The sequence below is a fragment of the Klebsiella ornithinolytica NBRC 105727 = ATCC 31898 genome, from assembly GCF_001598295.1.
Taxonomy (GTDB): domain Bacteria; phylum Pseudomonadota; class Gammaproteobacteria; order Enterobacterales; family Enterobacteriaceae; genus Klebsiella; species Klebsiella ornithinolytica.
In genome coordinates this window covers 1-57,671 of sequence record NZ_BCYR01000012.1, presented here as the reverse complement: position 1 = coordinate 57,671, position 57,671 = coordinate 1, and the positions used below count along the sequence as shown (strand labels likewise).

The following is a 57,671-nucleotide window of genomic DNA, read 5'->3' as shown; positions in this document are numbered from 1 at the left end:
TCGTTCAAATACCGCTCTCTGCAGCGAGCTGATTGCCACGCTCAGCTGCTGTAACACCGGGTTATGGACCGACTGCAGCACCGCTTCGTGATAGCGAATGTCGGCTTCGTTAAACGCGTCCCGGTCCTGGTTGTTGGCGATCATGTCGTTGAGCGCATCTTCAATTTGTGCCAAATCGCTCGAGGTTGCGCGCTCTGCAGCCCAACGGGCGATGGCCGGTTCAACCAGGTTACGGACTTCGCTCATAGCGCCGATAAGGCGCGGGTCGTAATCATGCTCAAGCACCCACTGCAGCACCTCGGTATCCAGGTAATTCCAGTGGTTACGCGGCGAGACGAAAGCACCACGATAACGCTTCATTTCAATCAGCCGCTTCGCCATCAAAGAGCGAAACACTTCGCGAATAATATTGCGTGAGGTTTCAAACTCTTCACACAGTTCCGCTTCAGCCGGCAGTGCCGATCCGGGAACGTACTTGCCCCCTACAATCTGGCGACCCAGCGTCACTATGATGCGGTCGGTTTTAGTCAGGTTCATGGCATGTCCTTTAAGAAGTCACTCTGCCTTACTTTACCCTGACTGCCGGTTTTTACCTCACCTTTGCAGTACAAACGTGATGCTCTTCGCCATCTGTTGTGCCACATAGTAGTACCAAACAACAATGTTGTACTACAATTTAGATCACAAAAAGAACAATTGATAAAATAAAAAAAGCGAACCGGAAGGCCGCAGTCAGAAGGGAAGTCAGAATAAGAGGGCGAGGTACAAAACGATCAGAAGGCTTCACCAACCTGGAAGTAAAAGCCGCTGCTGCCTTTGCCGATACCATAGTCCAGGCGAATATTCACCCGAGGTTTAAATTCAAAGCGATAGCCAACGCCCGCCGTCGGTAGCCAACGGCCGTCATTCAGAGAATCAACGGAAGGTCCCATCGTCCCTGCGCCAACCCAGGCAACAATGCCATGGCGCCAGGTCAGCTGGCGACGATACTCCAGCTGGGCGCTCAGCACATTTTTATCGCGATAGCGCCCCTGATAATAACCGCGCATGCGTTCATCGCTGCCGAGAAGCGGCAGCATGCTCCAGGGGACATCGCCCTGAGTAAATACTCCGTCGGCCTCCCAGGCCAGGACGCTTTTTTCGCTGAGCGCGGTGTAGCGGCTGTAGTGAAGATGCCATTCATCAAATCGGGTATCGCTCCCCAGCCCCGGAGCATAGTGGGTATAGCGGAGGTCCGCATACTGGCCCTGACGAGGGTTCGGAACAAAATCCCGATCGTCCCAGTTCATATCGATGCTGAAGCCAGAGCTGAATACCGAGGGCCCCTGAGGAGTGCTTTCAATTTTGGGCAAATTGTCGCGGTCCATCTCATCGGCATTCTGGGCGGCCAGTGACCAGCCCACGCCAAGATACACATTGTCCACCAGCTGTCGATACACGGTGGGCCGCAGCGTCAGTACCTGCGCGGTATATTTCTCTTTGCCACCGTCATTATCGGCAGCAGTGAAACCTTGTCCCCAGTAATAGGTTGGCGTATTGGCCAGCGAACCTTCGACGAAGATGCGCCAGAGATCGTCGGCAAAAAAGGCGTAGTTTTTTACGCTAATACCAAAGGCGCCGGTGGAACTGGCGTAACCGCTGAGCGTTAACGTCGAGTTTTGACTAACGGTATCGGCGGGATCGGGACGATACATGCCGACAATCGCGGTGCCGATTCCCAGACCGAGCTCCGGCGTGTAGAACGGTCCGGGCATTACGCCCCAGTCGATCCCTTTCGAAGCATCGAACTGGTCGCTGGCGCCCAGGTTTTTTAACCAGTCATCAATATGTTCCCGGCTCAATGCTTGCGCCTGCGCCTGCCCGATAAAAGAGCATGCGGTACAACACAGAATGACGCTACGCAGCGTGCTCAAAAACGTTTCTCTCCGGGATAAAGGTGATGACGGCCCGCAATGCGAAATCGCGTCGGGTTTGAGTATAGTTGGCATCCAGCATGACTTTTCGAGGGCGGTACGGATTCATCAATTTAAGAAGGAAAGCTTATCGAATTTGCAATAATGAAGGGGAGACTTCTGTGCGGACTGGCGTGCAGTGAGGCAAAAAATGACGAAGTGGTTCATTTTAGGCATCGTCAAGGTGGAGTCAGGCCCGAAATCATCGGGCCTGAAGATCGGGTCAGGATAAAACGTACTTCTCAATCGCCCAGGCTACACCATCTTCAAGGTTCGATTTGGTGATGAAGTTAGCGGCTTCCTTCACGGTCGGAATCGCGTTATCCATCGCTACGCCGACGCCAGCAAACTCAATCATCGCAATGTCGTTTTCCTGATCGCCAATCGCCATGATCTCTTCCTGCTTGATATTCAGCGCATCGGCCAGAGACTTCACGCCGGTTCCTTTATTGACGCGCTTATCGAGGATTTCGAGGAAGTACGGCGCGCTTTTCAGCACGGTATACTTCTCTTTGACTTCCGCCGGGATACGGGCGATAGCCTGGTCAAGGATTGCCGGCTCATCGATCATCATCACCTTCAGCAGCTGGATATTCGGGTCCATATTTTCTGCTTCGCAGAAGACCAGCGGAATCGTCGCCACGTAGGATTCATGCACCGTGTAGTAGCTCACATCGCGGTTCGCGGTATACAGCGTATTGCGATCGAGAGCATGGAAGTGGGAGCCGACATCGCGGGAAAGCTGTTCAAGATAGCGGTAGTCATCATAGCTCAGCGCTGTTTGCGCCATGGTGCTGCCGTCGCTTGCCTTCTGTACTAATGCGCCGTTGTAGGTGATGCAGTAGTCTCCCGGCTGTTCCATGTGCAGCTCTTTCAGATAGCTATGCACACCGGCATACGGACGGCCGGTGGTGAGCACAACGTTGACGCCACGCGCGCGCGCCGCGGCAATCGCGGTTTTAACAGCAGGAGAGATGGTATGGTCAGGCAGCAGCAGCGTACCGTCCATATCAATTGCAATCAGTTTTATAGCCATGAGATCCCCAGGTAAGATGAGTCCTGGGCCATGCTAACGCGATTCCGCTCAAAAAACAGCAACAGAAGAAGGGGAAAACGAGGATAGGATCGAAACGAGGAATTCCTCTTTTAGGCCAGTGGAACGCCCGGATAGTGGCGCCAGGCACCCTATCCGGACAGCATATTCCGTCGCCCCGGCCGGCATCGCGCCACCGGGGACCAGCAGATAAGCTTAGATATCGATGTTCGCCGCTTTCAGGGCGTTTTCTTCGATAAAGGCGCGGCGCGGTTCTACGGCATCGCCCATCAGGGTGGTGAACAGCTGATCGGCAGCAATCGCATCCTTCACGGTCACGCGCAGCATACGGCGGCTATCCGGATCCATGGTGGTTTCCCACAGCTGATCCGGGTTCATCTCGCCCAGCCCTTTATAGCGCTGGATAGACAGACCACGACGGGATTCTTTCACCAACCAGTCCAGCGCCTGCTCGAAGCTGGCCACCGGCTGGCGGCGTTCGCCACGTTCGATAAACGCGTCGTCTTCGATAAGCCCACGCAGTTTCTCACCCAGCGTGCAAATACGACGATACTCACCGCCGGTGATAAACTCGTGATCCAGCGGATAGTCGGTGTCCACCCCGTGGGTACGCACGCGGATAACCGGTTCGAACAGATGCAGCTCGGCATTTTCGTGAACATCGAATTTCCACAGGCTGCCGTGCTGCTCTTTCTCATTCAGGTCGGTCACCAGCGAATTCACCCAACGGGTCACGGTCTGCTCATCAGACAGATCGGCTTCGTTCAACGTCGGCTGATAAATCAGCTCTTTCAGCAGCGCTTTCGGGAAGCGACGTTCCATGCGAACAATCATTTTCTGCGTCGCATTGAACTCGGCAACCAGTTTCTCTAGCGGTTCACCCGCCAGGGCCGGGGCGCTGGCATTGGTGTGCAGCGTTGCGCCATCAAGGGCGATAGAGATCTGGTATTGATCCATCGCTTCATCGTCTTTGATGTACTGTTCCTGCTTGCCTTTCTTCACTTTGTACAGCGGCGGCTGTGCAATGTAGACATGGCCACGTTCAACAATTTCCGGCATCTGACGATAGAAGAAGGTCAACAGCAGAGTACGAATGTGCGAGCCGTCGACGTCCGCATCGGTCATGATGATGATGCTGTGATAACGCAGTTTATCCGGGTTGTACTCGTCGCGACCGATGCCGCAGCCAAGCGCGGTAATCAGCGTCGCCACTTCCTGAGAAGAGAGCATTTTATCGAAGCGGGCTTTCTCGACGTTGAGGATTTTACCCTTCAGCGGCAGGATTGCCTGGTTCTTACGGTTACGGCCCTGCTTCGCAGAACCGCCCGCCGAGTCCCCTTCCACGAGGTACAGTTCGGAGAGCGCCGGGTCGCGTTCCTGGCAGTCTGCCAGTTTGCCCGGCAGGCCAGCCAGGTCCAGCGCACCTTTACGGCGGGTCATTTCACGCGCACGACGCGCGGCTTCACGCGCACGGGCCGCATCAATAATTTTGCCAACCACGATTTTGGCGTCAGACGGGTTTTCCAGCAGATATTCATTCAGCAGTTCGTTCATCTGCTGCTCTACCGCCGTCTTCACCTCGGAGGAGACCAGTTTGTCTTTGGTCTGTGAGGAGAACTTCGGATCCGGAACCTTCACGGAAACCACGGCAATCAGGCCTTCACGCGCATCGTCGCCGGTGGCGCTGACCTTCGCTTTTTTGCTGTAACCCTCTTTATCCATATAGGCGTTCAGGGTACGGGTCATCGCCGCACGGAAGCCCGCCAGGTGCGTACCGCCGTCGCGCTGTGGAATGTTGTTGGTAAAGCAGTAAATGTTCTCCTGGAAACCATCGTTCCACTGCAGCGCGACTTCTACGCCAATACCGTCTTTTTCGGTGGAGAAGTAGAAGATATTCGGGTGGATCGGCGTTTTGTTCTTGTTGAGATACTCAACGAACGCCTTGATGCCGCCTTCGTAGTGGAAATGGTCTTCTTTGCCATCACGCTTGTCGCGCAGGCGGATAGACACCCCTGAGTTCAGGAATGACAGCTCACGCAGGCGTTTTGCCAGGATTTCGTATTCGAATTCGATGACGTTAGTGAAGGTTTCATAGCTCGGCCAGAAACGCACCATGGTACCGGTTTTTTCGGTATCACCGGTGACTGCCAGCGGTGCCTGCGGTACGCCGTGGGCATAGATCTGACGGTGAATCTTGTTATCGCGCTGAATCACCAGCTCCAGTTTCTGTGACAGGGCGTTAACGACAGAGACGCCCACGCCGTGCAGACCACCGGAGACTTTATAGGAGTTATCATCAAATTTACCGCCTGCGTGCAGTACGGTCATGATGACTTCAGCTGCCGACACCCCCTCTTCCGGGTGAATACCGGTCGGAATACCGCGGCCATCGTCCTGTACGGAGACAGAGTTATCGCTATGGATAGTGACAACGATGTCTTTACAGTAACCTGCGAGCGCTTCGTCGATAGCGTTATCCACAACCTCGAATACCATGTGGTGCAGACCGGTGCCGTCATCCGTGTCGCCGATATACATACCCGGGCGCTTACGCACCGCATCCAGCCCTTTCAGGACTTTGATACTGGAGGAGTCATAAGAATTCGACATCAACGTTTCTCGCTCATTTAAACTTAGGTTAATCCGTTATTTTACCCTTTTCCACGGTGAACATCTTCGAATTTTTGTCCGACATGTCCATTACGTGTTCAGCGCCGATCGCGCTGACGAAAACCTGTGACTGCGTGGCTTTTAAGCGGCTGGCAAGCAGTCCGCGCCGCGCATCATCAAGTTCCGAGGCAAAATCATCTATCAGATACAGACAGCGTCTCCCGCTTTCACGGGTTAAAAACTCACCCTGCGCCAGTCGTAGCGCGCACATCAGGAGTTTAAGCTGCCCACGTGACAAAGTATCTTCGACCGGCGCACCATCGGCACGAATGCGGAAATCCGCTTTGTGCGGGCCGTGGGCGGTATAGGTCAGCATGCGGTCACGCTCGAAGTTTCTCTCCAGCACTTCGGAATAATCCGTTTCTTTCTCCCAGCCGCGCTGAAAGGAGAAGGTCAGAGAGAATTCAGGTAAAAACTGTTTACAGGTATCCGCCATGTCTTCGACGATAGCGGCGCTATATTCGGCACGCCAGCGGCTGATTTGTTCCGCCAGCGGTATCAGTTCCAGATCCCAGGGACGTATCTGCGCATAGCGGCCAACCTGGCGCAGCGCGGCATTACGCTGCTTCAACAAGCGCTTCAGATTGCTCCAGGCAGTAAAGAATCCGGCTTCGTTGTGAAAGCATCCCCAGTCGAGGAACGCTCTTCTGTATTTGGGGCCGCCGTTGAGTAATGTAAACCCCTCCGGCGTAATCAGCTGCATCGGCATCAGGTGTGCCAGTTCAGCCACTTTGTGGCCGTCGGTACCGTCAATACGGACCTTGCTGTCGCCCTGTTTATCTTTAGTCAGGCCGATAGAGATTTCACGCTCCTGGCCCTGCAGGCGCCCGTGTAGCACGAACGACTCCTGCTCATGGCGAATCACCCGGCCAATTTGCAGGCTGCGAAACGCCCGACCGTGGCCGAGCGTATAGATGGCCTCGAGCACGCTGGTTTTGCCGCTGCCGTTGGCGCCAACCAGAAAGTTAAAGCCAGGAGATAAAGCGAGATCCGCATCTTCAATATTGCGGAAGTCTTTAATCAGGAGTCGGGATAGCGACATATCAACTCATAGCCAGGGCGTTATCGTCGCAGTTAGTCTGGTTACGGCCAGCGCGCAGCAACCGCAGCGTACTACAGTACGTGAGGATTGCGAGCACTGCCCGGAGCCAGAATAACAAGTAAGATAGCCCGATATTTTCTACAATCTCATGGGCATGACAACGTAGGCTGCCGATTGCGACGCCGCATCCTCAATCTGCACGCTCGATACCGAATCGGTCAGCAAAATACGCACATTTTCGCACTTCAGCGCATTAAGCACATCCAGCACATAGCTGACGTTAAAGCCGATTTCCATCTCGCTGCCGGAGTAGGAAACGTCGAGAATCTCTTCCGCTTCTTCCTGTTCCGGGTTATTGGCTGTGATTTTCAGCTGATTTTCGCTGACATAGAGACGCACGCCGCGGAATTTTTCGTTCGACAGAATCGCCGCGCGGGCAAAGGCCTGCTTAAGAATATCGCAGCCCGCATCCAGATGTTTATCCGGATTCTTCGGCAATACCCGGCGATAATCAGGGAAACGACCGTCAACCAGCTTCGAAGTGAAGATAAAATCACCGACGTGGGCGCGAATATTGTTGCTGCCAATCTGCACGCGCAGCGGCGTATCGCCGCCATCAAGCATGCGCATCAGCTCAATCACCCCTTTACGCGGCACGATCACCGAGTGATTCGGCAACGATTCACCCAGCGGCATTGAACAGACCGCCAGACGGTGTCCGTCGGTGGCAACGGTACGCAGTTCGTCACCTTCGGTTTCAAACAGCATGCCGTTTAAGTAATAACGCACATCCTGATGCGCCATCGAAAACTGCGTGGCTTCAATCAGGCGCTTCATGGTCGCCTGCGGCAGGGTAAATTCGACTTCACTCTGCCAGTCATCAAGATTCGGGAAATCGGCAGCGGGCAGGGTCGACAGCGAAAAACGGCTGCGTCCGGAACGCACCAGCATCCGATCGCCTTCCAGCTGAACGGCAATCTCCGCGCCTTCGGGCAGGCCGCGGCAGATATCAAAGAATTTTCGCGCCGGAACGGTCGTTGCACCCGCCTCATGGGGTTGAATCAGCGCAACGCGCGCCACCATTTCCATTTCGAGGTCCGTACCGGTCAGCGACAGCGCGCCATCCGAGACCTGAAGCAGCAGGTTACCGAGAATTGGCAGCGTCGGACGACCCCCTAAGGGACCGCTCACCTGTTGCAGCGGTTTTAATAAATGTTCACGTTCTACGGTAAATTTCATAGCGTCACGAGGATAATGTTCTGATTAAATTGGAAAAGTCTTCTTTGATATCGTGGCTTTCTTCACGCAGCTGCTCAATCTTACGACAGGCGTGTAGCACGGTGGTATGGTCGCGACCGCCAAACGCATCGCCGATTTCCGGCAAACTGTGGTTGGTCAGTTCTTTCGCCAGCGCCATCGCCATCTGGCGTGGACGCGCCACCGAACGGGAGCGGCGTTTCGACAACAAATCCGCTACCTTAATCTTGTAATATTCCGCCACCGTCTTCTGAATATTGTCGATGGTGACCAGTTTTTCCTGCAGCGCCAGCAGGTCGCGCAGCGCTTCGCGCACGAAATCGATGGTGATCGCCCGGCCGGTAAAGTTGGCATTGGCGATAACGCGGTTCAGCGCCCCTTCCAGCTCACGTACGTTAGAGCGTAGACGCTTGGCGATAAAGAAGGCCACTTCTCCCGGCAGACGAATGTCATTTTCGTCGGCTTTTTTCATCAGGATCGCAACACGGGTTTCCAGCTCAGGCGGCTCGATCGCCACCGTCAGCCCCCAGCCAAAGCGGGATTTCAGACGATCCTCAACACCATTGATCTCTTTCGGATAGCGATCCGAGGTGAGAATGATCTGCTGATTACCTTCCAGCAGGGCATTAAAGGTGTGGAAAAACTCTTCCTGAGAACGCTCTTTATTGGCAAAGAACTGAATATCATCGATCAGCAGGGCATCGACGGAGCGGTAGTAGCGTTTAAACTCTTCAATAGCGTTGTTCTGTAACGCTTTAACCATGTCCTGAACAAAACGCTCCGAGTGCATATAGACCACTTTGGCGTTGGGTTTGCGCGCAACAATGCCGTTACCAACCGCGTGCAACAGGTGGGTTTTACCCAGACCGGTACCGCCATAAAGGAATAGAGGGTTATATGCACCGCCCGGGTTATCGGCAACCTGACGCGCCGCCGCACGAGCCAGCTGGTTAGATTTACCTTCAACAAAGTTGTCGAAGGTGTGCTTAACGTTGACGTTAGAGCGGTAGGTCGGCTCCGCCGGGGCCGGGACGTTATCCCAGCCAGGACGCACGATCGTGGGCGCGACGCGCGCCGTTTGAACCTGCGCTGCCGGTGTAGCGGTCGCGACATGCGTATTTACCGCACCGCGTTGCGCCTGCACCGCCGGGCGGGTCCCGACTTCAAATCGCAGCTGTGGGGCATCAGCACCGCAAAAATCATTGAGGAGTCCATTGATATTATTGAGGTATTTATCCCTTACCCAATCGAGCACAAAACGGTTTGGCGCATACAGTGCCAACGTGTTATCGCTCAATTCCGCCTGCAACGGGCGTATCCACATACTGAATTCTGTGGCTGGTAACTCATCCTGCAATCGGGCAAGACACTGCTGCCAAAGCGAAAGTGACACGGCGGACTCCACTCGAACATAAAATCGATATAAAGAAAAAAAGAAACAATCGTGATTGTTGGCACACGTCGACAAGACCCTGCATTGGCCGAAAAGCCCCTGCACAAAAGGGGTGACGCGTGAACCGCTATCTGCGGTATTTATCCGATGCGGATCGGTGGATCGCGATCAGGACCGGGGATCATAGCCTAAACTGAGAAAGATATCTTGTGTTTCTCAACAGATTCTTCCCGATTTATCCACAGGAAGGATCGAAGCCGGGTAAGTGTAATCGATCCGGAGAGGAGTGAGGCACGATTTCGCCCACATATTGGAAAATTTAATGAGCTATGCTGGTTTAGGGCCTAAACGATCTAACAAAGATCCTTTGCGATCCTTGCGCTTTACCCGTCAGGCCGTATAATCCTCCACCCGGCGCGTAATGCCCGTTTTCCGTTGCCTGTCGCAGGTCATTTTTTGTGCGACAAGGTGCGAGAAATAAGGAAAGAGAATTGACTCCGGAGTGTACAATTATTACAATCCGGCCTCTTTAATCACCATCGCTGCCGCGTAAGTCGTTCGAAGTTCGTTCGGGTATACGCAAAAGTCAGTGAAATTATTCAAGTTTAGGTAGAAACCGCCATGAAACGCACTTTTCAACCGTCTGTACTGAAGCGCAACCGTTCTCACGGCTTCCGTGCACGTATGGCTACTAAAAATGGTCGTCAGGTTCTGGCACGTCGTCGTGCTAAAAGCCGTGCTCGTCTGACCGTTTCCAAGTAATAAAGCTAACCCTGCGTGGTTAAGCTCGCATTTCCCAGGGAGTTACGTTTGTTAACTCCCAGTCATTTCACTTTCGTCTTCCAGCAGCCACAACGGGCTGGCACGCCGCAAATCACCATCCTCGGCCGCCTGAATTCGCTGGGGCATCCCCGCATCGGTCTTACCGTCGCCAAGAAAAACGTCAAACGCGCACATGAACGCAATCGGATTAAACGTCTGACGCGTGAAAGTTTTCGTTTGCGTCAACATGAACTCCCGCCAATGGATTTCGTGGTGGTGGCAAAGAAAGGGGTTGCTGACCTCGATAACCGTGCTCTCTCGGAAGCGTTGGAAAAATTATGGCGCCGCCATTGTCGCCTGGCTCCCGGGTCCTGATAGGCCTTATACGGGTCTATCAGCGCCTGATTAGTCCGCTACTCGGGCCGCATTGTCGTTTCACGCCAACCTGTTCAAGCTACGGAATTGAGGCATTGCGCAGGTTTGGAGTGATAAAAGGCAGTTGGTTGACAGTGAAACGCGTATTAAAATGCCACCCTTTACACCCTGGTGGTGACGATCCCGTCCCGCCTGGACCATTTGATACCAGAGAACACTAACGATGGATTCGCAACGCAATCTTCTTATCATCGCTTTGTTGTTCGTGTCTTTCATGATCTGGCAAGCCTGGGAGCAGGATAACAATCCTCAGGCTCAGCAACAGACCACGCAGACAACGACCACAGCAGCGGGTAGCGCCGCCGACCAGGGCGTACCGGCCAGTGGCCAGGGGAAACTGATTACGGTAAAAACCGATGTGCTTGAGCTGACCATCAACACCCGCGGTGGTGATGTGGAGCAAGCGCTGCTTCCGGCTTATCCGAAAGCACTGAAGTCGACTGAACCGTTCCAGTTACTGGAAACCACGCCACAGTTTATCTATCAGGCTCAAAGCGGCTTAACCGGTCGTGATGGCCCGGATAACCCGGCTAATGGAGCCCGCCCGCTGTATAACGTCGATAAAGATGCGTTTGTGCTGGCGGAAGGCCAGAACGAAATCGTCATTCCGCTGACGTATACCGATAAAGCAGGCAACGTCTTCACCAAAACCTTCACCCTGAAACGCGGTGATTATGCGGTGAACGTGGGTTATAACGTGCAGAACGTTGGCGAAAAACCGCTGGAGATTTCTACCTTCGGTCAGCTGAAACAGACTGCCAACCTGCCAACCGCCCGCGATACGCAAACCGGTGGCCTGTCTACGATGCACACCTTCCGTGGCGCCGCGTATTCAACGTCTGAATCGAAATACGAAAAATATAAATTCGATACCATCGTCGATAACGAAAACCTGAACGTCAGCACCAAAGACGGTTGGGTGGCGATGCTGCAGCAGTACTTCACCACCGCATGGGTTCCGCAAAACAGCGGTACCAACAACTTCTACACCGCCAACCTCGGCAACGGCGTTGTCGCCATCGGCTATAAATCGCAGCCGGTACTGGTGCAGCCGGGTCAAACCGACAAGCTGGAAAGCGTTCTGTGGGTCGGCCCGGCCATTCAGGACAAAATGGCAGCCGTCGCGCCGCACCTGGATCTGACCGTCGACTACGGCTGGCTGTGGTTCATCTCCCAACCGCTGTTTAAGCTGCTGAAATTCATCCACAGCTTCCTCGGCAACTGGGGCTTCTCGATCATCGTTATCACCTTTATCGTTCGTGGCATCATGTACCCGCTGACCAAAGCGCAGTACACCTCCATGGCGAAGATGCGCATGCTGCAGCCGAAGATTCAGGCAATGCGTGAGCGTCTGGGCGATGACAAACAGCGTCAAAGCCAGGAAATGATGGCCCTGTATAAAGCAGAAAAGGTCAACCCGCTGGGTGGCTGCTTCCCGCTGATTATTCAGATGCCAATCTTCCTTGCGCTGTACTACATGCTGAGCGCCTCGGTTGAACTGCGTCATGCGCCGTTTATCCTGTGGATCCACGACCTGTCAGCACAAGACCCGTACTACATCCTGCCGATCATCATGGGCGCGACGATGTTCTTCATTCAGAAGATGTCTCCGACCACCGTGACCGACCCGATGCAGCAGAAGATCATGACCTTTATGCCGGTCATCTTTACGGTGTTCTTCCTGTGGTTCCCGTCAGGTCTGGTGGTTTACTATATCGTCAGCAACCTGGTGACCATTATTCAGCAGCAGCTGATTTACCGTGGTCTCGAGAAGCGTGGTCTGCATAGCCGCGAGAAGAAAAAGAGCTGATACTCTGCTTAAACCGCAGTAGCATCAATGCCAGAGAAGGCGGTCAATAGACCGCCTTTTTTACATTTACATAGAGAGTCATCATGAGCCATAACGACACTATCGTCGCCCAGGCAACCCCACCGGGACGCGGTGGTGTGGGCATCCTGCGCATCTCCGGCCTCAAAGCACGCGACGTCGCGCAAGCGGTTCTCGGCAAGCTGCCAAAACCGCGCTACGCCGATTATCTGCCCTTTAAAGATACCGACGGCACGCCGCTGGATCAGGGTATTGCGCTATGGTTCCCCGGCCCAAACTCCTTTACCGGTGAAGATGTGCTGGAACTCCAGGGCCACGGCGGCCCGGTGATTCTGGATCTGCTCCTGAAACGAATCCTGACGCTGCCGGGCGTGCGTATCGCCAGGCCCGGGGAGTTCTCTGAACGCGCGTTTCTTAACGATAAGCTCGATCTCGCCCAGGCTGAAGCGATTGCTGACCTGATTGACGCCAGTTCCGAGCAGGCAGCACGCTCGGCGCTGAACTCGCTGCAGGGCGCCTTCTCTGCCCGGGTGAATCATCTGGTGGAAGCGCTGACCCATCTGCGTATCTATGTCGAAGCCGCTATTGACTTCCCGGATGAGGAAATCGATTTTCTTTCCGACGGTAAAATCGAAGCCCAGCTCAACGGCGTGATTGCCGATCTTGATGCCGTTCGCGCCGAGGCCCGCCAGGGCAGCCTGCTACGCGAAGGGATGAAAGTGGTGATCGCCGGTCGCCCGAACGCCGGGAAATCGAGCCTGCTGAACGCGCTGGCCGGGCGCGAAGCGGCGATCGTGACCGATATTGCCGGAACCACCCGCGATGTACTGCGCGAGCATATCCATATCGACGGCATGCCGCTGCATATCATCGATACCGCAGGACTCCGCGATGCCAATGATGAGGTTGAGCGCATTGGTATTGAACGTGCCTGGCAGGAAATCGAGCAGGCTGACCGGGTACTGTTCATGGTGGACGGTACGACCACCAGCGCCGTCGACCCGGCGGAAATCTGGCCAGACTTTATCGAGCGTTTACCGGCGAAACTGCCGATTACCGTGGTCCGAAACAAAGCTGACGTCACCGGCGAAACGTTGGGTATCAGTGAAGTGAATGGCCACTCACTGATTCGACTGTCGGCGCGAACCGGTGAGGGCGTAGATGTCCTGCGCAACCATCTCAAGCAGAGCATGGGCTTCGATACCAACATGGAAGGCGGTTTCCTCGCCCGTCGTCGTCACCTGCAGGCGCTGTCAGAAGCCGCCAGTCATCTCCAGCAGGGCAAAGCGCAGCTGCTTGGCGCCTGGGCCGGTGAACTACTGGCCGAAGAGCTACGGCTCTCGCAACAGGCGTTGAGCGAGATCACCGGCGAATTCACCTCTGATGACCTGCTGGGGCGCATTTTCTCCAGCTTCTGTATCGGTAAATAACGCATCATCAATATACCTTGGTGAGCATGAACTAACCTGCATCAACTTAATGTTTATGCAGGTTTTTTTATTTTCCTGACCGGAGGTTTTTCCTTTCATCTCACGATCTCACCGACGCAAGGTTGCTTCCTACAACGTGGCATCATTAAATGTCATGAGCCTCCCACAACAGGATACCGCCATGACTTCTGATTACGCCGTTATCGAGACCGTCCCGTCGGCAGAGGATTTTTGCCGTTTACGACGGATCTCCGGCATGTCACCGCGCCCGCTGGAGGGCGTGATAGCCGGATTGCCGCGCAGCTGCTACGGCGTCCATATTCTCTGGCAGGGAATTCCGGTTGGCATGGGTCGCATCGTCGGTGATGGCGCCGTTAATTTCGAGATAGTCGATGTCGCGGTCGATCCGGCGCACCAGGGAAAAGGGCTGGGTAGACTGATTATGGAGAATATTGTCCGCTGGCTGGATGCCAATGCCTTTCAGGGCGCGTATGTTTCTCTGGTTGCCGATGTCCCCGAGCTGTATGCGAAGTTTGGTTTTACTTCCGTGCGCCCGGCCAGCGATGGCATGGCCAAAGTCTGGTAGTTCATCGCAGAACGCAGCGAGGGTTTTTCCTCTCAGGAAATCATTGTTGTCCAAATGGCAACTCGTACTGCCGCGCAATAGCCATTACTCTGTACGCCTCTATTCTCGCGGGGGTTCTATGGCACGCTTTCTTATCTGCAGTTTTGCGCTGGTTTTACTCTATCCATCCGGCATCGATATGTATCTGGTTGGTTTGCCGCGTATTGCGCAGGACCTCGGCGCCAGCGAAGCACAGCTGCATATTGCATTCTCGGTTTACCTTGCGGGCATGGCCGCCGCGATGCTGTTTGCCGGCAGAGCAGCCGATAAATCCGGACGTAAGCCGGTCGCCATTTTCGGTTCGACGACATTTATTTTGGCCTCGCTGCTCTGCGCGCACGCGCAGAGCAGCGATCTCTTCCTGGTCGGGCGTTTTATTCAGGGCATCGGGGCGGGGAGCTGCTACGTCGTCGCCTTTGCCGTCCTGCGCGATACGCTCGACGATCGTCGTCGCGCCAGGGTGCTGTCGCTGTTAAATGGCATCACCTGCATTATCCCGGTCCTGGCTCCCGTTTTGGGCCACCTGATTATGCTGAAATACCCGTGGCAGAGCCTGTTCTACACCATGACCGGCATGGGGGTGATGGTCGGCCTGCTCTCGGTCTTTATGCTGCGGGAAACGCGGCCGGCAGCCCCTTCACCGACTCTTTCCGGGCAGAAAAATGCCACGGAATCACTGCTGAACCGCTTTTTCCTCAGCCGTATCGTCATTACTACCCTCAGCGTAACGGCGATCCTCACCTACGTTAACGTCTCCCCGGTATTGATGATGGAGGAGATGGGGTTCGATCGTGGACAATACTCGATGGCGATGGCCTTAATGGCGCTGGTCAGCATGACGGTGTCGTTCTCAACGCCCTTTGCGCTCACCCTGTTTAAACCGCGTACATTGATGCTGACGTCACAGGTGATGTTCTTTACGGCCGGGGCTTTGCTCTGCCTTGCCACCAGCCAGACGGTAACCATGCTGGGTCTGGCGCTCATTTGCGCAGGCTTCTCTGTGGGCTTTGGCGTTGCCATGAGCCAGGCCCTGGGGCCATTTACTCTGCGGGCTGGGGTTGCCAGTTCGGTACTGGGGATTGCTCAGGTTTGCGGCTCTTCACTGTGGATTTGGCTCGCTGCCATCATCGGGTTAAGTGCCATGAATATGCTGATCGGGATTCTCATTGCCTGTAGCATAGTGAGTATTGTTCTGATTCTGGCCGCTTCCTCTGTCCGGGCTGCGCAACATAATGAAGAAATCCCTGTCGAGTCTCGATCTTAATTTATTACTCTGTCTGCAGCTTCTGACCCAGGAGCTCAGCGTCACCCGCACGGCGAAGCGCATGAACGTTTCGCCGTCGGCGGTGAGTAAATCATTAGCTAAACTGCGCGCCTGGTTTGACGATCCGCTATTCGTCAAAACGCCGCTCGGTCTGTCGCCGACGCCATTGATGACCAGCATGGAGCAGGATCTGGCGGACTGGATGCAGATGGGCAATCAGATCCTCGATAAACCCCACCACATCATGCCGAGCGGTCTGAAGTTCGAACTGGCGGCGGAAACGCCGCTGCTGATGATTCTGTTTAATTCGCTGTCGCAGCAAATCTACCAGCGCTATCCCCAGGCGCTGATTCGCCTGCGCAACTGGGACTATGACTCGCTGGATGCGATCATTCGCGGTGAAGTCGATATCGGCTTTTGCGGACGTGAAACACATCCGCGTTCACGGGAGCAACTCAGCCAGCTGCCGTGGTATATCGATTTTGAAGTCCTGTTTACCGACCTGCCTCAGGTCTGGCTGCGCGCGGATCACCCGGCGCTCAACGAAGAGTGGAATCTGGAGACCTTTTTACGCTATCCGCATATCAATATCAGCTGGGAACAGAGTGATACCTGGGCGCTGGATGATGTTCTCCACGAGCTGGGGCATAAACGCACCGTTGCGTTAACCCTGCCGGGGTTTGAACAATCGCTGTTTATGGCCGCCCAGCCGAATCACACGATGCTGGCCACCGCGCCGCGTTATTGCCATCACTATAACCGGCAGCACCACCTGCCGCTGGTGTCGCGGCCGCTTCCGCTGGAGCCGCTATTGCTGGAAAAAACGCGGGTGCCCTTTACCCTGCTATGGCACAAACGCAACAGCGACAACCCGAAGATAGTCTGGCTCAGAGAAACGTTTAAGCGACTCTATGCGGACCCCCTCTGACGTGTTTTCTCCTGCCATCCCCGCCTGACTGCGCAAGAAATTGTAAAAATCGCGCAAATCCCTTTTCAAGGGGGGATTTCCGCATTAAAACCTATCAATACCAGGTAATAATAGACCCCCAACTTTTTCTCTGACCATTAATCACGGAGCGACGAATGGCAACGCATTTTGCAAGAGGGATACTCAGCACCAGGGAGCCGCTATCGACACGACTGTCCGCGGCCTGTCATCAATCCGCGCAGCGCCTGCCAGAATACCGACAGACCCGCTATCGCGCATCACGTTCGCTGCTCGCCGAACTGTTGTTTATGCTGTATGGCATTAGCGAGCTCCCCGAAATCATCAGCGAAGAGAACGGCAGACCCGTTTTTCGCGATCCCCACCTGCCGCGATTTTCCATTTCCTATGCCGGAAACATTGTCGGCGTGAGCCTGACGACGGAAGGCGATTGTGGGCTGGATATGGAGCTTCAGCACGCCTCGCGCGGCGTCCACCCGCTGCACGACGCCAACCGCTACGTGTTCAACAGCAATGAGAATTTATGGATTAACATCCAGCATGACCCTGACGAAGCGCGCGCCCAGCTGGTGGCGCTGCGCAGGAGCGTGCTGAAGTTGACCGGTGAAGCGCCCGTCCGTCTGCAGCTGCTACCCGGCGCGGGGCGACTACGGACCACCAACATGCAACCTGTTGAAGCCCTGTGCGATGCGGAACCGATACTGGTCTGGTCGATTGCCGCCACGCCGGCCATCGGCCAGCTTAAAGTCTGGGAATACAATTGTCAGGAAGGCTGGCGTAGCCTGCCGGACGCACAGATGCGAGCGAAGGAGCCCTCTGCCCGTCTGATGCGCTTTACCAGCCTGCCCACAGAAAAAGCACTCTCCCTCAACTGACCGGTCTGTCCGGCTATCATGATGCAAAGGAGCAATCATGTCTGATACGTTGAAAGTTGTTACGCTACTCGGAAGTCTGCGCAAGGGGTCTTTTAATGGCATGGTTGCGCGCACCCTGCCTGGCATTGCGCCGGCGGGCATGGAGATCTCCGCATTGCCATCGATTGGCGACATTCCGTTATATGACGCGGATATCCAGCAGGAAGACGGGTTTCCGCAAAGCGTGCAGGATATTGCACAACAGATTCGCGAAGCCGACGGCGTTGTTATCGTTACACCTGAATATAACTATTCCGTTCCCGGCGGCCTGAAAAACGCGATTGACTGGCTGTCGCGCCTGCCTGAACAACCGCTGTCCGGGAAACCGGTCCTGATTCAAACCAGCTCCATGGGCGCAATTGGCGGCGCACGCTGCCAGTATCACCTGCGTCAAATTCTGGTGTTCCTCGATGCGATGGTGATGAACAAGCCTGAGTTTATGGGCGGCGTGATTCAGAACAAGGTCGATCCGCAGTCGGGAGAGGTGGTCGATCAGAGCACGCTCGACCATCTGAGTGGACAGCTGAGCGCCTTTGCCGAGTATATTCAGCGAGTGAAAGCGTAAAAAAAAGCCCGGCAGCGCTGCCGGGCTTTCTTATAATGCTCGACGCTTAGTGCGCGTCGATAAACACGATTTTCAGCACGAACAGCAGCGAGACGATAATCACGCACGGGCTGAGATCGCGCAGACGACCGGTACCAATCTTCATCACGCAGTAAGAGATAAAGCCTAACGCAATCCCTTCGGTAATTGAGAAGCTGAACGGCATCATCACGGCGGTCACAAAGGCCGGCACCGCTTCCGTCAGGTCGTCCCACTTCACGCGCGACAGGCTGGATGTCATCAGTACGCCCACATAGATCAGCGCACCTGCTGCGGCATACGCCGGCACCATGCCCGCCAGCGGCGACAGGAAGATAACCAGCAGGAACAGAATCCCCACGACCACCGCCGTCAGACCGGTACGCCCGCCCACGGAAACACCGGAGGAGGATTCGATATAGGCGGTCACAGAAGAGGTGCCGATAAAGGAACCGGCCACCGATGAGATACTGTCGACAAACAGCGCCTGTTTCATCCGCGGGAATTTGCCTTTTTCATCGGCCAGACCGGCTTTATCAGTCACGCCGATCAAGGTTCCAGAGGAGTCGAACAGGTTCACCAGCATAAAGGAGAAGATGATACCCGCCAGACCGAGATTAAATGAGCCAGCCAAATCAACATGGCCAATCACCGACGTAATGCTCGGTGGAGCGGAAACAATACCGGTGTAGTGGACATCACCCAGAATCCAGCCCAGCAGCGTCGTGACGATGATGGAGACCAGCACCGCAGCATGAATGTTACGGGAGGCGAGAATAGCGATAATAAAGAAGCCGAGAATCCCCAGCAGCACGCTGTGGGAGGTCAGGTTACCGATGCTCACCAGCGTGTCTTTGTTTGCGACAATCACGCCGGCATTTTTCAGCCCCATCATGCCGATAAACAACCCGATACCGCTGGTGATCCCCACCCGCAGGCTGACGGGAATATTGGCAATCATCCAGTAACGTACGCGGAAAATAGTCAGCAGCAGCAGACCAACGGCGCCCCAGAAGATAGCGCCCATCCCCACCTGCCACGGCAGCCCCATCGCCTGGACGACGACAAAGGCGAAGAAGGCATTCAGCCCCATTGCCGGCGCCAGCGCAACCGGCAGGTTAGCAAACAGCCCCATCAAAATACTACCGAAGGCGGCGATCAGACAGGTCGTCACAAAGACAGCGCTGGTATCCATACCCGCTACGCCAAGAATTTGTGGGTTAACGAAAACAATGTAGACCATTGTCAAAAAGGTGGTGAAACCTGCTATCGCTTCGGTACGTGCCGTCGTGCCGTGTTCACGTAGTTTGAATACGCGCTCCAGCAGACCCTGGCCAGAAGACTGGCTGGTTTGTTGTTGACTCATTATCGGTTTCCGAACAAAAGGAGGGAAAATTCGTCGCTATCCTATACCAAAATGCGACACCGGGGGCAGTTGTATGGTAATTTTTTTCATTGAATTTGCTTATACGGCAACGATTGCGTCTTGTGAATAGGCAGGACGAAAACGTTAACTTGTTAAAATGGAAACGGCATGTCCCAAATAGAAGCCCTGTTTTTCGACTGCGACGGCACGCTGGTCGACAGCGAAGTGATCTGTTCCCGCGCCTATGTTCACATGTTCAAAGCGTTCGGCATTACGCTGGATTTAGACGAGATTTTTAAGCGTTTCAGAGGCGTAAAGCTCTACGAAATCATTGATACCATCAACCAGGAGCACGGCGTTAATCTACAAAAACCAGAGCTCGAACCTCTCTACCGTGCCGAAGTCGCACGCCTGTTTGATTCTGAACTGGAAGCGATTGCCGGAGCGGAAACGCTGCTGGATACGATCAGCGTGCCGATGTGCGTGGTCTCTAACGGCCCGGTCAGTAAAATGCAGCACTCGCTGGGAAGAACCGGCATGTTGCGCCATTTTCCCGACCGACTGTACAGCGGTTACGATATTCAGCGCTGGAAACCCGATCCGGCACTGATGTTCCATGCAGCAAAGGCGATGAACGTTAACGTCGAAAACTGCATTCTGGTGGATGATTCCAGTGCAGGCGCTCAGTCCGGGATTGAGGCAGGAATGGAGGTGTTTTACTTCTGCGCCGATCCGCACAACAAACCGATCGATCATCCAAAAGTGACGACCTTTACTGATTTGGCACAGCTGCCTGCGCTGTGGAAAGCCCGTGGATGGCATATTACGCGTTAATGAAAAAAGCCGGATAGCGCGAGCGCGTATCCGGCCTCCAGGATCCGGGGTTTTGTCGACCCGGTAAGCGTAGCGCCTGCGGGTATTTTACGGCGGATCACTCTTTCGGATCTTTACCCGCCAGCAGCTTATCCAGCTCGTCGCCGCCAACGTGGCGGAAATCCTGACCTTTAACGAAGTAGAAAATATATTCGCAAATATTCTGGCAGCGGTCGCCGATACGCTCGATTGAACGGGCGCAGAACAGCGCGGTCAGCACGCTTGGAATCGTACGTGAATCTTCCATCATATAGGTCATCAGCTGACGCACGATGCCCTCATATTCCTGATCCACCTTCTTATCTTCGCGATAGATACGCACCGCTTCGTCGAGATCCATGCGAGCGAAGGCATCCAGCACGTCATGCAGCATCTGCACGGTATGACGCCCCAGCGATTCCAGGCTCACCAGCAGCGGCTGGTGCTGCTGGGAGAACTTCTCCAGCGCGGTGCGGCAAATTTTATCCGCCACATCACCGATACGTTCCAGCTCGGCGATAGTCTTGATAATCGCCATGACTAAACGCAGATCGCTGGCGGTTGGCTGACGCTTGGCGATGATGCGCACGCAGGCTTCATCAATGGCCACTTCCATCATGTTGACCTGCTTATCGCCGTCAATCACGCGTTTTGCCAGATCGCTGTCCTGATTGTGCATCGCGGTGATCGCATCAGACAGCTGCTGTTCCACCAGCCCACCCATGGTCAACACCTGAGTGCGGATATACTCCAGTTCTGCATTGAACTGGCCAGAAATATGTTTGTTAAGATTTAGGTTGTCCATGGTGTCTCCTGAATGCCCAACGGGTTAGATCCTGTGAAAGCAGAAGGGCAATCAACCGTAGCGGCCAGTAATATAATCTTCAGTTTGTTTCTTCGCGGGCTTCGTAAACAGATCGTCCGTGTTACTGAATTCAATCAGCTCGCCAAGATACATAAATGCCGTATGGTCTGAACAACGCGCAGCCTGCTGCATGTTGTGGGTAACAATAACGACGGTGTAGTCCTGTTTCAGTTCGGTGATCAGCTCTTCAATGCGCCCGGTGGAGATCGGGTCCAGCGCTGAACACGGTTCATCCAGTAACAGCACTTCCGGACGAATCGCGATACCGCGCGCGATGCACAGACGCTGCTGCTGACCGCCGGAGAGAGAATATCCGCTCTGATGCAGTTTATCTTTGGTTTCGTTCCATAATGCGGCTTTGGTCAAGGCCCACTGCACGCGCTCATCCATATCGGCACGCGACAGCTTTTCAAACAGGCGAACGCCAAAGGCAATATTGTCATAAATCGACATCGGGAACGGCGTCGGCTTCTGGAAAACCATGCCGACTTTGGCACGCAGCAGAGCGATATCCTGAGTATTGGTCAGAATATTATCGCCATCCAGCAGGATTTCGCCTTCCGCGCGCTGCTCCGGGTAGAGCTCGAACATTTTGTTGAACGTCCGCAGCAGGGTCGATTTACCGCAGCCTGACGGGCCGATAAACGCCGTAACCTGGTTTTTGGTGATATCCAGGTTGATATTTTTCAGGGCATGGAATTTTCCGTAGTAGAAGTTCAGGTTACGAACTGAAAGTTTACCCGGGGTCGCATTCGCCATACTCATCAATCTCTTCCTCATTCGGCGCCGCATTTCGCCGCGCCGCAAAAATTAACCGTGTTTATTCTTCGCGAAAACCACGCGCGCCAGAATGTTCAGCAGCAATACGCACAGGGTGATAAGCAGTACCCCGGCCCATGCCAGTTGCTGCCACTCCGCGAACGGACTCATGGCAAATTTGAAAATAGTCACCGGCAGGTTGGCAATCGGCTGCATCATATCGGTGCTCCAGAACTGGTTGGAGAGCGCGGTGAACAGCAGCGGCGCCGTTTCCCCGGCGATACGCGCGATAGCCAGCAGGATCCCCGTCATGATGCCGGACACCGAGGCCTTCAGCGTGATCGCAGAAATCATTTTCCACTTCGGCGTGCCCAGCGCATAGGCCGCCTCACGCAGGCTGTCCGGCACCAGTTTCAGCATATTCTCGGTAGTACGAATCACGATAGGCACCTGCAGCAACGCCAGGGCGATAACCCCAGCCCAGCCGGAAAAGTGCTGCATCTGTGCAACCACGATGGTATAGACGAACAGACCCACGACGATGGATGGCGCGGAAAGCAGGATATCGTTAATAAACCGAATCACTTCCGCCAGCGCGGACTTACGCCCGTATTCCGCCAGATAGATACCCGCCATAATGCCCAGCGGCGTACCGAAAACCGTCGACCACAGGATCAGCAGGCCGCTGCCCGCCAGGGCATTCGCCAGACCACCGCCCGCGGTGTTCGGCGGCGGCGTCATTTCGGTAAACAGCGCCAGACTCATGCCATCGATACCGCGGGTAACGGTGGACATCAGGATCCAGATAAGCCAGAACAACCCGAAGACCATGGTTCCCATTGACAGGGTCAGGGCAATACGGTTTTTCAGCCGGCGTTTAGCCTGCATCTTACGACGGGATTCAGCCAGCTCGGTGCTGGTTTGCAATTCAATCGTGGCCATTAGCGCGCCCCCTCACTCTTCGCCAGACGCATCACCATAAACTTCGATGCGGCCAGAACAATAAAGGTAATCACAAACAGAATCAGCCCCAGCTCCATCAGCGCCGCCACGTGCAGCCCGGTTTCCGCTTCGGCAAACTCATTCGCCAGAGCGGAAGTAATACTGTTCCCCGGCATATACAGTGAAACGCTATCCAGCTGGTAAGTGTTGCCGATAATGAAGGTCACCGCCATGGTTTCCCCCAGCGCGCGCCCCAGACCGAGCATCACGCCGCCGATAACCCCGTTCTTGGTAAAGGGCAGGACGATACGCCAGATGACCTCCCAGGTCGTACAGCCGATACCGTAGGCCGACTCTTTCATCATCACCGGCGTTTGTTCAAACACATCGCGCATGACGGCGGCGATGTACGGAATAATCATGATGGCCAGAATGACGCCCGCCGCCAGAATACCGATACCAAATGCCGGACCGGCAAACAGCGCTCCCACAAACGGGATCGTCGACAGGACGTTGCCTACCGGTTCCTGGAAGTAGGTGGCAAACAGCGGAGCAAAGATAAACAGGCCCCACATGCCGTAAACGATACTCGGAATGGCCGCCAGCAGTTCAATGGCGATGCCAAGAGGACGTTTCAGCCAGGCAGGAGAGAGCTCCGTCAGGAACAGTGCGATACCAAAGCTCACCGGAACGGCGATCAGCAGCGCTATAAATGAGGTCACCAGCGTCCCGTATATCGGCACCAGCGCACCGAAAATTTCGTTGGGCGCATCCCACTCTTTGGTCCACAAAAAGGAAAAACCAAACTTCTGAATGCTTGGCCATGAAGAGATGATGAGGGAAACGATGATGCCGCCCAGCATCAATAGCACAATCAGCGCCGCCAGTTTGACCAGCACGCCGAAAATTATGTCACCCTTTTTCCCCGGAGGGTTAAATGCCGGCTTGGTTGCAGCCATAGATTACTCTTTCTGTTTGGGCCTGGAAGCGCGCATTTTACCGTGCCTCCAGGCTAACGTAATGCTATACCCTAAATAATTCGAGTTGCAGCCAACGCAGCTGCGGCTCGAAGTATGACGGGTATTTAGTACAGCGCTTTACCGCTGCTGTCTTTCACGTTGGTTTTCCATGCAGCACGAACCTGCTCAACCACGCTTTCCGGCAGCGTTGCGTAATCCAGCGCGTTGGCTTCTTTACTGCCATTTTTATACGCCCAATCGAAGAACTTCAGCACTTCAGCAGTCTGTTCTGGCTTGTTCGTAGATTTGTGTACCAGGATAAAGGTGGTTGAGGTGATCGGCCATGCATTCTCACCTTTCTGGTTAGTCAGATCCTGTGCGAAGGATTTGCTCCAGTCGATACCTTTAGCCGCGTTAGCGAAGTTATCTTCCGTCGGGCTGACCGGCTTGCCATCTGCGGAAAGCAGTTTGGTGTAAGCCAGGTTGTTCTGCTTCGCATAGGCGTATTCTACGTAGCCAATGGAGCCCGGCAGACGTTGAACGAAAGCGGCGATACCGTCGTTACCTTTACCGCCCAGACCGGTCGGCCAGTTAACGGTAGAACCCGCGCCAATCTTAGATTTCCACTCTTCGTTCACTTTCGCCAGGTAGCTGGTGAACACGAAGGAAGTGCCGGAACCATCGGCGCGACGAACCACGGCGATATTCTGAGACGGCAACTTCATACCCGGGTTGAGTTTAGCGATCGCTTCGTCATCCCACTTTTTAATTTTGCCCAGGTAGATATCACCCAGAGTTTTACCGTCCAGAACCAGCTCACCCGACTTCACGCCAGGCAGGTTGATTGCCAGAACCACACCGCCGATAACGGTCGGGAACTGGAACAGGCCTTCCTGAGCCAGTTTGTCATCAGCCAGAGGAGCATCAGAAGCACCGAAATCAACGGTGTTAGCAATAATTTGTTTGACACCACCGGAAGAGCCAATGCCCTGGTAGTTCACTTTATTGCCGGTTTCTTTCTGATAGGTATCAGCCCATTTGGCATACACCGGTGCAGGGAAAGTTGCGCCCGCGCCAGTCAGGCTTGCAGCTGCAAATGCAGAGAAAGCGCTCATCGATAAGGTCGCGGCGACAACTGTTGCGACGGTGGTACGCATAACGTTCATAATGTCTCCTGCTGGATTCGTAAATCGTTGTTTCGAGGCTATGGTGAGCAAAATAGGACAAAGAGGTGACAGTAAAATGTACGAATTATTACAGTTTTATGACACCCAAAAAGATAGCGGACTGGAGAAAATAAAAACAATATAAATCATAATGTTAATTATTTAAGTGACCGTAAGATTGCAGAAAAATTTTCTTTTTATGACACTTAAAATCGTAGTCGAAGATGACGGTTTGTCATAAACCCGCGCAGCAGCATTTTTCAGCAGAGCGCTGAAAAACAATCGCGGGAAATAAAAAAGGGCCGCCGGATGGCAGCCCTTTGTCTGATGCGTGTTGGCTTATTCTACGGTGACCGATTTTGCCAGGTTACGCGGCTGGTCAACGTCAGTGCCTTTAATCAGCGCAACGTGATAGGCCAGCAGCTGCAGTGGCACGGTGTAGAAGATCGGCGCAATGACCTCTTCAACATGCGGCATTTCAATAATGTGCATATTGTCGCTGCTGCTAAAACCCGCCTCGCCATCGGCGAAGACATACAGCTGGCCGCCACGCGCGCGAACTTCTTCAATGTTGGATTTCAGCTTCTCCAGCAATTCGTTATTCGGCGCCACGACGATCACCGGCATTTCGGCGTCAATCAGGGCCAGAGGGCCGTGCTTCAGCTCACCGGCCGCGTAGGCTTCCGCGTGGATATAAGAGATCTCTTTGAGCTTCAGCGCCCCTTCCAGCGCGATCGGATACTGATCGCCACGGCCAAGGAACAGCGCATGGTGCTTATCGGAGAAGTTCTCGGCCAGCGCCTCAATACGCTTATCCTGCGACAGCATCTGCTCAATACGGTTCGGCAACGCCTGCAGCCCATGAACGATATCATGCTCAACGGCGGCATCCAGACCTTTAAGGCGCGCCAGTTTTGCCACCAGCAGCAGCAATACGGTCAGCTGAGTGGTAAAGGCTTTGGTCGAGGCCACGCCGATCTCAGTGCCCGCTTTGGTCATCAGAGCCAAATCGGACTCGCGGACCAGAGAAGAACTCGCCACGTTACAAATAGCCAGCGATCCGAGGTAGCCCAGCTCTTTTGACAGACGCAGCGCGGCCAGCGTATCCGCGGTCTCACCGGACTGGGAAAGCGTGATCATCAGACTGTTGCGACGCACCGCCGATTTGCGATAGCGGAATTCAGAGGCGATTTCAACATCGCACGGCACGCCCGCCAGCGCTTCAAACCAGTAGCGAGAAACCATGCCAGAGTTATACGAAGTGCCACAGGCTACGATCTGGATATGTTCAACCTGAGACAGCATTTCGTTAGCATGCGTGCCCAGCTCGCTGAGATCCACTTCGCCATGGCTGATGCGCCCGGAGAGGGTGTTTTTGATCGCATTCGGCTGTTCGTAAATCTCTTTTTGCATGTAGTGGCGGTAAGTGCCTTTGTCGCCTGCGTCGTACTGCAGATTAGATTCGATCTCCTGACGTTTCACCTGCGCGCCTTTGGTATCAAATACGGTCACATTGCGGCGAGTCACTTCCGCGATATCGCCTTCTTCCAGGAAGATAAAGCGACGGGTAACCGGCAGCAGAGCCAGCTGATCGGAGGCAATAAAGTTTTCCCCCATACCCAGACCGATAACCATCGGGCTACCGGAACGCGCTGCCAGCAGCGTGGACGGATCGCGGGAATCCATGATCACCGTACCGTAGGCACCGCGAAGCTGAGGAATGGCTCGCAGTACCGCTTCACGCAGCGTGCCGCCCTGCTCCAGCTCCCAGTGCACCAGGTGAGCAATCACTTCGGTGTCAGTTTCAGAGACGAAGGTGTAACCGCGCGCTTTCAGCTCTTCGCGCAGCGGCTCGTGGTTTTCGATGATGCCGTTATGGACCACCACAATGTGTTCAGAAACATGCGGATGCGCGTTACCTTCAGACGGCTCACCGTGCGTTGCCCAGCGGGTATGGGCAATCCCCGTACCACCGTGTAACGGGTGCTCTTCTACCGCCTGAGCCAGCATCTGGACTTTACCGAGACGACGAACGCGGGACATATGCCCTGCGTTATCAACCACTGCCAGACCGGCAGAGTCATATCCACGGTATTCCAGACGACGTAGACCTTCGAGAAGGATTTCAGCAATATCACGCTGCGCGACTGCGCCAACAATTCCACACATAGTTAAATTTCCTGATAATGGCGTTATGCCATGCGTTGTCGCTGACCTGTATTTGCCCGCGTTACGGGCGCCCCGAGCCTTGTAGAGAGTGGGGTTATTTTTATGGTACTGCCTGCGGACGGGGACCTATATTGATCCTCTCATCCTGGTTCGCCGGGCGGTTTCCCCCCGGCGATAAGCCAAAAATTACTTCTTCTTCACCGGACGCTGCCAGCCCTGTTTATGGACCTGCGGCACACGGCTTAAAACCAGTTCGTTGTCGGCGATATCGCGCGTGACCGTCGTACCGGCGGCAATCGTGACGCCTTTACCCACGGTCACCGGCGCCACCAGCTGAGTGTCGGAACCGACAAACACATCATCGCCAATAATGGTTTTGAATTTATTTGCGCCATCGTAGTTACAGGTAATGGTACCGGCGCCGATGTTCACGTTGTCGCCGATTTCCGCGTCGCCGAGGTAGGAGAGATGCCCTGCCTTCGAACCTTTACCCAGTCGCGCTTTTTTCATTTCTACGAAGTTGCCGACATGCGCACCTTCCAGCAGTTCGGCGCCTGGCCGCAGACGTGCGAACGGCCCGATGGTGCAGGCGGCCTGCAGATGAGCATCTTCCACCACCGAGTACGGGCTGATCTCACAATCATCGCCAATGGTGCTGTTCTTGATCACGCAGCCGGCGCCGATCTTCACGCGCTCACCCAGAACCACGTTGCCTTCGAGGATAACGTTAGTATCAATCTCCACATCACGCCCATGTTTCAGGGTACCACGGAGATCAAAACGCGCAGGATCGCGCAGCATCACGCCCGCCAGCAGCAGTTTTTCCGCCTGCTCGGCTTGATAAACGCGCTCCAGACGCGACAGCTGCAGGCGGTTGTTTACCCCTTCAACTTCGCTTAAGCGCTGCGGATGAACGGCAACGATTTCACGCCCTTCCTGATACGCCATGGCGATAATATCGGTGATGTAGTATTCGCCCTGCACATTGTTGTTCGTCAGCTTCGCCAGCCAGCGTTTTAAATCCGCCCCACCAGCGATCAAAATACCGGTGTTAATTTCCTGAATCTGACGCTGCGCATCGCTGGCATCTTTATGCTCCACGATGCCGGTTACCTGACCGTTTTCACGCGTAATGCGACCATATCCGCTCGGATCGTCCAGCTTTACCGTCAGCAGGCCAATGCCGCCCTGCGGCTTCGCCGCGCGCAGGCGTTGTAGCGTATCAACGGAAATCAGCGGAACATCGCCGTACAGCATCATGATGTCTTCATCATCATGGAAGAACGGCGCCGCCTGTTGCATGGCATGGCCGGTACCGAGCTGTTCAGCTTGTAAGACCCAGTTAAGATTATCTTCATGCAGCGTCTGGCGCAGCAAATCGCCACCGTGCCCGTACACCAGATGTACGGCCGAAGCACCGAGATCTTTAGTCGCATCAATAACATGTTGCACCATTGGCTTCCCGGCCAGGGAGTGCAGCACCTTAGGAAGATCGGAATACATGCGGGTCCCTTTGCCTGCGGCAAGGATAACCACGCTCATCGCACTGTTTGACATACGCATCCTGACAACAATTAGAACGAAAAGTAAAAGCCTTTCACGTTGAAATATCTACATATTTTTCATCATGAAACGAGACGAGGATAAAACGCTCAGGCTCAACGATATACACCATTTTATGGTGCTATTTTTCACCGCTGTAAATGAGTTTATCTCCTGAAAAAGCGCATAAGGGAGATAAATCCCTGCTATCCCACTGCTTTTCCTGTTTTTTTGACACCTGAATAAAGCAAATCAATAAAATAAAACATAGTTTCAATATTCATTAATTGTGACGCATCAAATAGAAACGCCATTTCATTATTATGATAATACTGCTCAATAATTACCCAGGAGACAAAAATGAATAAAAAAATACCTTTGGCATTAGCCCTTTGCAGCACAATTATCGCATTACCGCTGCAGGCTGACGAGCAGCATGTCTGGCGAGGCATCGCTTTTGGTCAATCAACTGACGTGAATTTTTCCTCCAACGTGCTGCCGGAAAAGATCGGCGTTAACGACGTAACGATAGCAGGCAAAAAACTGGCTCCGCAGGATACTGCCAACCTCCAGGCCCCCATCACCATTGAGAGCCGCGGCGGAAAAATAGCCAATTCGCACGACGGTTTGACCTTCTTTTATACCGAACTACCGGCCCGACAGAATTTCATCCTGCAGGCCACGGTGACGGTGGATCAATTTGGTCCAGAAAATGGCGCCCTTCCGGCTGCACAGGAGGGCGCCGGGCTGCTGGTACGCGATATCATCGGCCATCCGCGGCAGCAGCCTTTGGTGGTTGGCTACGAAGAGTTTCCGGCGGCATCCAATATGGTCATGAACGCGATTATGACCCAGGATAAAAAAGATCGCTCGCACGTCAAACTCCAGGCCATCACCCGGGAAGGGATCGCGCAACCGTGGGGAAACGCAGGTTCGACTATCAACCGGCTGAGTTATAAAGAGAATATCGATCTTAAACAGACACCGGACTTCCAGCTCAGACTCGAACGAACCAACGAAGGATTTGTAACATCATGGGCGCCAGTCGGCAGCGATAAGTGGGTGAGCCAAAAAGTGCCTCATGCCGATCTGATCACCCAACAGGATAAAGATAGCTACTACGTTGGCTTTTTTGCCTCTCGTAACGCCAAAATCACCGTCAGCCATGCATCTCTGGTGACATCCCCGGCGAATACCGTTGCTTCACAGCCCTATGTTGCCAAAACCTGGCCGGTTGTGATGCAAATCGCCTCAGGCGCAGTAAGCCAGAGCGCAGATTACGTATTGCAGGCCCGGGCCAGTAGCGACGGTAACTTCACGGTTCGTCAGGATGAGGTGACGATTGGGATGAATAAAAAGGTCAAGGCCGGTGAGATGTTTACTCAACCCGCGACGCTCAAAGAGAAAAGTACCTTTGAGATTGTTTTTACACCCACCAGCAGCCAAAAACCCATCACACAAAGCCTGACGGTTGAACGCAGCCACCGCATTGAAGGGAGTACGCTACATGTCTCCCCTGAGGGGCTGTCTGACGCGAAAGGGACGCTTGATTCTCCGCTCGATCTCTCCACCGCGGTCGATTTGTTGCCTCCGGGCGGAAAGATTATCTTAGCCGCCGGGGATTATCCGCAAACGGTGATTCCGCTACAGGCCAGCGGGCTCAGAGAAAAGGTAAAAACGCTGCAGGCCGACGACAAGGCGGTTATTCATGGCCTGCTGCTGGATGCAAGCTACTGGCATATCAAGGGTATCTCAATAACAGACAAGAGCCTGCGCATACAGGGCAGCCATAACCTGATCGAGAACGTCACCGCCTACAAAAACGAGGATACCGGGATCCAGATCTCCTCCCCGGACAAAACCGATCGCCCGCTATGGGCCAGCTACAACCGGGTCGTGAACTCAGAATCCTACGGCAATGAGGATCCCGGTAAGATTAACGCCGATGGTTTCGCCGTAAAAATGCGGGTAGGGGAAGGTAATCGCCTGGAAGGCTGCTACTCACACGACAATATCGATGACGGATTCGACCTGTTTAACAAAATCGAAGACGGTGCCAATGGCGTTGTGGTGATCGAGAATTCAATTGCCCGCAATAACACCAGTAACGGTTTTAAACTCGGTGGGGAAGGGCAGCCGGTTGCCCACGAAATACGTAACAGCATTGCTATCGGTAACCATCTGGACGGGTTCACTGATAATTTCAATCCCGGCAAGCTGGTGGTGGTCAATAACGTCGCGGTAGATAACCAGCGCTTTAACTATCTCTTCCGCCCCAGCCCATACGGTAAGCCAGAGACTCAAGGCAACTTCAGCGACAATCTGTCGCTGCGCAGCCAGCCCGGAAAATATGATGATGCCGTTGTCGGGAATATTGAAGATAACAACTACTTTATTCGCGGGGGAAAAAGCGTCAATGCAGAGGGGAAAACCATTCTGAGCACCGATTATCAAACCCTGGCGCTACCGGATCCGCTGCTGCGTCATGCCGATGGCAGTTTTGCTACCGGAGACTTTCTCAACCGTAGATAGCAATATCCGGCTGAGAAAAACACAAAGGCCGCCCTCGGGCGACCTTTTTTGTTCTGCTTCGCACCGCAGGTGTTGTCGTTTTCGTTAGCGGTACAGCGCAAATGCAGAGAGGCTGGCGACTTAGTGATTGAAGGTACCGAAAGTGACGTTCATAGCACTGAAGAAAGCGATGATTTTGTTAAGCAGTTTCATGATGACTTCCTGGATAAAGAATGTGTTCTGGTAAATTTGTTTTGTGATTTACATCACAAAAACAAGTCTACGCTTCATTTTTTAACCGATCAACAAAAATGAGACGCTCATCACAAAAAATTAAAATGCCATTTTAGTTTTGATAAATTTGAAACGAAGCCATAAAAAAAGCCAGCCTGGAAACCAGACTGGCTTTTTAACTTTCAAGCCGGTGTTACATCGCTTTTTTGGTCAACTCGATAACGCGCAGTTTGGCGATCGCTTTGGCCAGTTCCGCGGACGCCTGAGCGTAATCCACGTCGCCGTGAGAGCTGTTAATGTGCTCTTCCGCTTTACGCTTCGATTCCAGGGCTCGCGCTTCGTCGAGATCCTGGCCACGAATTGCCGTATCAGCCAGAACGGTCACGCTACCAGGCTGCACTTCAAGAATGCCGCCAGACAGATAGATAAACTCTTCATGACCGTGCTGTTTAACGATGCGAATCATACCAGGCTTAATGGCGGTGAGCAGCGGTGCGTGACCCGGGTAAATACCCAGTTCACCTTCACTACCCGTTACCTGGATTTTTTCGACCAGACCGGAGAACATTTGCTGCTCCGCGCTGACGACGTCCAGGTGGTAAGTCATTGCCATATCACCCTCCGATTAAGGCGTTAAAGTTTTTTGGCTTTTTCCACGGCTTCGTCGATAGAACCGACCATGTAGAACGCCTGCTCTGGCAGGTGATCGTATTCGCCTTCCATGATGCCTTTAAAGCCACGGATGGTGTCTTTCAGGGAGACATACTTGCCCGGAGAACCGGTAAATACTTCTGCCACGAAGAACGGCTGGGACAGGAAGCGCTGAATCTTACGTGCGCGAGCTACCACCAGTTTGTCTTCTTCAGACAGTTCATCCATACCGAGGATGGCGATGATGTCTTTCAGTTCCTGATAACGTTGCAGCAGGGACTGTACGCCACGTGCGGTGTCGTAGTGCTCCTGACCCACAACCAGCGGATCCAGCTGACGGCTGGTGGAGTCCAGCGGGTCAACGGCCGGGTAGATACCCAGAGACGCGATCTGACGGCTCAGTACCACGGTTGCATCAAGGTGAGCAAAGGTGGTGGCTGGTGACGGGTCAGTCAAGTCATCCGCAGGGACGTATACGGCCTGTACGGAAGTGATAGAACCGGTTTTGGTGGAGGTGATACGTTCCTGCAGAACACCCATCTCTTCCGCCAGGGTCGGCTGATAACCTACCGCTGAAGGCATACGACCCAGCAGTGCGGATACTTCAGTACCGGCCAGGGTATAACGATAGATGTTATCGACGAACAGCAGAACGTCACGACCTTCGTCACGGAATTTCTCAGCCATGGTCAGGCCGGTCAGAGCAACGCGCAGACGGTTTCCCGGCGGCTCGTTCATCTGGCCATAAACCAGGGATACTTTATCCAGAACGTTGGAGTCGGTCATTTCGTGGTAGAAGTCGTTACCCTCACGAGTACGTTCACCTACGCCCGCAAACACGGAGTAACCGGAGTGCTCGATCGCGATGTTACGGATCAGCTCCATCATGTTTACGGTTTTACCTACACCCGCACCACCGAACAGACCAACTTTACCGCCCTTAGCGAACGGACACATCAGGTCGATAACTTTGATGCCGGTTTCCAGCAGTTCCTGAGAGCTGGACAGCTCCTCATAGGACGGAGCTGCACGGTGAATAGCCCAACGCTCTTCTTCGCCGATGTCGCCTTTCATATCGATCGGCTGACCCAGCACGTTCATGATACGACCCAGCGTTGCTTTACCAACCGGGACTTCGATCGGGTGCTCAAGGTCTTTAACTTCCAGACCACGACGCAGACCGTCGGAAGAACCCATGGCGATAGCACGTACGATACCACCGCCGAGCTGCTGCTGAACTTCCAGCACCAGGCTCTCATTACCATTCTGTACCTCAAGAGCATCGTACACGCGCGGTACGGCATCCTGAGGGAATTCGACGTCAACCACGGCGCCGATTACCTGGACAATTTTTCCAGTAGCCATCTTGAATCCTCTACGAATTAACCTGGTTATACCGCGGATGCACCACCGACGATCTCGGTGAGTTCCTGAGTAATGCTGGCCTGACGAGCTTTGTTGTATACCAACTGCAGCTCTTTAATCAGGCTGCCGCCATTATCGGTTGCGGCTTTCATCGCCACCATACGTGCGGCCTGCTCGCTGGCCAGGTTTTCTACCACGCCCTGATAAACCTGGGACTCGACATAACGACGCAGGAGGGTATCCAGCAGCGCTTTCGGGTCTGGCTCATACAGATAATCCCAGGATTTACGCTTCAGCTCAGCATCTTCTGATGCCGGTAACGGCAGCAGCTGAGTGATGGTCGGAGTCTGGGACATGGTATTAATAAATTTGTTGCTGACAACGTACAGCTTGTCCAGACGGCCTTCATCATAGGCCTGCAACATCACTTTTACCGGGCCGATCAGTTCGGACAGCGATGGGTTATCCCCCATGCCAGTCACCTGGGCGACAATATTGCCACCGACGGAACTAAAGAAAGATACGCCTTTAGAGCCGATCATTGCGATGTCGCACTGAACGCCTTTATCGGACCATACTTTCATATCTGCCAGCACTTTCTTGAACAGGTTAATGTTCAAGCCGCCGCACAGACCACGGTCGGTCGACACCACCAGGTAGCCCACGCGTTTAACGTCGCGTTCTTCCAGGTACGGGTGCTTATATTCCAGATTACCGTTTGCAAGGTGACCAATCACTTTGCGCATAGTATCTGCATAAGGACGGCTGGCCGCCATGCGCTCCTGCGATTTACGCATTTTGGAAGCGGCGACCATTTCCATCGCTTTAGTGATCTTTTGCGTGTTCTGGACGCTTGCGATCTTACTACGTATCTCTTTTGCGCCGGCCATGAACTTCTCCTCAATGCCTTGCGGCCTGCCCTAAGGCAAGCCGCCAGACTTTACCAGGACTGGGTTGCTTTAAAGGAGTCGAGGATGCTTTTCAGCTTGCCTTCGATCTCGTCGTTATAGCCACCGGTCTGGTTAATCTCTTGCATCAGCGGAGCGTGGTCACGGTCAACGTAAGCCAGCAGAGCGGCTTCGAAGCTACCGATTTTCGCCAGTTCCACATCTTCGAGGTAACCGCGTTCAGCAGCAAACAGGACCAGACCCTGCTGTGCTACAGACATAGGTGCATACTGTTTCTGTTTCAGCAGCTCGGTTACTTTCTGACCATGGCTCAGCTGTTTACGGGTTGCTTCATCCAGATCGGATGCGAACTGAGAGAACGCAGCCAGTTCACGATACTGTGCCAGCGCGGTACGGATACCACCGGACAGTTTCTTGATGATCTTGGTCTGAGCAGCACCACCCACACGGGATACGGAGATACCCGGGTTAACCGCAGGACGAATACCGGAGTTAAACAGGTTGGTTTCCAGGAAGATCTGACCATCGGTAATGGAGATTACGTTGGTCGGAACGAACGCAGAAACGTCACCCGCCTGGGTTTCGATAATCGGCAGTGCGGTCAGGGAGCCGGTTTTACCTTTAACTTCACCTTTGGTGAATTTCTCAACGTATTCCGCGTTAACGCGGGATGCGCGCTCCAGCAGACGGGAGTGGAGGTAGAACACGTCGCCCGGGAATGCTTCACGTCCTGGCGGACGACGGAGCAGCAGGGAAACCTGACGGTAAGCAACAGCCTGTTTAGACAGGTCATCGTAAACGATCAGCGCATCTTCACCGCGATCGCGGAAGTATTCGCCCATTGCGCAACCGGCATACGGTGCCAGGTATTGCAGTGCAGCAGATTCAGAAGCGGTCGCCACAACAACGATAGTGTTGGACAGCGCGCCGTGCTCTTCCAGTTTACGTACCACGTTAGAAATGGTGGACGCTTTCTGGCCGATAGCAACGTAGACGCACTTGATACCGGAATCACGTTGGTTGATGATCGCATCGATTGCCATCGCGGTTTTACCGGTCTGACGGTCACCGATGATCAGCTCACGCTGGCCACGGCCGATTGGAATCATGGCATCGACGGATTTATAACCGGTTTGTACCGGCTGATCAACGGACTGACGTTCGATAACGCCCGGAGCGATAACTTCGATTGGCGAGAAGCCATCGTGCTCAACCGGACCTTTACCGTCGATAGGTGCACCCAGGGTGTTCACCACGCGACCCAGCAGGCCACGGCCAACCGGAACTTCAAGGATACGGCCAGTACATTTAACCTTCATGCCTTCGGCGAGGTCAGCGTACGGACCCATGACTACTGCACCTACGGAGTCGCGCTCCAGGTTCAGTGCGATAGCGTAACGGTTACCCGGCAGGGAAATCATCTCACCCTGCATACAATCGGCCAGGCCGTGGATGCGGATAACACCGTCACTGACGGAAACAATAGTACCTTCGTTGTGAGCTTCGCTCACCACATTGAACTGAGCAATGCGCTGCTTGATCAGTTCGCTGATTTCGGTGGAATTCAGTTGCATGCTCCAGTCCCCTTAAGACTGCAAGACGTCTGCAAGGCGATCAAGACGGCCGCGTACGCTACCATCAATGACCATATCACCCGCACGGATGATAACACCTGCCATAACAGACTTATCGATTTTGCAATTCAGCTTAACTTTGCGTGACAGACGTTTTTCCATCGCGCCGACGATCTTCTCAAGCTGTGCTTCACTCAACTGGGAGGCAGAAATAACATCTACCTCTGCGGTTGCCTCACTGGCAGCGCGCAGGTGAATAAATTGCTCAAGAACATCCGGGAGCACTTGCAGACGACCATTTTCAGCCATAACCCGAATCAGGTTCTGGCCATTTTCGTCCAGTTGCTCACCGCATACCGCAATGAACGCGTCAGAGAGCGTTTCCGGCGCCAGAGCACCGGACAGAAGCTCTGCCATTTGTTCGTTTTTGGTCACTTCAGCGGCAAACGCCAGCATATCCTGCCAGCGTTCAACACTTTTGTGTTCGACGGCAAAGTCAAAAGCTGCTTTGGCGTAGGGGCGAGCTACCGTTACAAATTCAGACATCAGCCCCTCCCTCCTTACAGTTCAGCGACAAGTTTGTCCACGATGTCGCTGTTAGCAGCTTCATCCACGGAACGTTCGATGATCTTCTCGGCGCCAGCAACAGCCAGGATTGCGACCTGCTTACGCAGCTCCTCGCGAGCACGTTTACGTTCGGCATCGATTTCAGCCTGCGCCTGTGCGACGATTTTGGTGCGTTCCTGTTCTGCTTCAGCTTTAGCTTCGTCCAGCATCTGAGAGCGACGCTTGTTCGCCTGCTCGATGATGACCTGAGCTTCCGCTTTCGCTTTTTTCAGCTGGTCGGTCGCGTTGGCCTGTGCAAGGTCCAAATCTTTCTTAGCGCGTTCTGCAGAAGCCAAACCGTCAGAAATCTCTTTCTGACGTTTTTCGATGGCAGCCATTAACGGCGGCCATACGTACTTCATGCAGAACCATACGAAAAGAACAAACGCGATGGCCTGGCCGAGGATTGTTGCGTTCATGTTCACAGCACAATACCTCTTAAATTAACTCTGTGGCTTAGGTTTCTTTCGAACAACTTACTACGCGACAGCAAACATCACGTACAGACCCAGACCTACAGCGATCATCGGGATAGCATCCACCAGACCCATAACGATAAAGAACTGAGTACGCAGCAGAGGAATCAGATCCGGTTGACGCGCTGCGCCTTCCAGGAATTTGCCCCCGAGGATGCCGATACCGATCGCAGCACCGATCGCCGCCAGACCCATCATCACAGCGGCAGCCATGTACAGCAGATCCATATTCAGGTTTTCCATGACAGTCTCCAGTTTGTTTCAGTAAAAACGTAGTATGTTGGTAAAAATCAATGCTCTTCAGATGCCATCGACAGATAGACGATCGTCAGAACCATGAAGATGAAGGCTTGCAGCGTAATAATCAGGATGTGGAAAATGGCCCATGGCACATTCAGAACCCACTGTGACCACCACGGCAGCAGACCAGCAATCAGAATGAAAATCAGCTCACCGGCATACATGTTGCCGAACAGTCGCAGACCAAGTGAAACCGGTTTGGACAGCAGGCTTACCCCTTCAAGGATTAAGTTGACAGGAATGAACGCCCAGTGATTGAACGGCTGCAGCGTCAGTTCTTTAACGAACCCACCCACGCCTTTCATTTTGATGCTGTAGAAAAGAATCAGGATAAACACGCCAAGCGCCATCGACAGGGTGATGTTCACGTCAGCAGACGGAACCACGCGCAGTGCAGGCAGGCCGAAAATGTGTTCGCCGATATACGGAATCAGGTCGATTGGCAGCAGGTCCATCAGGTTCATCAGGAATACCCAGACGAACACGGTGAGGGCCAGCGGAGCAATCAGCTTGCTCTTGCCATGATACATGTCTTTGACGCTGCCATGGACGAAGCCAATGGTCATCTCGATAGCCGTCTGGAGTTTACCAGGAACACCGCTGGTCGCTTTTTTCGCAACGCTACGGAAAATGGTAAGGAACAACAGACCGAGCACCACTGAGAAGAACATGGAGTCAATGTTGAGCGTCCAGAAGGTGGCCGGGGGGTTGTGCGGATCCACCAGCGAGAAAGTACGCAGGTCCAGCTGAAGGTTGTTCAGATGGTGGCCTATGTATTCCTGCGGCGTCATATTTTCTGCAGCCATGATGCCTTTTACCCTTTGTTGTTAATTACAGCTGGTGCCAGAATTTGTACCACCAGCACCAAAACCCACGTCACTATCAGCGGCATGAATACCACTTTGAATACGGCCAGCGCCACCGCGAGGAGGGCAAAGGTCAGCAACACCTTGAAAGCTTCGCCGAAGGCGAAGGTCCAGGCCACTCGGCCTTTAGATGGTGTATGCGCCTGATGACGCCAGGCAAAAATCATAAACAACATGTTTGGCAAAACAACCGCCAAACCTCCGCATACTGCGGAGACGCCCCAGAAGGGGTCTTTTAGGCTGAACAGCAGTCCACTTGCTATTACTGCCAGTAACTGAATAAACAGAAGCTTACGAGCAACGTTTCGACTCAAGAGCGACACAGACATCACGTTTTTACTCCTGCTCCCTTCGAGGTATGTCGCGTGTCGTATAAAACGTCCTTTAAGACGAAGAGTCAAGCATCAAAAAGCGGACAAATTATACGGTGACGCCCCGTGATTTCAAACAATAAGTAGCAAAATAGTGAATAAATGTTTAATTATTTTCCAGCAGGCAACTTTTCCTGCATTTTGCCAATCTGTGAGCCGTCATACGAAACTGCAAATACTGAGAAAACACAGAGATTAAAGCGTGCACCAGATCACATATTAAACATTTTAGAGTAAAGCGAATTAATTCCGCTCATAAATTGTCTGTTTTCATCTTTTTGATATTAAAGATAAAAAATGAGCAGTTTTTATAAAACAACCGCGCATACAATGAAAACCTTTTATTGACATTTATAATAAATATTTAACATCTGTATGCCCTGTCAGTTGCTCGATTTTTAGCGTACTGATATTTTCAATGTTGACTATTTTATGGGTTAACCAACCGTTAAAGTTAACTTCGAGATAACCCATAGTAAAAACATGGTTAAAACACGCCGGGAATAGCTCGCAGTGACATTTATTTTTGTAACATGCGGCGGTCTCATTTTTTTCACATTTTTTGATAAAAACTAAATCATTTTTGGCTTAATAACCACCAGGTGACGCTCCCCTTCCAGCTCAGGAACATGCAGCCTGATGATCTCGCTGACGGTGTATCCTTCGGGAAGATTTGCCATTTCATCTTCCTGGGCCACCCCTTTCAACGCATAGAAGCAGCCGGTTTCCGACGGCAGATGATGACACCAGCTGACCATGTCATTCAACGAGGCAAATGCGCGGCTGATGACGCCATCGAACGGCGGCTCAGCGGGGAAATCTTCCACGCGGCTCTGAACCGGGGCGATATTCTCCAGTTTTAACTCATGCTGGACCTGACGAAGAAAACGCACGCGCTTACCGAGGCTGTCCAGCAGCGTGAAATGTGCTTGCGGGAGAACTATCGCCAGCGGGATTCCCGGTAGTCCAGGCCCTGTTCCGACATCGATAAAACGCGTTCCCTGCAGGTACGGCGCAACAACAATGCTATCGAGGATATGGCGAATCAGCATCTCATTCGGATCGCGAACGGAAGTCAGATTGTAGGCTTTGTTCCACTTATCCAGCATGCCAACGTAGGCCACCAGCTGGTTTTTCTGGTGATCGGTGAGCGAAATACCGGCTTCAGCCAGCAGACGAGAGAGTTTGTTGAGCACGTTCAGTACCTGTCCAGAAATAATGAGCCCGGAGGCGATGACGCTTACCGGGCCGGTGAATCAAAAAGGGCGGAGAAGCAGCCTGCTATCCGCCAAATTCCGCCTGTCAGGGCAATCAGGCGCTACGGCGCAGCATCCCCTGCTTTTTCAGCCAGACCAGCAAAATAGAGATCGCCGCTGGCGTGATGCCGGAAATACGCGAAGCCTGACCGATTGAAGACGGTTTGTGATCGTTGAGCTTGGCAATCACCTCATTCGACAACCCGATCACCTGACGATAATCAAGCGTTGCCGGCAGGATCGTATTCTCATTACGCTGCTGTCTTTCGATCTCTTCCTGCTGACGAGCAATATACCCTTCGTATTTCACCTGGATTTCGACCTGTTCTGCGGCCTGCACATCTTCGAGGCCCGGCGCGAACGGCGACAGCTGAACCAGCTGCTCATAGGTCATTTCCGGACGACGGAGTAAATCTTCTCCACTCGCTTCGCGAGAAAGTGGTGCAGTCAGGTGAGCATTCACTTCTTCCGCACTGTCCGCCGCCGGATAAACCCAAGTGGATTTCAGACGCTGACGCTCCAGCTCAATGCTTTCCAGCTTCTCGTTGAAACGCGCCCAGCGTTCATCATCGACCAGACCCAGTTCACGCCCCTGTTCCGTCAGACGCAAATCGGCGTTATCTTCGCGCAGCATCAGACGATATTCGGCGCGTGAAGTAAACATCCGGTACGGTTCTTTGGTCCCCAGAGTACACAGATCGTCGACCAGCACGCCGAGGTAGGCTTCCGAACGCGCCGGCGCCCATCCCTCTTTTTCCGCAGAGAAACGACCGGCGTTCAGACCGGCAAGCAGCCCCTGGGCGGCAGCTTCTTCGTAACCCGTGGTGCCGTTAATCTGTCCGGCAAAGAACAGACCGTGGATATATTTACTTTCCAGCGTCGGCTTCAGATCGCGCGGGTCGAAAAAGTCGTACTCAATAGCGTAGCCTGGACGAACGATTCTGGCGTTCTCCATGCCTTGCATAGAGCGAACAATTTGCATTTGTACGTCAAACGGCAGGCTGGTGGAGATACCGTTTGGATAAATTTCGTTGGATGTCAGCCCTTCTGGCTCGAGGAAGATCTGATGCTGGTTACGATCGGCAAAACGCATCACTTTATCTTCGATCGACGGGCAATAACGCGGTCCGATCCCTTCAATCACCCCGGCATACATTGGGCTACGATCGAGGTTATTACGGATCACGTCGTGGGTTTTCTCGTTGGTATACGTGATATAGCACGGTACCTGCTGCGGATGCTGAGCCACATTGCCCATGAACGAGAAGACCGGCATGGGGTTATCACCATGCTGCGGCGCCAGAACGCTAAAATCGATGGTACGGGCGTCAATACGCGGCGGCGTACCGGTTTTCAGGCGGCTGACGCGCAGCGGCAGCTCACGTAAGCGGCGAGAAAGGGGGATGGACGGCGGATCGCCTGCGCGACCACCGCTGTAATTATCCAGTCCGATATGGATCTTGCCGTCAAGGAAGGTGCCGACGGTCAGGACCACCGCTTTGGCGCGGAATTTCAGACCCATCTGGGTAACGGCACCGACAACCCGATCGTTTTCAACAATCAGATCCTCAACCGCCTGCTGGAAGATCATCAGGTTGGGCTGGTTTTCCAGCGCAGTGCGCACCGCCTGACGATAGAGCACGCGGTCTGCCTGAGCGCGTGTCGCCCGTACCGCCGGGCCTTTGCTGGCGTTTAGTATCCTAAACTGAATGCCTGCCTGGTCGATCGCTTTCGCCATCAGTCCGCCAAGCGCATCCACTTCTTTTACCAGGTGTCCTTTCCCAATGCCGCCAATCGCCGGGTTGCAGCTCATCTGCCCCAACGTGTCGATATTGTGTGTCAAAAGCAGGGTCTGCTGACCCATTCGCGCTGCGGCCATCGCGGCCTCAGTGCCTGCATGACCCCCGCCAATGATGATGACGTCAAAAGGATCCTGATAAAACATGGTGGTATGCCTCGCATAAAGCGGTTTGAAAATGGATTGAAGCCCGGGCCGTGGATTCTACTCAACTTTAGTCGATCGAGAAAGCTCCGGGATCTTGAGTATTAAAAAGAAGATCTTTTATTTAGAGATCTGTTTTATTGTGATCTCTTATTAGGATCGAACCTTTCTGTGGATAAGCCGGATCCGCGTTTTAAGATCAAATGCTTAAGAAGGATCACTATCTGTGAATGATCGGTGATCCTGTTCCGTATAAGCTGGGATCAAAATGAAGGGTTATACACAGGTCAAAAAGCAGCCACTGGTTATACGTTGGATAACTACCGGTTGATCAGAGCTTTTAACTGTAGTTATCCACAGAAGATCGGACGATCTTTACAAAACTTAGAGTAAATCTTTCCAGGATCCGACCCAAATCTCAGCCGGATCCTCCGGAATTTCATGTTCCAGGACATTTATCTTCAGCGTTTCGCCGATCTGTTGGGCACCACATGCCTTCAATGCGCTGTCGATTTTGTCGATGGCGCCGCAAAAGGTGTCGTATTCGCGGCTACCAATACCTACGGCGCCAAAACGAACGGCGGACAGGTCTGCCTGCTTTTCCTGAAGCGCTTCATAGAACGGCAGCAGATTATCAGGGATATCGCCCGCACCATGTGTCGAGGAGATAACTAACCAGATCCCTTCAGCCTGCAGATCCTCGATCAACGGACCGTGCTGGATTTCGGTGCTGTAGCCCGCCTCTTCCAGCTTTTCAGCCAGATGCTCCGCTACATATTCCGCACTGCCCAGGGTACTGCCGCTGATAAGCGTAATGTCTGCCATGATCGTCTGCTCAATTATTCAGAGTGGCACATTGTACGCTGTGTGAGAGCTGGGATCTACCTGTGGAAAATGTGGGATTAAAAAAGCCCGATCACGGGCGGATGGTCCGCATGATCGGGTTCTGCAGGGAGATCAGGGTCTCGGTGGACTGAATTTCATCGATTGTTTGGATCTTGTTGATAAGTACCTGCTGCAGGGCATCGATTGAGCGGCACATCACCTTAATAAAGATGCTGTAGTGCCCGGTGGTGTAGTAGGCCTCGGTAACCTCGTCGAGGCTTTCGAGTTTGGCCAGCGCAGAGGGATAGTCTTTGGCGCTTTTCAAAATGATGCCGATAAAGCAGCAGACGTCGTAACCGAGCTGTTTGGGGTTCACGTCGATACGGGCACCGGTGATGATGCCCGCCTGTTTCATCTTCTCCACACGAACATGAATCGTCCCCGGGCTGACGCCAAACTGTTTGGCCAGTTCAGCATAGGCGGTACGGGCATTGGCCATTAAGGCTTCCAGAATGCCGCGGTCCAGATTGTCGATCTGATAATTTTCCATAGGTTTTTCTTATGATGTTTGATGATTCTTTCTATATTAGCCATATATTTTAATGAATCAAAAGTGAACATAGCTTTTTGTTGTTTGATTATTGAATTGGTGGTCGTTTTTGTTGCTTAATCAATATCAACAGGACGCAGGAGTAATAAAAAATGAAAACCGCATACATCGCAAAACAACGCCAGATTAGTTTCGTTAAGTCTCACTTTTCCCGCCAGCTGGAAGAGAAGCTTGGTCTGATTGAAGTCCAGGCACCTATCTTAAGCCGCGTAGGAGACGGGACTCAGGACAACCTGTCTGGTTGCGAGAAAGCGGTTCAGGTGAAAGTGAAAACACTGCCAGACGCCCAGTTCGAAGTGGTTCATTCACTGGCGAAGTGGAAACGTCAAACCCTGGGACAACACGACTTCAGCGCGGGCGAAGGGCTGTACACGCACATGAAGGCCCTTCGCCCCGATGAAGACCGACTGACCGCCATTCACTCCGTTTACGTCGACCAGTGGGACTGGGAACGCGTGATGGGTGATGATGAACGTCATGTCGGCACATTAAAATCAACCGTAGAGGCTATCTACGCCGGGATCAAAGCGACCGAGGCCGCCGTATGTAAAGAGTTCGGCCTGACGCCGTTCCTGCCGGAACAGATTCAGTTTGTCCATAGCCAGACGCTGCTGAGCCGTTATCCGGATCTCGATGCCAAAGGCCGCGAGCGGGCGATTGCCAAAGAGCTGGGAGCCGTATTCCTGATAGGGATTGGCGGTAAGCTTTCTGATGGTCAGCGTCACGACGTTCGTGCGCCGGATTATGATGACTGGAGTACGTCGGTTGAGGAAGGCTTTAGCGGCCTGAACGGCGATATTCTGGTGTGGAACCCGGTGCTGGAAGACGCTTTCGAGCTCTCCTCTATGGGGATCCGCGTGGATGCCGAGGCCCTGAAGCGCCAGCTGGCGATCACCGGTGATGAGGATCGTCTGAAACTGGAGTGGCACCAGGCGCTGCTGCGCGGTGAAATGCCGCAGACTATTGGCGGCGGCATTGGTCAATCCCGTCTTACCATGCTGCTGCTGCAGCTGGATCATATCGGCCAGGTGCAGTGCGGCGTATGGCCGGCGCAGGTTCGTGAGAGCGTGACTTCGCTCCTTTAATTGCCCGGAGAGATCCGTTAACGCCGCCAGCGTCGCAGCAGGCGGCTACGTAACCCGGTATCAAAGCGCCAGATATGATCGAAGATGCGCATTATGCCGGGTTTGCCATGTACAGACATCGCCACCGCATGAAAGCGATGATGATGCTTGCGCTGTAGCTCCCCCACCTTATTGATCACCTCGTCCGGCAGCCGCTGGGCAATAAAATCGGAAATCACCACCGCATCGGCATCGACCCACTGCGGATTTTGCATTCGCTCAATGATCGAACGGAAACAGCTGGCTAAATCCGTACCGCCGCGAAAACGCTGGCTCAGGAAGCGGATCGCCTGCTCCAGACCCTGCGGGCCCGTCAGCTCGTAATGCACGACTTCACTGGAGAAAAGCATAATAAAGCAGCGGCGATTGTCCGCCAGCGCCACCCGCATTAATGCCAGGCAAAATGCCTTGGCGCACTGTTCGTTGAAACCGCCCATCGAGCCGGAAGTATCGACGCAGACGATAAACGGTCCGCGCGGCTGCTCGTCAACATCTTGTCGGGTCACCGGCCGCTCGGTGATTTTTTCCCGCCAGGCGTCGCCATGTAGCCGATAGGTCAGCAGCTGCTTTTCTACCAGCTTGCGATAGAACTCGAATTCCAGTTCAGTGATCCCCAGCGTCGCCAGCTCCGGCGGCAGCAGGCGCAGGATATCGTCGCTCTGTTGTAGGCCATCAACCTGTTCCGGTACCGTTGCCGGCTCACGCACCAGGCTGCGAAAGGCTTCCATCGGCGCATCCTTTTTCGGTACCGATTTGGCTTCCCGCGAGCGGCCTAACTGTTCAGCCAGCTGCATCAGCTCCGGCTGCTGGCTGAGAAAGTCACCGTAGCGAACGATCAGCTGATAGTCACCGCGCTTCAGCTCACCTGCGCTCATATCCCACAGCCGGCCCGCGGCGTTATCGTTTTCCACCAGCACCGGCTCCAGCTGCCCGCTCAGCGTCATCCTCTCCTGGACTTCGCTCAGCAGCTGATCGCGTTCTTCATCCAGTAGCTGCTGGTTGAGTGTGGTTGCCTGCACCACCAGACTCAGACGCCAGCGCTGTAAAAACAGGGTATGTAGTGCGGGCGTGAAGGTCGCATTGTCATCCACCAGCAGCTGCGCCTGGGCTGCAAACGGCGAGTGCAGCTGATGCAGCTGGCCAAGGATCTGCGGGAGCTGCACGATGAACTGCGAGGTGGAGAGCAGCTGCGATCGCTGATAGTGCTGTACTTCAATATCCAGCTCCGGCGGGATCGGCGTCTCTTTGAGTCGTGCTCTGACGGCTTGCCGCCAGCGCGGAATATCGGCGGCGATAATATTCTTCAGGCGCGGAAATTTTTCGAAGAACACGGCAAGCTGAGGAGAGGCCAGCAGCGCCAGCAGCATCTCCTCGATCATCCCCTCTTCGCTGACTGCCAGCATGACATTCAGCATATCCAGCGTCATGGCTGTCGCGCCTGTTTAATCTGCGTGCCGACGTCCTGCAGGCTGGCTTCAATACGTCCTAGCCAGTCACCGGGAATAAACAGACATTTTTGCTGTTCGCTAAAGCGGTTATGTTGCTGGTGCCACTCGTCATCCAGCGCTTCCAGCTGCTGGCGGATTTCTGCCGGCATGTTTTCTTGCGATTCGCTGCCGGGCAACGAAAGACGGGATCCTTGCAGGCTGACGTCGCGCACAACCAGATGCTGGCTGGCATCGACATCGATATTCAGCTGCTGGGCGAAACCAATGCCATTAAGCTTGCCGCGGATTTCACCGCCTTTTTCCAGCCAGTGCGAAAGCTCTTCGCGGACGAAGGTAATATGAATCACTTCCATATCGTGCAGCTTAAGCGGCTGCTGGAGCAGCAGAGTCAGCGTGGTATCTTTGAGTTCAGACGGTAATTCATAATGCGGCTTACGGCTGAACATCCCGCCGAGGCGCGTGACCTTCAGCGCGGTTTTGTCGCTGTGCTGCTGTTGGATTTGGATGCGTCTTTGGGTTATGGCGCCCAGTTTGGTCAGCATTGCCTGCTGTTGCCAGGCATGGCTGGTCATCAAGGTTTCCAGCTGCTGTGACATCAGATTCATGCTTTCGATATCGTGCCACAGACAATCTTTCAGCAAAATCAGATCGATAGGAGCAATAGTATCCCGGCCGCTGAAGAAGGCGCTGGCCTGCAGCAGACGAATGGCCTTTTTCCAGCGCCGATCCGAGACATAAGGCGAACCCGGTAACGTATCCAGCTGCTGGCGGAGCTGGAAGATAAGCTCAAACACACTATCCGGAAGCTTCACGGCGCTGATATCCTGCTGCCACTGCCGGAACTCTTCGTCGCTGACCTGCAGGCTGGCGGGGACCGGGTTGCTGTTTTCATCCTGCTGGCTTATCAGCATCGAGCGGAAGTTCGTTTTATCCTGAACCTTATCCAGCCATAAACGGATGAGCATACGGTCGTACAGCGCTTCAAGGCTGCTGTCCGCTTCCGGTAATTCGTTTGAGGCCGCCACCAGCAGGCGCATGGGGATTTTTTCTTCTTTCGCCCCGTTGCGGAAATGACGTTCGTTGATTGCCGTCAGTAAGGTGTTGAGGATAGCCGGCCCGGCTTTCCAGATTTCATCGAGGAAGACAATTTCGGCTTCCGGAAGATAGCCTGTCGTCAGGCGCTCGTAGCGTCCTTCATCCTTCAGCGCCTGGATGGAGAGTGGACCAAAAACCTCTTCCGGAGTGGAAAAGCGGGTCATCAGGTATTCAAAGGCGCGGGCTTGCTGAAAGGCAAATTTGAGGCGGCGGGCGATCAGGCTTTTAGCGATGCCCGGCGGACCGAGTAAAAAAACGCTTTCGCCGCTGAGTGCGGCAAGCAGGCAGAGTCGTATCGCGTGACTGCGTTCGAACAAACCTTTTTCGAGGGAGGCGCTGAGCCGGGAAATTCTTTCTGCCAGTAAATGTGATTGAGCCATAATTGAGTTGCGTGCTTTTTCATGTGTCGTTATTGATCCGAGTATAGATGTTTGATTAGGGATGGTAATAGCCTGAAGAATCGATTTATTTTCTTTGAGTCAGGTTAATATGATGTTCGTTAGGGGTACGATTCAGCAAATAATCGTGCATACTGTGCGCTTTTTGTGGGCCAAGGGACTAGGCACACATTTGTTTTATAAACGAAAAGACTAGTCTATGAGCACTGATAATAAGCAATCGTTGCCAGCAATAACGCTGGCGGCTATCGGCGTGGTATACGGAGATATCGGTACCAGTCCGCTGTATACACTTCGGGAATGTCTGTCTGGTCAGTTTGGGTTTGGCGTTGAACGTGATGCTGTTTTTGGCTTTCTGTCGCTAATATTCTGGCTATTGATCTTTACCGTATCACTCAAATATATCACCTTCGTCATGCGCGCAGATAACGCCGGTGAAGGGGGGATCCTGACGCTGATGTCGCTGGCGGGCCGCAATACGTCCGCGCGAATGACGTCGGTTCTGGTTATTCTTGGCCTGATCGGCGGCAGCTTCTTCTATGGCGAAGTGGTGATTACGCCGGCGATTTCGGTCATGTCGGCTATTGAAGGGCTGGAAATTATCGCCCCTAATCTGGATACCTGGATTGTCCCCATCTCCATTATCGTGCTGACGCTGCTGTTTGCTATCCAGAAGCACGGCACCAGTATGGTCGGCAAGCTGTTCGCGCCGATTATGCTGATTTGGTTCCTGCTGCTGGCGGTACTGGGCGCGCGCAGCATTATCGCCAACCCGGAAGTGCTGCAGGCGCTAAACCCTTACTGGGCGGTTCATTTCTTCCTTGAATATAAAACCGTCTCTTTTGTTGCGCTGGGCGCGGTGGTGCTGTCCATTACCGGTGTTGAAGCGCTGTATGCGGATATGGGGCACTTTGGCAAACTTCCGATTCGCCTGGCCTGGTTCTCGGTGGTACTGCCCTCGCTGGTGCTGAACTACTTCGGTCAGGGAGCGCTGCTGTTGCAGCACCCGGAGGCGATCAAAAACCCCTTCTTCCTGCTGGCCCCTGAATGGGCGCTGATTCCGATGCTGATCATTGCGGCGCTGGCGACGGTTATCGCCTCGCAGGCGGTAATTTCCGGCGTCTTCTCGCTGACTCGCCAGGCGGTTCGTCTGGGATATCTGTCGCCGATGCGGATTATTCATACCTCGGAAATGGAGTCCGGACAGATCTATATTCCGTTCATCAACTGGCTGCTGTATGTCTCGGTGGTGATCGTGATTATCAACTTCGAGCACTCTTCGAACCTGGCGGCGGCGTACGGGATCGCGGTAACGGGAACCATGGTGTTGACCACGATTCTCTTCACTACGGTCGCGCGTAAAAACTGGCGCTGGAATAAGTTCGTTGTCGCGCTGCTCCTGATCGCCTTTATGAGCATTGATTTTCCGCTGTTCTCGGCCAACCTCGATAAGATTGTTTCCGGCGGCTGGCTGCCGTTAACCCTGGGTCTGGTGATGTTCACCGTGATGACGACCTGGAAAAGCGAGCGTTTCCGTCTGCTGCGTCGGATGCATGAACACGGTAACTCTCTGGAAGCGATGATCTCTTCCCTGGAGAAATCACCGCCGGTTCGCGTGCCGGGGACTGCCGTATATATGTCCCGTGCGCTGAACGTGATTCCGTTTGCCCTGCTGCATAACCTGAAGCACAACAAGGTGCTGCATGAACGCGTGATTCTGCTGACGCTGCGTACTGAAGATGCGCCTTATGTGCATAACGTCCGCCGGGTGCAGATTGAGCAAATCTCACCGTCGTTCTGGCGCGTGGTGGCCAGCTACGGCTGGCGCGAAACGCCAAACGTGGAAGAGGTGTTCCACCGCTGCGGGCTGGAAGGCCTGAGCTGCCGGATGATGGAAACCTCCTTCTTTATGTCGCATGAATCGCTGATTATCGGCAAACGGCCATGGTATCTGCGTTTGCGCGGAAAACTGTACCTCCTGCTGCAGCGTAACGCCCTGAGGGCGCCGGACCAGTTTGAAATCCCGCCAAACCGGGTGATTGAACTCGGTACCCAGGTCGAAATCTGATGCTCTGAAGCCCTTCCACGTGAAGGGCTTTTTTTGGTTTTTTGCCCCGCTTCACTTTTCCTTCCCGGCGTTTGCGAAACGTTTCGATGGCGATCACATTTCTCTCTTCTGGTGATGGTTTTTCGCGCGTGTATTGACAATACTTGCGACAGCGAAACGTTTCGCTAATGGAGCAAAAGAGAAAAATGAAAAAAGGCGCCGTACTTAACGCTGATATTTCTTCGGTTATCTCCCGCCTGGGTCATACCGATACGCTGGTGGTCTGCGATGCCGGTTTACCGGTTCCCCGCAGCAGCGCGCGCATCGATATGGCATTAACCCAGGGCGTTCCCTCCTTTATGCAGGTTCTGGAGGTGGTGACGGCGGAAATGCAGGTTGAGGCGGCGATCCTGGCGGAAGAGATAAAAACTCATAATCCGCAGCTCCATACGACGTTGCTCACTCACCTTGAGCTGCTGCAGCAACACCAGGGAAACACCATTGAAATTCGTTACACCAGTCATGAGCAGTTTAAAAAACAAACCGCAGATAGTCAGGCGGTGATTCGCAGCGGGGAGTGTTCCCCGTATGCGAACGTTATTCTCTGTGCCGGCGTGACGTTCTGAGGTCGCCGATATGGAAGCCTTATTGCAATTAAAAGGGATCGATAAAGCGTTCCCTGGCGTTAAGGCGCTCTCCGGCGCCTCGCTCAATGTCTATGCTGGCCGCGTGATGGCGCTGGTCGGCGAAAACGGCGCCGGCAAATCCACCATGATGAAGGTGCTGACCGGGATCTATACCCGCGATGCCGGCTCGCTGTTGTGGCTCGGCAAAGAGATCACCTTCAACGGACCGAAATCCTCCCAGGAAGCCGGTATCGGCATTATTCACCAGGAACTCAATCTGATCCCACAGCTGACGATCGCGGAAAACATTTTTCTCGGTCGTGAGTTCGTGAACCGGTTTGGCAAAATCGACTGGAAAACAATGTATGCCGAAGCCGACAAACTGCTGGCAAAGCTGAATTTACGCTTTAACAGCCAGAAGCTGGTGGGCGATCTGTCGATTGGCGATCAGCAGATGGTTGAAATCGCCAAGGTGCTGAGCTTTGAGTCGAAGGTCATCATTATGGATGAACCAACGGACGCATTGACCGATACCGAAACGGAATCTCTGTTCCGCGTCATCCGCGAGCTGAAAGCGCAGGGGCGCGGAATTGTCTATATCTCTCACCGTATGAAAGAGATCTTCGAGATTTGCGATGATGTGACGGTCTTTCGCGACGGGCAGTTTATCGCCGAGCGCGAGGTAGCCAGTCTGAATGAAGATCTGCTGATCGAAATGATGGTTGGCCGCAAGCTGGAAGATCAGTACCCGCACCTGGATAAAGCGCCCGGTACGGTTCGTCTGAAGGTGGACAATCTGTGCGGACCGGGCGTTGAAAATGTGACCTTTTCCCTTCGTCAGGGCGAAATTCTCGGCGTCGCCGGGCTGATGGGGGCCGGACGCACGGAGTTGATGAAGGTGCTGTACGGCGCGCTGCCGCGCACCAGCGGTTCCGTCACGCTCGACGGCCATGAAGTGGTGACCCGTTCCCCTCAGGATGGTCTGGCAAACGGGATTGTCTATATTTCCGAAGACCGCAAGCGCGATGGCTTAGTGCTCGGTATGTCGGTGAAAGAAAACATGTCGTTAACGGCACTGCGCTATTTCAGCCATGCTGGTGGCCGCCTGAAACACAAAGATGAGCAGCAGGCGGTGAGCGATTTTATCCGCCTGTTCAATGTGAAAACGCCGTCAATGGAACAGGCAATAGGTCTGCTCTCCGGCGGTAACCAGCAAAAAGTGGCCATCGCCCGCGGGCTGATGACGCGGCCGAAGGTGCTGATCCTTGATGAACCGACCCGCGGCGTGGACGTGGGGGCGAAGAAAGAGATCTATCAGCTGATCAACCAGTTTAAAGCCGATGGTCTGAGCATCATTCTGGTCTCTTCGGAGATGCCGGAAGTGCTGGGCATGAGCGATCGCATCATCGTGATGCATGAAGGGCATCTCGGCGGTGAGTTCACACGCGAGCAGGCCACCCAGGAAGTATTGATGGCTGCCGCTGTGGGCAAGCTTAACCGTGTGAATCAGGAGTAAAAAAGATGACAACCCAGGCTGTTACTGGTCGCCGCTATTTCACAAAAGCATGGCTGATGGAGCAAAAGTCGTTGATTGCCCTGCTGGTGCTGATAGCGATTGTTTCGACCATGAGCCCCAACTTTTTTACCGTTAATAACCTCTTCAATATTCTGCAGCAGACGTCGGTCAACGCCATTATGGCCGTCGGAATGACGCTGGTCATTCTGACCTCGGGGATCGACCTGTCCGTCGGCTCCCTGCTGGCGCTGACCGGCGCGGTTGCGGCATCGATTGTGGGGCTGGAGGTTAATGCGCTGGTGGCGATTGCCGCGGCGCTTGCTTTAGGCGCGGCAATTGGCGCAGTGACCGGCGTGATTGTGGCGAAAGGGCGTGTTCAGGCCTTTATCGCTACCCTGGTGATGATGTTGCTCCTGCGCGGGGTGACGATGGTCTACACCAACGGTAGTCCGGTGAACACCGGGTTTACTGATAACGCCGACCTGTTTGGCTGGTTTGGTATCGGGCGCCCGTTAGGGGTTCCGACGCCGGTGTGGATTATGGCAATCGTCTTTCTGGCGGCCTGGTACATGCTGCACCATACGCGGCTGGGTCGTTATATTTATGCGCTGGGCGGTAACGAGGCGGCAACTCGCTTATCCGGCATCAGCGTCAATAAAGTAAAAATCATCGTCTATTCGTTATGCGGCCTGCTGGCTTCGCTGGCGGGGATTATCGAAGTGGCGCGTCTCTCTTCCGCGCAGCCGACGGCGGGGACCGGCTATGAACTGGATGCTATCGCGGCGGTCGTGCTCGGCGGCACCAGTCTGGCGGGTGGTAAAGGCCGTATTGTCGGTACCTTGATTGGTGCGTTGATCCTTGGCTTCCTGAACAACGGTTTGAATCTATTAGGCGTTTCATCCTATTACCAGATGATCGTGAAAGCGGTGGTAATTTTGCTGGCGGTGCTGGTAGACAACAAAAAGCAGTAACTAAGAACTCTACAGGACATCTTAACTATGAATATGAAAAAACTGGCGACCCTGGTCTCTGCTGTGGCTCTCAGCGCAACCGTCAGCGCCAACGCGATGGCCAAAGACACTATCGCCCTGGTGATCTCTACTCTGAATAACCCGTTCTTTGTTTCTCTGAAAGAGGGGGCGCAGAAAGAAGCTGACAAACTGGGTTACAACCTTGTCGTACTGGATTCGCAGAACAACCCGGCGAAAGAGCTGGCGAACGTGCAGGATTTAACGGTACGTGGCGCGAAGCTGCTACTGATTAACCCTACCGATTCTGATGCAGTAGGTAACGCCGTGAAGATGGCTAACCAGGCGAAGATCCCGGTGATTACCCTCGACCGTCAGGCTTCGAAAGGCGACGTTGTCAGCCATATCGCGTCTGATAACGTGCTGGGCGGTAAGATGGCCGGCGACTACATTGCGAAGAAAGCCGGTGAAGGCGCGAAAGTGATTGAACTGCAGGGTATTGCAGGGACCTCCGCGGCTCGTGAACGTGGTGAGGGCTTTAAGCAGGCCGTTGCCGCGCACAAATTCAATGTGCTGGCCAGCCAGCCGGCGGACTTCGACCGGACCAAAGGTCTGAACGTCATGCAGAACCTGCTGACCGCCCATCCTGATGTGAAAGCGGTATTTGCGCAGAACGATGAAATGGCGCTGGGTGCGCTGCGCGCACTACAAACGGCAGGCAAATCCGATGTGATGGTGGTTGGATTTGACGGTACTCCGGATGGCGAAAAAGCCGTAAATAGTGGCAAACTGGCAGCGACCATCGCTCAGTTGCCAGAGCAGATCGGCGTGAAAGGCGTGGAGACTGCTGATAAAGTGCTGAAGGGTGAGAAAGTGGATGCCAGCTATCCGGTTGAGCTGAAGCTGGTCATTAAGCAGTAATATGCGATTCGGCTCGGAAACGATCCGAGGGACAATATAAAAAAGAAAAGCAGGGCATGCGCCACCGGAGTCCGGTGGCGCGCTTTCCCGGGAACAGAAATAATGAAAACCGCAGGCAAACTTGTCGTCCTTGGCAGCATCAATGCCGATCACATTCTTAACCTTGAATCTTTCCCGATGCCGGGCGAAACCGTCACCGGTCATCATTATCAGGTGGCTTTCGGCGGTAAAGGGGCTAACCAGGCCGTCGCCGCCGGGCGAAGCGGCGCGGATATTGCGTTTATTGCCTGTACCGGTGATGACGATATCGGCGAACGCGTTCGCCGCCAGCTGGAGCGCGATCGTATCGATGTTGCGCCGGTGCGTGCGGTCAACGCTCAATCGACCGGCGTGGCGCTGATTTTTGTTAACGCCGAAGGTGAGAATGTCATCGGTATTCATGCCGGAGCTAACGCCGCGCTCTCTGTCGAGCAGGTTGAGGCGGAAAAAGCGCGTATTGCGGGTGCTCAGGCGCTGCTGATGCAGCTGGAGTCACCGCTGGAAAGCGTGCTGGCGGCGGCAAAAATCGCCCATCAGCATCAGACCACCGTTGTGCTCAACCCGGCACCGGCGCGCGACCTGCCAGATGAGTTGCTTTCGCTGATAGATATTATTACGCCTAACGAAACCGAAGCAGAGAAGCTGACCGGCATCCGCGTTGAAAACGATGACGATGCGGCTAAAGCTGCCCGTGTGCTGCATGAAAAAGGCATTGGTATCGTGATGATTACGCTTGGCAGCCGGGGAGTATGGGTCAGCCATGACGGTCAAGGCCGTCGGGTTCCCGGTTTTAAAGTTCAGGCCGTCGATACCATTGCCGCTGGCGATACCTTTAATGGCGCCTTTGTGACGGCCTTACTGGAAGGAACCGCGCTGGACGAAGCGATCCGTTTTGCCCATGCCGCGGCAGCGATTGCCGTTACCCGCAAAGGTGCACAGCCTTCCGTACCATGGCGCGAAGAAATCGACGAGTTTTTACGTCAACAGGGGTAACGTTTGGCTACCATGAAGGATGTAGCCCGCGAGGCGGGCGTTTCCACTTCAACAGTTTCTCACGTCATTAATAAAGATCGCTTCGTCAGCGAGGCGATTACCGCCAAAGTTGATGCGGCGATTAAAAACCTTAACTATGCGCCGTCTGCGCTGGCGCGTAGCCTCAAATTAAACCAGACCCGGACCATTGGCATGCTGATCACCGCCAGTACCAATCCGTTTTATTCGGAACTGGTGCGCGGCGTGGAGCGCAGCTGTTTTGAGCGTGGTTATAGTCTGGTGCTGTGTAATACCGAAGGCGATGAGCAGCGTATGAACCGCAATCTTGAGACGCTGATGCAAAAACGCGTCGACGGTCTGCTGCTGCTGTGTACCGAAACGCATCAACCTTCACCGGAAATTATGCAGCGCTACCCGTCAGTCCCTACGGTGATGATGGACTGGGCGCCGTTCGACGGCGATAGCGATCTGATTCAGGACAATTCGCTGCTGGGCGGCGATATGGCAACCCAATATCTGATTGATAAAGGATATACCCGCGTGGCCTGCATTGCCGGGCCGCTGGATAAAACGCCGTCGCGCCTGCGCCTGGAGGGATATCACGCGGCAATGGCGCGCGCCGGGCTTCCGGTGATGGAAGGTTATGTCATTACCAGTGATTTCGAATTTGGCGGCGGATTTAGCGCTATGCAAAAGCTGCTCGCCTTACCCGAGCGGCCGCAGGCGGTGTTCGTCGGCAACGACGCGATGGCCGTTGGGGCCTATCAATCGCTGTATCAGGCCGGGTTACGAATTCCGCAGGATATGGCGCTGGTGGGGTATGACGATATCGAACTGGCGCGCTATATGACGCCGCCGCTGACCACTATCCATCAGCCGAAAGATGAACTGGGCGAACTGGCCATCGATGTGCTGATTCATCGCATGGCCGATCCGGGTCAGAAGCAGCAGCGCGTTCAGCTCACCCCGGAACTGGTCGTTCGCGGCTCCGTCTAACGCTTGTGCCGCTCCTTAATCAGGTTGCGGCCGTCTTTCGCTCTTAACAGCATAAATGTCAGCGCCGAAACCACGGTAATCGCCCCCATCGTAATAAAGGTATAGTGGAACTGCTCAACGGTACTGGCGCTGTCGAACCCTTCATAAAAACGTAGCACTGCGGCGCTAATGGCGACGCCGAGGCTAATGGATAGCTGCTGCGTCACGGCCAGCAGGCTATTGCCGCTGCTGGCGTTATCATCGGTCAAATCGGCCAGCGTGATGGTATTCATCGATGTGAACTGGGTAGACATCGCCATCCCCAGCACAAACAGCGGTAGCAAGAGCATCCAGACAGGCATTGCCGGAGACTGGAATGAGAACTGGGCAATCATCAGTCCGATAAAAATGGTGACGCCGACCAGGGTTTTCCGATAGCCGAGCCAGCGTAAAATCTGCGTCACGGTCGATTTCGCGATAATCGACCCGATGGCGGTGGGGGCTATCATGCAGCCTGCGACGATCGCCGGATAGCCAAAACCGACCTGCAACATCAAGGGCATCAGAAACGGCACGCAGCCTGTTCCCAGACGCGTCGCCAGATTACCGGCAATACCGACCGAAAAGGTGCGCGTTTTAAATAAAGAAAGCGAGATCAGCGGAGTCGGGTGGCGGCGTGCGTGGCGGATATAGGCCAGCAGCAGGATGACGCTGAGGGCAATGACCGAAAGGGCTATCCAGGTTGCGACGATTTTCTCGCCAAACAGTTCGATGCCGCTGGAAAACAGTACCAGGCTCAATCCAAACAGCAGAAAACCGGTGGTATCGAAACGCCGGCGCGGGGTGGTGAAATCCGGCATATATTTGCGCGCGTAAAGTATCCCGATAATGCCGATAGGAATATTAATGAGGAAAATCCAGTGCCAGCTGGCCCAGGTAACCAGCACGCCGCCGAGCACCGGCCCAAGAATAGGGCCAACAAGGCCGGGCATAGTGACGAAGTTCAGTACGGGGAGCAGTTCGCTGCGCGGGTAGGCTCTTAATAATGCCAGGCGCGCCACCGGCATCATCATGGCGCCGCCTATCCCCTGAATCACGCGAAAGATAACCAGCTCCATTAATGAACTGGAGAGGGCGCAGGCCAGTGATCCGAGCGTAAACAGGCCGACGGCAATGATAAACACCTTACGGGTGCCGAAGCGGTCAGCTAACCAGCCGCTGACCGGGATAAGCATAGCGACCGTTAATGTGTAGCTGATGATGGCGGACTGCATGGCCAGCGGTGAACGGTTAAGGCTATGCGCAATGGCGGGAAGGGCGGTGTTGAGAATGGTGGCATCCAGCGCCTGCATAAAAAAAGCCATGGCTGCAATCCACGGCAGTCCGGCCATACTGCGCCCTTTTTTTTCGCTCATGCGGAACCCTTGTTACTTGCCTGAATGGTTTGGTGCGCTCAATAACGTCTGGCAGGCGCTTAGCGCGCGCGGGCCATCGCTATCCTGGATAGCGTCGACAATGGCCTGGTGGAGATCCAGCTTAACCACTTCGTTCTGAGTAATAGAGGTGAAATAGGTGTGGTAGACCGAATGAAACAGAGATGCGAAAGCGATCAGGAACGGATTTCCGCTCATTTCATAGATGTGCTCATGCCAGGCCATATCGACTTCTATCCAGCGTTCGCGCAGAAAGCGTTTTTTTAACTGGCCCATCTCTTCCATTAAGGTATTGAGCTCGGCCTTTTGCTCCGCGTTACCGAAGGTGGCTGCCAGAAAACAGGCCTGAGGCTCCAGGCTACTGCGCATAACCAGGAAATGGCTCACCACCTCTTCAAAGTTATCTTCCGTTAACCACCATGAGAGCAGCTCCTTGTCGAGGAAGTTCCAGCTACTGCGTGGCATGACTCGGGTGCCGATACGCGGGCGCGGCAACAGCATCCCTTTGGCGGTAAGCGTCTTAACCGCTTCGCGTACCGCGGTGCGACTCACGCCAAACTGTTCCCCCAATTCCATTTCGCCTGGAAGAATACTTTCCGGCGGGTATTCGCCGGTCAGGATTTTTTGAGCCAGTTTCTCTGCTAATACCCAGGAGATGTTCTTTTGTGCCGCCAGTTGCTGTGCGCTTAAAGACATATATGCCGTTCCTTTCTCTTTTTATCTGTATCAGTATGCCATCTGGTGGACTATTTCGTTGGTTAAAACAGCAAAACGCTGATTTTTTGCCACGTCACGGGCTGATTTGGTGAAAAAAGAGA

At 53.9% G+C, this 57,671-nt stretch carries 53 protein-coding genes (1 of these 53 running past the window's edge); 21 read left to right on the top strand and 32 right to left on the bottom strand.

Annotated elements, in window-relative coordinates; translation table 11 throughout:
* From dgoR to dnaA, 7 genes are all read right to left on the bottom strand, one after another.
* On the bottom strand, positions 1 to 537 hold the 5' portion of the coding sequence (gene dgoR / locus ROR01S_RS20750) for a D-galactonate utilization transcriptional regulator DgoR (protein ID WP_004869163.1). It extends 153 nt beyond the left edge of the window; only the first 537 of its 690 coding nucleotides appear in the window; its start codon is at positions 535 to 537; its stop codon lies beyond the left edge, outside the window.
* A gap of 236 nt (positions 538 to 773) precedes the next feature.
* The gene (locus ROR01S_RS20745) at positions 774 to 1,904 is read right to left on the bottom strand and encodes a BamA/TamA family outer membrane protein (protein ID WP_162268845.1); all 1,131 of its coding nucleotides are present in this window, start codon (positions 1,902 to 1,904) and stop codon (positions 774 to 776) included.
* A gap of 271 nt (positions 1,905 to 2,175) precedes the next feature.
* Positions 2,176 to 2,988, bottom strand: coding sequence for a sugar-phosphatase (gene yidA, locus ROR01S_RS20740; protein WP_064359845.1), 813 nt, complete (start codon positions 2,986 to 2,988; stop codon positions 2,176 to 2,178).
* 213 nt (positions 2,989 to 3,201) lie between these two features.
* On the bottom strand, positions 3,202 to 5,616 hold the full coding sequence (gene gyrB, locus ROR01S_RS20735; protein WP_004869170.1) for a DNA topoisomerase (ATP-hydrolyzing) subunit B: 2,415 nt from the start codon (positions 5,614 to 5,616) through the stop codon (positions 3,202 to 3,204).
* A 28-nt stretch (positions 5,617 to 5,644) separates the two neighbouring features.
* On the bottom strand, positions 5,645 to 6,718 hold the full coding sequence (gene recF / locus ROR01S_RS20730) for a DNA replication/repair protein RecF (RefSeq protein WP_064357711.1): 1,074 nt from the start codon (positions 6,716 to 6,718) through the stop codon (positions 5,645 to 5,647).
* A gap of 138 nt (positions 6,719 to 6,856) precedes the next feature.
* Complete coding sequence (gene dnaN, locus ROR01S_RS20725) at positions 6,857 to 7,957, bottom strand: DNA polymerase III subunit beta (protein ID WP_004869173.1); 1,101 nt, start codon at positions 7,955 to 7,957, stop codon at positions 6,857 to 6,859.
* A 4-nt stretch (positions 7,958 to 7,961) separates the two neighbouring features.
* A complete protein-coding gene (dnaA, locus tag ROR01S_RS20720; protein WP_004869176.1) occupies positions 7,962 to 9,368 on the bottom strand; it encodes a chromosomal replication initiator protein DnaA in 1,407 nt (468 codons plus the stop codon).
* A gap of 322 nt (positions 9,369 to 9,690) precedes the next feature.
* Between dnaA and ROR01S_RS27780 the strand changes: the two genes are divergently transcribed.
* The 11 genes from ROR01S_RS27780 to ROR01S_RS20680 all read left to right on the top strand — a co-directional run bounded on the left by ROR01S_RS27780 (position 9,691) and on the right by ROR01S_RS20680 (position 18,137).
* The gene (locus tag ROR01S_RS27780; protein ID WP_418325380.1) at positions 9,691 to 9,771 is read left to right on the top strand and encodes a hypothetical protein; all 81 of its coding nucleotides are present in this window, start codon (positions 9,691 to 9,693) and stop codon (positions 9,769 to 9,771) included.
* A gap of 218 nt (positions 9,772 to 9,989) precedes the next feature.
* A complete protein-coding gene (gene rpmH, locus ROR01S_RS26485) occupies positions 9,990 to 10,130 on the top strand; it encodes a 50S ribosomal protein L34 (RefSeq protein WP_004871828.1) in 141 nt (46 codons plus the stop codon).
* Positions 10,131 to 10,145: 15 nt separating this feature from the next.
* Positions 10,146 to 10,505, top strand: coding sequence for a ribonuclease P protein component (rnpA, locus tag ROR01S_RS26480; protein WP_049264554.1), 360 nt, complete (start codon positions 10,146 to 10,148; stop codon positions 10,503 to 10,505).
* Positions 10,469 to 10,726: a membrane protein insertion efficiency factor YidD gene (yidD, locus tag ROR01S_RS26475; protein ID WP_015585463.1), complete on the top strand. Its 258-nt coding sequence runs from the start codon at positions 10,469 to 10,471 to the stop codon at positions 10,724 to 10,726. Before rnpA ends, yidD begins: the two co-directional genes overlap by 37 nt.
* Positions 10,727 to 10,728: 2 nt before the next feature.
* Positions 10,729 to 12,375 carry a membrane protein insertase YidC gene (gene yidC / locus ROR01S_RS20710; protein WP_004869180.1) on the top strand — a complete coding sequence of 549 codons (1,647 nt, stop codon included), beginning with the start codon at positions 10,729 to 10,731 and terminating at the stop codon, positions 12,373 to 12,375.
* A gap of 83 nt (positions 12,376 to 12,458) precedes the next feature.
* Complete coding sequence (gene mnmE, locus ROR01S_RS20705; protein ID WP_004869182.1) at positions 12,459 to 13,823, top strand: tRNA uridine-5-carboxymethylaminomethyl(34) synthesis GTPase MnmE; 1,365 nt, start codon at positions 12,459 to 12,461, stop codon at positions 13,821 to 13,823.
* A 181-nt stretch (positions 13,824 to 14,004) separates the two neighbouring features.
* The gene (locus ROR01S_RS20700) at positions 14,005 to 14,409 is read left to right on the top strand and encodes a GNAT family N-acetyltransferase (protein ID WP_004869184.1); all 405 of its coding nucleotides are present in this window, start codon (positions 14,005 to 14,007) and stop codon (positions 14,407 to 14,409) included.
* 118 nt (positions 14,410 to 14,527) lie between these two features.
* A complete protein-coding gene (locus tag ROR01S_RS20695; protein WP_064359844.1) occupies positions 14,528 to 15,712 on the top strand; it encodes an MFS transporter in 1,185 nt (394 codons plus the stop codon).
* The gene (yidZ, locus tag ROR01S_RS20690; protein ID WP_004869189.1) at positions 15,681 to 16,640 is read left to right on the top strand and encodes an HTH-type transcriptional regulator YidZ; all 960 of its coding nucleotides are present in this window, start codon (positions 15,681 to 15,683) and stop codon (positions 16,638 to 16,640) included. Before ROR01S_RS20695 ends, yidZ begins: the two co-directional genes overlap by 32 nt.
* A 308-nt stretch (positions 16,641 to 16,948) precedes the next feature.
* Positions 16,949 to 17,533, top strand: a complete 585-nt coding sequence (locus tag ROR01S_RS20685; RefSeq protein WP_463675789.1) for a 4'-phosphopantetheinyl transferase family protein — start codon at positions 16,949 to 16,951, stop codon at positions 17,531 to 17,533.
* Positions 17,534 to 17,570: 37 nt separating this feature from the next.
* Positions 17,571 to 18,137 (top strand): NADPH-dependent FMN reductase, encoded by a 567-nt coding sequence (locus ROR01S_RS20680; protein ID WP_004869193.1) that lies wholly within the window; start codon positions 17,571 to 17,573, stop codon positions 18,135 to 18,137.
* 46 nt (positions 18,138 to 18,183) lie between these two features.
* On the opposite strand, the gene ROR01S_RS20675 is transcribed toward ROR01S_RS20680, so the two are convergent.
* On the bottom strand, positions 18,184 to 19,521 hold the full coding sequence (locus ROR01S_RS20675; RefSeq protein WP_004869195.1) for an NCS2 family permease: 1,338 nt from the start codon (positions 19,519 to 19,521) through the stop codon (positions 18,184 to 18,186).
* 168 nt (positions 19,522 to 19,689) lie between these two features.
* Here ROR01S_RS20675 and yieH point away from each other — a divergent pair, with 168 nt between their 5' ends.
* Complete coding sequence (gene yieH, locus ROR01S_RS20670) at positions 19,690 to 20,355, top strand: 6-phosphogluconate phosphatase (RefSeq protein WP_064359843.1); 666 nt, start codon at positions 19,690 to 19,692, stop codon at positions 20,353 to 20,355.
* A gap of 97 nt (positions 20,356 to 20,452) precedes the next feature.
* On the opposite strand, the gene phoU is transcribed toward yieH, so the two are convergent.
* From phoU to glmU, 7 genes are all read right to left on the bottom strand, one after another.
* Positions 20,453 to 21,178: a phosphate signaling complex protein PhoU gene (gene phoU / locus ROR01S_RS20665; RefSeq protein ID WP_004869199.1), complete on the bottom strand. Its 726-nt coding sequence runs from the start codon at positions 21,176 to 21,178 to the stop codon at positions 20,453 to 20,455.
* Positions 21,179 to 21,229: 51 nt separating this feature from the next.
* Positions 21,230 to 22,003 (bottom strand): phosphate ABC transporter ATP-binding protein PstB, encoded by a 774-nt coding sequence (gene pstB, locus ROR01S_RS20660; protein ID WP_004869200.1) that lies wholly within the window; start codon positions 22,001 to 22,003, stop codon positions 21,230 to 21,232.
* 45 nt (positions 22,004 to 22,048) lie between these two features.
* The gene (gene pstA, locus ROR01S_RS20655; RefSeq protein WP_004869202.1) at positions 22,049 to 22,939 is read right to left on the bottom strand and encodes a phosphate ABC transporter permease PstA; all 891 of its coding nucleotides are present in this window, start codon (positions 22,937 to 22,939) and stop codon (positions 22,049 to 22,051) included.
* Positions 22,939 to 23,898 carry a phosphate ABC transporter permease PstC gene (gene pstC, locus ROR01S_RS20650; RefSeq protein WP_004869204.1) on the bottom strand — a complete coding sequence of 320 codons (960 nt, stop codon included), beginning with the start codon at positions 23,896 to 23,898 and terminating at the stop codon, positions 22,939 to 22,941. The genes pstA and pstC overlap by 1 nt, the downstream gene beginning before the upstream one ends.
* Positions 23,899 to 24,023: 125 nt before the next feature.
* Entirely contained in the window at positions 24,024 to 25,064 is a 1,041-nt protein-coding gene (gene pstS, locus ROR01S_RS20645) for a phosphate ABC transporter substrate-binding protein PstS (RefSeq protein WP_064359842.1), read from the bottom strand.
* Positions 25,065 to 25,403: 339 nt separating this feature from the next.
* Entirely contained in the window at positions 25,404 to 27,233 is a 1,830-nt protein-coding gene (gene glmS, locus ROR01S_RS20640; RefSeq protein WP_004869213.1) for a glutamine--fructose-6-phosphate transaminase (isomerizing), read from the bottom strand.
* Between the two features lie 186 nt (positions 27,234 to 27,419).
* A complete protein-coding gene (gene glmU, locus ROR01S_RS20635; protein ID WP_004869214.1) occupies positions 27,420 to 28,790 on the bottom strand; it encodes a bifunctional UDP-N-acetylglucosamine diphosphorylase/glucosamine-1-phosphate N-acetyltransferase GlmU in 1,371 nt (456 codons plus the stop codon).
* Positions 28,791 to 29,135: 345 nt separating this feature from the next.
* Between glmU and ROR01S_RS20630 the strand changes: the two genes are divergently transcribed.
* Positions 29,136 to 31,307 (top strand): right-handed parallel beta-helix repeat-containing protein, encoded by a 2,172-nt coding sequence (locus tag ROR01S_RS20630; RefSeq protein WP_032718449.1) that lies wholly within the window; start codon positions 29,136 to 29,138, stop codon positions 31,305 to 31,307.
* 406 nt (positions 31,308 to 31,713) lie between these two features.
* On the opposite strand, the gene ROR01S_RS20625 is transcribed toward ROR01S_RS20630, so the two are convergent.
* The 13 genes from ROR01S_RS20625 to asnC form a co-directional block, all read right to left on the bottom strand.
* Positions 31,714 to 32,133, bottom strand: a complete 420-nt coding sequence (locus ROR01S_RS20625) for a F0F1 ATP synthase subunit epsilon (RefSeq protein WP_004869216.1) — start codon at positions 32,131 to 32,133, stop codon at positions 31,714 to 31,716.
* A 20-nt stretch (positions 32,134 to 32,153) separates the two neighbouring features.
* On the bottom strand, positions 32,154 to 33,536 hold the full coding sequence (gene atpD / locus ROR01S_RS20620) for a F0F1 ATP synthase subunit beta (protein WP_004869217.1): 1,383 nt from the start codon (positions 33,534 to 33,536) through the stop codon (positions 32,154 to 32,156).
* Between the two features lie 26 nt (positions 33,537 to 33,562).
* Positions 33,563 to 34,426: a F0F1 ATP synthase subunit gamma gene (atpG, locus tag ROR01S_RS20615; protein WP_004869218.1), complete on the bottom strand. Its 864-nt coding sequence runs from the start codon at positions 34,424 to 34,426 to the stop codon at positions 33,563 to 33,565.
* Between the two features lie 50 nt (positions 34,427 to 34,476).
* A complete protein-coding gene (gene atpA, locus ROR01S_RS20610) occupies positions 34,477 to 36,018 on the bottom strand; it encodes a F0F1 ATP synthase subunit alpha (RefSeq protein WP_004869219.1) in 1,542 nt (513 codons plus the stop codon).
* A gap of 12 nt (positions 36,019 to 36,030) precedes the next feature.
* Complete coding sequence (gene atpH / locus ROR01S_RS20605; RefSeq protein WP_004869220.1) at positions 36,031 to 36,564, bottom strand: F0F1 ATP synthase subunit delta; 534 nt, start codon at positions 36,562 to 36,564, stop codon at positions 36,031 to 36,033.
* 14 nt (positions 36,565 to 36,578) lie between these two features.
* The gene (gene atpF, locus ROR01S_RS20600) at positions 36,579 to 37,049 is read right to left on the bottom strand and encodes a F0F1 ATP synthase subunit B (protein WP_004869221.1); all 471 of its coding nucleotides are present in this window, start codon (positions 37,047 to 37,049) and stop codon (positions 36,579 to 36,581) included.
* A 54-nt stretch (positions 37,050 to 37,103) separates the two neighbouring features.
* Positions 37,104 to 37,343 carry a F0F1 ATP synthase subunit C gene (atpE, locus tag ROR01S_RS20595; protein ID WP_000429386.1) on the bottom strand — a complete coding sequence of 80 codons (240 nt, stop codon included), beginning with the start codon at positions 37,341 to 37,343 and terminating at the stop codon, positions 37,104 to 37,106.
* A 47-nt stretch (positions 37,344 to 37,390) separates the two neighbouring features.
* Positions 37,391 to 38,206, bottom strand: coding sequence for a F0F1 ATP synthase subunit A (gene atpB / locus ROR01S_RS20590; protein ID WP_004869223.1), 816 nt, complete (start codon positions 38,204 to 38,206; stop codon positions 37,391 to 37,393).
* Between the two features lie 8 nt (positions 38,207 to 38,214).
* Complete coding sequence (gene atpI, locus ROR01S_RS20585; RefSeq protein WP_004869225.1) at positions 38,215 to 38,595, bottom strand: F0F1 ATP synthase subunit I; 381 nt, start codon at positions 38,593 to 38,595, stop codon at positions 38,215 to 38,217.
* A 614-nt stretch (positions 38,596 to 39,209) separates the two neighbouring features.
* On the bottom strand, positions 39,210 to 39,833 hold the full coding sequence (rsmG, locus tag ROR01S_RS20580; RefSeq protein WP_004869227.1) for a 16S rRNA (guanine(527)-N(7))-methyltransferase RsmG: 624 nt from the start codon (positions 39,831 to 39,833) through the stop codon (positions 39,210 to 39,212).
* 115 nt (positions 39,834 to 39,948) lie between these two features.
* Positions 39,949 to 41,838, bottom strand: a complete 1,890-nt coding sequence (mnmG, locus tag ROR01S_RS20575) for a tRNA uridine-5-carboxymethylaminomethyl(34) synthesis enzyme MnmG (protein WP_032718450.1) — start codon at positions 41,836 to 41,838, stop codon at positions 39,949 to 39,951.
* 381 nt (positions 41,839 to 42,219) lie between these two features.
* Complete coding sequence (gene mioC, locus ROR01S_RS20570; protein WP_004869231.1) at positions 42,220 to 42,660, bottom strand: FMN-binding protein MioC; 441 nt, start codon at positions 42,658 to 42,660, stop codon at positions 42,220 to 42,222.
* Positions 42,661 to 42,751: 91 nt separating this feature from the next.
* Entirely contained in the window at positions 42,752 to 43,210 is a 459-nt protein-coding gene (asnC, locus tag ROR01S_RS20565) for a transcriptional regulator AsnC (RefSeq protein ID WP_004869233.1), read from the bottom strand.
* Between the two features lie 152 nt (positions 43,211 to 43,362).
* Here asnC and asnA point away from each other — a divergent pair, with 152 nt between their 5' ends.
* The gene (asnA, locus tag ROR01S_RS20560) at positions 43,363 to 44,355 is read left to right on the top strand and encodes an aspartate--ammonia ligase (protein WP_004869235.1); all 993 of its coding nucleotides are present in this window, start codon (positions 43,363 to 43,365) and stop codon (positions 44,353 to 44,355) included.
* Positions 44,356 to 44,372: 17 nt separating this feature from the next.
* Here asnA and viaA read toward each other — a convergent pair whose 3' ends face one another.
* Positions 44,373 to 45,821, bottom strand: coding sequence for an ATPase RavA stimulator ViaA (gene viaA / locus ROR01S_RS20555; RefSeq protein WP_004869237.1), 1,449 nt, complete (start codon positions 45,819 to 45,821; stop codon positions 44,373 to 44,375).
* A complete protein-coding gene (ravA, locus tag ROR01S_RS20550; protein WP_004869239.1) occupies positions 45,818 to 47,317 on the bottom strand; it encodes an ATPase RavA in 1,500 nt (499 codons plus the stop codon). Before ravA ends, viaA begins: the two co-directional genes overlap by 4 nt.
* Positions 47,318 to 47,534: 217 nt before the next feature.
* On the opposite strand from ravA, the gene kup reads away from it, so the two are divergent.
* From kup to rbsR, 7 genes are all read left to right on the top strand, one after another.
* On the top strand, positions 47,535 to 49,403 hold the full coding sequence (gene kup / locus ROR01S_RS20545) for a low affinity potassium transporter Kup (RefSeq protein ID WP_004869240.1): 1,869 nt from the start codon (positions 47,535 to 47,537) through the stop codon (positions 49,401 to 49,403).
* A 185-nt stretch (positions 49,404 to 49,588) separates the two neighbouring features.
* Positions 49,589 to 50,008 carry a D-ribose pyranase gene (rbsD, locus tag ROR01S_RS20540; RefSeq protein ID WP_064359841.1) on the top strand — a complete coding sequence of 140 codons (420 nt, stop codon included), beginning with the start codon at positions 49,589 to 49,591 and terminating at the stop codon, positions 50,006 to 50,008.
* Between the two features lie 10 nt (positions 50,009 to 50,018).
* Entirely contained in the window at positions 50,019 to 51,524 is a 1,506-nt protein-coding gene (gene rbsA, locus ROR01S_RS20535; RefSeq protein WP_004869243.1) for a ribose ABC transporter ATP-binding protein RbsA, read from the top strand.
* Between the two features lie 5 nt (positions 51,525 to 51,529).
* Positions 51,530 to 52,495 (top strand): ribose ABC transporter permease, encoded by a 966-nt coding sequence (gene rbsC, locus ROR01S_RS20530; protein ID WP_004869245.1) that lies wholly within the window; start codon positions 51,530 to 51,532, stop codon positions 52,493 to 52,495.
* A gap of 27 nt (positions 52,496 to 52,522) precedes the next feature.
* Entirely contained in the window at positions 52,523 to 53,413 is an 891-nt protein-coding gene (gene rbsB, locus ROR01S_RS20525) for a ribose ABC transporter substrate-binding protein RbsB (protein ID WP_004869247.1), read from the top strand.
* A gap of 102 nt (positions 53,414 to 53,515) precedes the next feature.
* Positions 53,516 to 54,445: a ribokinase gene (gene rbsK, locus ROR01S_RS20520; protein ID WP_064359840.1), complete on the top strand. Its 930-nt coding sequence runs from the start codon at positions 53,516 to 53,518 to the stop codon at positions 54,443 to 54,445.
* Between the two features lie 12 nt (positions 54,446 to 54,457).
* The gene (gene rbsR, locus ROR01S_RS20515; protein WP_004869251.1) at positions 54,458 to 55,441 is read left to right on the top strand and encodes a ribose operon transcriptional repressor RbsR; all 984 of its coding nucleotides are present in this window, start codon (positions 54,458 to 54,460) and stop codon (positions 55,439 to 55,441) included.
* Here rbsR and mdtD read toward each other — a convergent pair.
* Positions 55,438 to 56,835 (bottom strand): multidrug transporter subunit MdtD, encoded by a 1,398-nt coding sequence (gene mdtD / locus ROR01S_RS20510; protein WP_004869253.1) that lies wholly within the window; start codon positions 56,833 to 56,835, stop codon positions 55,438 to 55,440. The two genes, rbsR and mdtD, sit on opposite strands and share 4 nt — an antisense overlap.
* Positions 56,836 to 56,847: 12 nt before the next feature.
* A complete protein-coding gene (locus tag ROR01S_RS20505) occupies positions 56,848 to 57,549 on the bottom strand; it encodes a FadR/GntR family transcriptional regulator (RefSeq protein WP_004869256.1) in 702 nt (233 codons plus the stop codon).
* Positions 57,550 to 57,671: the final 122 nt, after the last annotated feature.

Coding starts and splice junctions, on each gene's coding strand:
- ROR01S_RS20695 (WP_064359844.1), top strand. CDS start 14,528: ATGGCACGCTTTCTTATCTGCAGTTTTGCGCTGGTTTTACTCTATCCA.
- pstC (WP_004869204.1), bottom strand. CDS start 23,898: ATGGCTGCAACCAAGCCGGCATTTAACCCTCCGGGGAAAAAGGGTGAC.
- glmU (WP_004869214.1), bottom strand. CDS start 28,790: ATGTCAAACAGTGCGATGAGCGTGGTTATCCTTGCCGCAGGCAAAGGG.
- rbsA (WP_004869243.1), top strand. CDS start 50,019: ATGGAAGCCTTATTGCAATTAAAAGGGATCGATAAAGCGTTCCCTGGC.
- atpG (WP_004869218.1), bottom strand. CDS start 34,426: ATGGCCGGCGCAAAAGAGATACGTAGTAAGATCGCAAGCGTCCAGAAC.
- yidC (WP_004869180.1), top strand. CDS start 10,729: ATGGATTCGCAACGCAATCTTCTTATCATCGCTTTGTTGTTCGTGTCT.
- atpI (WP_004869225.1), bottom strand. CDS start 38,595: ATGTCTGTGTCGCTCTTGAGTCGAAACGTTGCTCGTAAGCTTCTGTTT.
- glmS (WP_004869213.1), bottom strand. CDS start 27,233: ATGTGTGGAATTGTTGGCGCAGTCGCGCAGCGTGATATTGCTGAAATC.
- atpH (WP_004869220.1), bottom strand. CDS start 36,564: ATGTCTGAATTTGTAACGGTAGCTCGCCCCTACGCCAAAGCAGCTTTT.
- ROR01S_RS20680 (WP_004869193.1), top strand. CDS start 17,571: ATGTCTGATACGTTGAAAGTTGTTACGCTACTCGGAAGTCTGCGCAAG.
- gyrB (WP_004869170.1), bottom strand. CDS start 5,616: ATGTCGAATTCTTATGACTCCTCCAGTATCAAAGTCCTGAAAGGGCTG.
- pstS (WP_064359842.1), bottom strand. CDS start 25,064: ATGAACGTTATGCGTACCACCGTCGCAACAGTTGTCGCCGCGACCTTA.
- ROR01S_RS20685 (WP_463675789.1), top strand. CDS start 16,949: ATGCTGTATGGCATTAGCGAGCTCCCCGAAATCATCAGCGAAGAGAAC.
- yidZ (WP_004869189.1), top strand. CDS start 15,681: ATGAAGAAATCCCTGTCGAGTCTCGATCTTAATTTATTACTCTGTCTG.
- asnC (WP_004869233.1), bottom strand. CDS start 43,210: ATGGAAAATTATCAGATCGACAATCTGGACCGCGGCATTCTGGAAGCC.
- dnaN (WP_004869173.1), bottom strand. CDS start 7,957: ATGAAATTTACCGTAGAACGTGAACATTTATTAAAACCGCTGCAACAG.
- rbsK (WP_064359840.1), top strand. CDS start 53,516: ATGAAAACCGCAGGCAAACTTGTCGTCCTTGGCAGCATCAATGCCGAT.
- pstB (WP_004869200.1), bottom strand. CDS start 22,003: ATGAGTATGGCGAATGCGACCCCGGGTAAACTTTCAGTTCGTAACCTG.
- rpmH (WP_004871828.1), top strand. CDS start 9,990: ATGAAACGCACTTTTCAACCGTCTGTACTGAAGCGCAACCGTTCTCAC.
- mnmG (WP_032718450.1), bottom strand. CDS start 41,838: ATGTTTTATCAGGATCCTTTTGACGTCATCATCATTGGCGGGGGTCAT.
- phoU (WP_004869199.1), bottom strand. CDS start 21,178: ATGGACAACCTAAATCTTAACAAACATATTTCTGGCCAGTTCAATGCA.
- ROR01S_RS20675 (WP_004869195.1), bottom strand. CDS start 19,521: ATGAGTCAACAACAAACCAGCCAGTCTTCTGGCCAGGGTCTGCTGGAG.
- ROR01S_RS27780 (WP_418325380.1), top strand. CDS start 9,691: ATGAGCTATGCTGGTTTAGGGCCTAAACGATCTAACAAAGATCCTTTG.
- rbsD (WP_064359841.1), top strand. CDS start 49,589: ATGAAAAAAGGCGCCGTACTTAACGCTGATATTTCTTCGGTTATCTCC.
- yieH (WP_064359843.1), top strand. CDS start 19,690: ATGTCCCAAATAGAAGCCCTGTTTTTCGACTGCGACGGCACGCTGGTC.
- viaA (WP_004869237.1), bottom strand. CDS start 45,821: ATGACGCTGGATATGCTGAATGTCATGCTGGCAGTCAGCGAAGAGGGG.
- yidA (WP_064359845.1), bottom strand. CDS start 2,988: ATGGCTATAAAACTGATTGCAATTGATATGGACGGTACGCTGCTGCTG.
- atpA (WP_004869219.1), bottom strand. CDS start 36,018: ATGCAACTGAATTCCACCGAAATCAGCGAACTGATCAAGCAGCGCATT.
- yidD (WP_015585463.1), top strand. CDS start 10,469: ATGGCGCCGCCATTGTCGCCTGGCTCCCGGGTCCTGATAGGCCTTATA.
- atpD (WP_004869217.1), bottom strand. CDS start 33,536: ATGGCTACTGGAAAAATTGTCCAGGTAATCGGCGCCGTGGTTGACGTC.
- ROR01S_RS20505 (WP_004869256.1), bottom strand. CDS start 57,549: ATGTCTTTAAGCGCACAGCAACTGGCGGCACAAAAGAACATCTCCTGG.
- ravA (WP_004869239.1), bottom strand. CDS start 47,317: ATGGCTCAATCACATTTACTGGCAGAAAGAATTTCCCGGCTCAGCGCC.
- rbsR (WP_004869251.1), top strand. CDS start 54,458: ATGAAGGATGTAGCCCGCGAGGCGGGCGTTTCCACTTCAACAGTTTCT.
- kup (WP_004869240.1), top strand. CDS start 47,535: ATGAGCACTGATAATAAGCAATCGTTGCCAGCAATAACGCTGGCGGCT.
- ROR01S_RS20700 (WP_004869184.1), top strand. CDS start 14,005: ATGACTTCTGATTACGCCGTTATCGAGACCGTCCCGTCGGCAGAGGAT.
- ROR01S_RS20625 (WP_004869216.1), bottom strand. CDS start 32,133: ATGGCAATGACTTACCACCTGGACGTCGTCAGCGCGGAGCAGCAAATG.
- recF (WP_064357711.1), bottom strand. CDS start 6,718: ATGTCGCTATCCCGACTCCTGATTAAAGACTTCCGCAATATTGAAGAT.
- pstA (WP_004869202.1), bottom strand. CDS start 22,939: ATGGCCACGATTGAATTGCAAACCAGCACCGAGCTGGCTGAATCCCGT.
- rbsC (WP_004869245.1), top strand. CDS start 51,530: ATGACAACCCAGGCTGTTACTGGTCGCCGCTATTTCACAAAAGCATGG.
- mnmE (WP_004869182.1), top strand. CDS start 12,459: ATGAGCCATAACGACACTATCGTCGCCCAGGCAACCCCACCGGGACGC.
- atpE (WP_000429386.1), bottom strand. CDS start 37,343: ATGGAAAACCTGAATATGGATCTGCTGTACATGGCTGCCGCTGTGATG.
- asnA (WP_004869235.1), top strand. CDS start 43,363: ATGAAAACCGCATACATCGCAAAACAACGCCAGATTAGTTTCGTTAAG.
- atpB (WP_004869223.1), bottom strand. CDS start 38,206: ATGGCTGCAGAAAATATGACGCCGCAGGAATACATAGGCCACCATCTG.
- rbsB (WP_004869247.1), top strand. CDS start 52,523: ATGAATATGAAAAAACTGGCGACCCTGGTCTCTGCTGTGGCTCTCAGC.
- mioC (WP_004869231.1), bottom strand. CDS start 42,660: ATGGCAGACATTACGCTTATCAGCGGCAGTACCCTGGGCAGTGCGGAA.
- ROR01S_RS20630 (WP_032718449.1), top strand. CDS start 29,136: ATGAATAAAAAAATACCTTTGGCATTAGCCCTTTGCAGCACAATTATC.
- mdtD (WP_004869253.1), bottom strand. CDS start 56,835: ATGAGCGAAAAAAAAGGGCGCAGTATGGCCGGACTGCCGTGGATTGCA.